47 protein-coding genes and 1 riboswitch (2 of these 48 running past the window's edge) are annotated in these 56,486 nt (G+C 73.8%); of the genes, 29 read left to right on the top strand and 18 right to left on the bottom strand.

Annotated elements, in window-relative coordinates:
* Together MID12_RS30175 and MID12_RS30170 are read left to right on the top strand one after the other, a co-directional pair.
* A protein-coding gene (locus tag MID12_RS30175; protein WP_263172219.1) for an ABC transporter transmembrane domain-containing protein crosses the window boundary here: on the top strand, positions 1-1,735 show its 3' portion. Its footprint begins 170 nt before the window's first position; 1,735 of the gene's 1,905 nt are visible here — the last part of the coding sequence; its start codon lies off the left edge, out of view; its stop codon occupies positions 1,733-1,735.
* On the top strand, positions 1,732-3,519 hold the full coding sequence (locus tag MID12_RS30170; protein ID WP_040255258.1) for an ABC transporter ATP-binding protein: 1,788 nt from the start codon (positions 1,732-1,734) through the stop codon (positions 3,517-3,519). Before MID12_RS30175 ends, MID12_RS30170 begins: the two co-directional genes overlap by 4 nt.
* 53 nt (positions 3,520-3,572) lie before the next feature.
* Here MID12_RS30170 and MID12_RS30165 read toward each other — a convergent pair whose 3' ends face one another.
* Positions 3,573-4,370, bottom strand: coding sequence for a metal-dependent hydrolase (locus MID12_RS30165; RefSeq protein WP_263172216.1), 798 nt, complete (start codon positions 4,368-4,370; stop codon positions 3,573-3,575).
* Positions 4,371-4,482: 112 nt separating this feature from the next.
* On the opposite strand from MID12_RS30165, the gene MID12_RS30160 reads away from it, so the two are divergent.
* Together MID12_RS30160 and MID12_RS30155 are read left to right on the top strand one after the other, a co-directional pair.
* Positions 4,483-7,029 (top strand): DEAD/DEAH box helicase, encoded by a 2,547-nt coding sequence (locus MID12_RS30160; RefSeq protein ID WP_263173549.1) that lies wholly within the window; start codon positions 4,483-4,485, stop codon positions 7,027-7,029.
* 82 nt (positions 7,030-7,111) lie between these two features.
* A complete protein-coding gene (locus tag MID12_RS30155; RefSeq protein WP_040258514.1) occupies positions 7,112-7,981 on the top strand; it encodes an acyl-CoA thioesterase in 870 nt (289 codons plus the stop codon).
* On the opposite strand, the gene MID12_RS30150 is transcribed toward MID12_RS30155, so the two are convergent.
* Both MID12_RS30150 and MID12_RS30145 read right to left on the bottom strand, forming a co-directional pair.
* Complete coding sequence (locus MID12_RS30150) at positions 7,918-9,042, bottom strand: DUF6397 family protein (protein ID WP_263172214.1); 1,125 nt, start codon at positions 9,040-9,042, stop codon at positions 7,918-7,920. The two genes, MID12_RS30155 and MID12_RS30150, sit on opposite strands and share 64 nt — an antisense overlap.
* Before the next feature lie 129 nt (positions 9,043-9,171).
* Positions 9,172-9,585: a roadblock/LC7 domain-containing protein gene (locus MID12_RS30145; RefSeq protein ID WP_040255255.1), complete on the bottom strand. Its 414-nt coding sequence runs from the start codon at positions 9,583-9,585 to the stop codon at positions 9,172-9,174.
* A 105-nt stretch (positions 9,586-9,690) separates the two neighbouring features.
* Between MID12_RS30145 and MID12_RS30140 the strand changes: the two genes are divergently transcribed.
* Positions 9,691-10,119: a PPOX class F420-dependent oxidoreductase gene (locus MID12_RS30140; RefSeq protein WP_040255254.1), complete on the top strand. Its 429-nt coding sequence runs from the start codon at positions 9,691-9,693 to the stop codon at positions 10,117-10,119.
* Between the two features lie 105 nt (positions 10,120-10,224).
* Here the strand turns inward: MID12_RS30140 and MID12_RS30135 are convergent, their stop codons facing one another.
* Both MID12_RS30135 and MID12_RS30130 read right to left on the bottom strand, forming a co-directional pair.
* The gene (locus tag MID12_RS30135) at positions 10,225-11,823 is read right to left on the bottom strand and encodes an alpha/beta hydrolase (RefSeq protein WP_411577022.1); all 1,599 of its coding nucleotides are present in this window, start codon (positions 11,821-11,823) and stop codon (positions 10,225-10,227) included.
* A 261-nt stretch (positions 11,824-12,084) separates the two neighbouring features.
* On the bottom strand, positions 12,085-12,747 hold the full coding sequence (locus MID12_RS30130) for a TetR/AcrR family transcriptional regulator (RefSeq protein WP_263172211.1): 663 nt from the start codon (positions 12,745-12,747) through the stop codon (positions 12,085-12,087).
* A 182-nt stretch (positions 12,748-12,929) separates the two neighbouring features.
* Here MID12_RS30130 and MID12_RS30125 point away from each other — a divergent pair, with 182 nt between their 5' ends.
* Positions 12,930-13,967, top strand: a complete 1,038-nt coding sequence (locus MID12_RS30125; RefSeq protein WP_263172209.1) for an ABC transporter permease — start codon at positions 12,930-12,932, stop codon at positions 13,965-13,967.
* Between the two features lie 521 nt (positions 13,968-14,488).
* Positions 14,489-14,689, top strand: a riboswitch (cyclic di-AMP (ydaO/yuaA leader).
* A gap of 3 nt (positions 14,690-14,692) precedes the next feature.
* Positions 14,693-15,166 (top strand): C40 family peptidase, encoded by a 474-nt coding sequence (locus tag MID12_RS30120; RefSeq protein WP_263172207.1) that lies wholly within the window; start codon positions 14,693-14,695, stop codon positions 15,164-15,166.
* A 112-nt stretch (positions 15,167-15,278) separates the two neighbouring features.
* On the opposite strand, the gene MID12_RS30115 is transcribed toward MID12_RS30120, so the two are convergent.
* Together MID12_RS30115 and MID12_RS30110 are read right to left on the bottom strand one after the other, a co-directional pair.
* Entirely contained in the window at positions 15,279-15,722 is a 444-nt protein-coding gene (locus MID12_RS30115) for an ATP-binding protein (RefSeq protein ID WP_263172205.1), read from the bottom strand.
* 219 nt (positions 15,723-15,941) lie between these two features.
* The gene (locus tag MID12_RS30110) at positions 15,942-17,078 is read right to left on the bottom strand and encodes an 8-amino-7-oxononanoate synthase (protein ID WP_263172203.1); all 1,137 of its coding nucleotides are present in this window, start codon (positions 17,076-17,078) and stop codon (positions 15,942-15,944) included.
* A gap of 222 nt (positions 17,079-17,300) precedes the next feature.
* On the opposite strand from MID12_RS30110, the gene bioB reads away from it, so the two are divergent.
* Genes bioB through bioD form a run of 3 tightly spaced genes read left to right on the top strand, consistent with a single transcriptional unit; the run spans position 17,301 to position 20,538 of the window.
* Positions 17,301-18,500 (top strand): biotin synthase BioB, encoded by a 1,200-nt coding sequence (bioB, locus tag MID12_RS30105; protein WP_040255248.1) that lies wholly within the window; start codon positions 17,301-17,303, stop codon positions 18,498-18,500.
* Positions 18,493-19,755, top strand: coding sequence for an adenosylmethionine--8-amino-7-oxononanoate transaminase (locus tag MID12_RS30100; protein ID WP_263172200.1), 1,263 nt, complete (start codon positions 18,493-18,495; stop codon positions 19,753-19,755). Before bioB ends, MID12_RS30100 begins: the two co-directional genes overlap by 8 nt.
* A gap of 48 nt (positions 19,756-19,803) precedes the next feature.
* Complete coding sequence (gene bioD, locus MID12_RS30095) at positions 19,804-20,538, top strand: dethiobiotin synthase (RefSeq protein ID WP_263172199.1); 735 nt, start codon at positions 19,804-19,806, stop codon at positions 20,536-20,538.
* Between the two features lie 93 nt (positions 20,539-20,631).
* On the opposite strand, the gene MID12_RS30090 is transcribed toward bioD, so the two are convergent.
* The 4 genes from MID12_RS30090 to MID12_RS30075 form a co-directional block, all read right to left on the bottom strand.
* A complete protein-coding gene (locus MID12_RS30090) occupies positions 20,632-20,970 on the bottom strand; it encodes a fic family toxin-antitoxin system, toxin component (protein ID WP_263172198.1) in 339 nt (112 codons plus the stop codon).
* 283 nt (positions 20,971-21,253) lie between these two features.
* Complete coding sequence (locus tag MID12_RS30085; RefSeq protein ID WP_040255244.1) at positions 21,254-21,481, bottom strand: hypothetical protein; 228 nt, start codon at positions 21,479-21,481, stop codon at positions 21,254-21,256.
* 132 nt (positions 21,482-21,613) lie between these two features.
* A complete protein-coding gene (locus MID12_RS30080; protein WP_263172195.1) occupies positions 21,614-23,152 on the bottom strand; it encodes a SpoIIE family protein phosphatase in 1,539 nt (512 codons plus the stop codon).
* 181 nt (positions 23,153-23,333) lie between these two features.
* Positions 23,334-24,632 (bottom strand): ROK family protein, encoded by a 1,299-nt coding sequence (locus MID12_RS30075; RefSeq protein WP_263172194.1) that lies wholly within the window; start codon positions 24,630-24,632, stop codon positions 23,334-23,336.
* Positions 24,633-24,823: 191 nt separating this feature from the next.
* Between MID12_RS30075 and MID12_RS30070 the strand changes: the two genes are divergently transcribed.
* From MID12_RS30070 to MID12_RS30045, 6 genes are all read left to right on the top strand, one after another.
* On the top strand, positions 24,824-26,140 hold the full coding sequence (locus tag MID12_RS30070; RefSeq protein WP_263172193.1) for an extracellular solute-binding protein: 1,317 nt from the start codon (positions 24,824-24,826) through the stop codon (positions 26,138-26,140).
* Between the two features lie 13 nt (positions 26,141-26,153).
* Positions 26,154-27,158, top strand: a complete 1,005-nt coding sequence (locus MID12_RS30065; protein ID WP_263172191.1) for a carbohydrate ABC transporter permease — start codon at positions 26,154-26,156, stop codon at positions 27,156-27,158.
* Positions 27,151-28,023: a carbohydrate ABC transporter permease gene (locus MID12_RS30060; RefSeq protein WP_040255239.1), complete on the top strand. Its 873-nt coding sequence runs from the start codon at positions 27,151-27,153 to the stop codon at positions 28,021-28,023. Before MID12_RS30065 ends, MID12_RS30060 begins: the two co-directional genes overlap by 8 nt.
* Entirely contained in the window at positions 28,020-29,429 is a 1,410-nt protein-coding gene (locus MID12_RS30055; RefSeq protein ID WP_263172189.1) for a GH1 family beta-glucosidase, read from the top strand. The genes MID12_RS30060 and MID12_RS30055 overlap by 4 nt, the downstream gene beginning before the upstream one ends.
* 52 nt (positions 29,430-29,481) lie before the next feature.
* The gene (locus MID12_RS30050; RefSeq protein ID WP_263172187.1) at positions 29,482-31,260 is read left to right on the top strand and encodes a coagulation factor 5/8 type domain-containing protein; all 1,779 of its coding nucleotides are present in this window, start codon (positions 29,482-29,484) and stop codon (positions 31,258-31,260) included.
* Between the two features lie 144 nt (positions 31,261-31,404).
* Complete coding sequence (locus MID12_RS30045) at positions 31,405-31,980, top strand: M23 family metallopeptidase (protein ID WP_263172184.1); 576 nt, start codon at positions 31,405-31,407, stop codon at positions 31,978-31,980.
* Positions 31,981-32,035: 55 nt separating this feature from the next.
* Here MID12_RS30045 and MID12_RS30040 read toward each other — a convergent pair whose 3' ends face one another.
* Positions 32,036-34,924: an AfsR/SARP family transcriptional regulator gene (locus MID12_RS30040; protein WP_263172182.1), complete on the bottom strand. Its 2,889-nt coding sequence runs from the start codon at positions 34,922-34,924 to the stop codon at positions 32,036-32,038.
* A 171-nt stretch (positions 34,925-35,095) separates the two neighbouring features.
* Between MID12_RS30040 and MID12_RS30035 the strand changes: the two genes are divergently transcribed.
* From MID12_RS30035 to purB, 5 genes are all read left to right on the top strand, one after another.
* A complete protein-coding gene (locus MID12_RS30035; protein WP_263172180.1) occupies positions 35,096-35,518 on the top strand; it encodes a GNAT family N-acetyltransferase in 423 nt (140 codons plus the stop codon).
* A 175-nt stretch (positions 35,519-35,693) separates the two neighbouring features.
* Entirely contained in the window at positions 35,694-37,028 is a 1,335-nt protein-coding gene (locus MID12_RS30030) for a hemolysin family protein (RefSeq protein WP_040255234.1), read from the top strand.
* The gene (locus tag MID12_RS30025) at positions 37,025-38,041 is read left to right on the top strand and encodes a hemolysin family protein (RefSeq protein WP_040255233.1); all 1,017 of its coding nucleotides are present in this window, start codon (positions 37,025-37,027) and stop codon (positions 38,039-38,041) included. The genes MID12_RS30030 and MID12_RS30025 overlap by 4 nt, the downstream gene beginning before the upstream one ends.
* A gap of 75 nt (positions 38,042-38,116) precedes the next feature.
* Positions 38,117-38,896 carry an SGNH/GDSL hydrolase family protein gene (locus tag MID12_RS30020; protein WP_263172177.1) on the top strand — a complete coding sequence of 260 codons (780 nt, stop codon included), beginning with the start codon at positions 38,117-38,119 and terminating at the stop codon, positions 38,894-38,896.
* 110 nt (positions 38,897-39,006) lie between these two features.
* Positions 39,007-40,446: an adenylosuccinate lyase gene (gene purB / locus MID12_RS30015; protein WP_263172175.1), complete on the top strand. Its 1,440-nt coding sequence runs from the start codon at positions 39,007-39,009 to the stop codon at positions 40,444-40,446.
* Between the two features lie 183 nt (positions 40,447-40,629).
* Here the strand turns inward: purB and MID12_RS30010 are convergent, their stop codons facing one another.
* The 3 genes from MID12_RS30010 to MID12_RS30000 all read right to left on the bottom strand — a co-directional run bounded on the left by MID12_RS30010 (position 40,630) and on the right by MID12_RS30000 (position 42,899).
* On the bottom strand, positions 40,630-41,124 hold the full coding sequence (locus MID12_RS30010) for a hypothetical protein (protein WP_263172173.1): 495 nt from the start codon (positions 41,122-41,124) through the stop codon (positions 40,630-40,632).
* A 127-nt stretch (positions 41,125-41,251) separates the two neighbouring features.
* On the bottom strand, positions 41,252-41,977 hold the full coding sequence (locus MID12_RS30005; protein ID WP_263172171.1) for an ABC transporter permease: 726 nt from the start codon (positions 41,975-41,977) through the stop codon (positions 41,252-41,254).
* Position 41,978: 1 nt separating this feature from the next.
* Positions 41,979-42,899: an ATP-binding cassette domain-containing protein gene (locus tag MID12_RS30000; RefSeq protein ID WP_263172169.1), complete on the bottom strand. Its 921-nt coding sequence runs from the start codon at positions 42,897-42,899 to the stop codon at positions 41,979-41,981.
* A 107-nt stretch (positions 42,900-43,006) separates the two neighbouring features.
* Here MID12_RS30000 and MID12_RS29995 point away from each other — a divergent pair, with 107 nt between their 5' ends.
* From MID12_RS29995 to MID12_RS29980, 4 genes are all read left to right on the top strand, one after another.
* Complete coding sequence (locus tag MID12_RS29995) at positions 43,007-44,251, top strand: sensor histidine kinase (RefSeq protein WP_263172167.1); 1,245 nt, start codon at positions 43,007-43,009, stop codon at positions 44,249-44,251.
* A gap of 23 nt (positions 44,252-44,274) precedes the next feature.
* Positions 44,275-44,928 (top strand): response regulator transcription factor, encoded by a 654-nt coding sequence (locus MID12_RS29990; protein WP_263172165.1) that lies wholly within the window; start codon positions 44,275-44,277, stop codon positions 44,926-44,928.
* Between the two features lie 354 nt (positions 44,929-45,282).
* On the top strand, positions 45,283-46,116 hold the full coding sequence (locus MID12_RS29985) for an alpha/beta fold hydrolase (RefSeq protein WP_040255229.1): 834 nt from the start codon (positions 45,283-45,285) through the stop codon (positions 46,114-46,116).
* Positions 46,117-46,288: 172 nt separating this feature from the next.
* On the top strand, positions 46,289-47,590 hold the full coding sequence (locus MID12_RS29980; protein ID WP_263172163.1) for an MFS transporter: 1,302 nt from the start codon (positions 46,289-46,291) through the stop codon (positions 47,588-47,590).
* A gap of 19 nt (positions 47,591-47,609) precedes the next feature.
* On the opposite strand, the gene MID12_RS29975 is transcribed toward MID12_RS29980, so the two are convergent.
* Positions 47,610-48,017: a VOC family protein gene (locus MID12_RS29975; protein ID WP_263172161.1), complete on the bottom strand. Its 408-nt coding sequence runs from the start codon at positions 48,015-48,017 to the stop codon at positions 47,610-47,612.
* A gap of 280 nt (positions 48,018-48,297) precedes the next feature.
* Here MID12_RS29975 and MID12_RS29970 point away from each other — a divergent pair, with 280 nt between their 5' ends.
* Complete coding sequence (locus tag MID12_RS29970; RefSeq protein ID WP_263172159.1) at positions 48,298-49,875, top strand: alkaline phosphatase D family protein; 1,578 nt, start codon at positions 48,298-48,300, stop codon at positions 49,873-49,875.
* 247 nt (positions 49,876-50,122) lie between these two features.
* Positions 50,123-51,436: a GNAT family N-acetyltransferase gene (locus MID12_RS29965; RefSeq protein ID WP_263172158.1), complete on the top strand. Its 1,314-nt coding sequence runs from the start codon at positions 50,123-50,125 to the stop codon at positions 51,434-51,436.
* Between the two features lie 71 nt (positions 51,437-51,507).
* Here the strand turns inward: MID12_RS29965 and MID12_RS29960 are convergent, their stop codons facing one another.
* Positions 51,508-52,710, bottom strand: coding sequence for a trans-sulfuration enzyme family protein (locus MID12_RS29960; protein WP_263172155.1), 1,203 nt, complete (start codon positions 52,708-52,710; stop codon positions 51,508-51,510).
* A gap of 60 nt (positions 52,711-52,770) precedes the next feature.
* Between MID12_RS29960 and MID12_RS29955 the strand changes: the two genes are divergently transcribed.
* On the top strand, positions 52,771-53,244 hold the full coding sequence (locus tag MID12_RS29955) for an Lrp/AsnC family transcriptional regulator (protein ID WP_040255226.1): 474 nt from the start codon (positions 52,771-52,773) through the stop codon (positions 53,242-53,244).
* Between the two features lie 61 nt (positions 53,245-53,305).
* On the top strand, positions 53,306-54,997 hold the full coding sequence (locus MID12_RS29950) for a DUF885 domain-containing protein (protein WP_263172153.1): 1,692 nt from the start codon (positions 53,306-53,308) through the stop codon (positions 54,995-54,997).
* A gap of 27 nt (positions 54,998-55,024) precedes the next feature.
* On the opposite strand, the gene MID12_RS29945 is transcribed toward MID12_RS29950, so the two are convergent.
* A protein-coding gene (locus MID12_RS29945; protein ID WP_263172151.1) for an AAA family ATPase crosses the window boundary here: on the bottom strand, positions 55,025-56,486 show its final stretch. It continues 1,532 nt past the right edge of the window; 1,462 of the gene's 2,994 nt are visible here — the last part of the coding sequence; its start codon lies off the right edge, out of view; the stop codon is at positions 55,025-55,027.

Raw genomic sequence — 56,486 nt, 5'->3', positions numbered from 1 at the left:
CGCGGTCGAGGCGGTGCTCGACGGATCCGGCGCCCGGCTCGCCCTCGCCGGGTGCCTGCTCTTCCTCTTCGGCGGGGCCATCGCGCTCGGCGACACGATGCTGCACCGCAGGGCCGTCACCAACTGGATCACCACCGCCGCCCGCGTCCAGCAGCTCCTCGCCCGCAGGACGGCGCTGCTCGGCTCCGCGCTGACCCGGCGGGTCGCCGCCGGGGAGGTGGTCGCGGTCTCCACCGGGGACGTCGAGAAGATCGGCTGGTTCGTCGAAGCGCTCTCCCGCTTCAGCGCCGCCGCCCTCACGGTCGTCACCGTCTGCGTGGCCCTGGTGGTCTGGGTTCCCTCCCTCGGCTGGATCGTCGCCCTGGGCATCCCGGTGGTCGCGCTCGCCGTGCTCCCCCTCCTCCCCAGGGCCACCCACCGCGCCGACGTCCAGCGGGAGAAGGCCGGATACGCCACCGAGCTGGCCTCCGACACCGTCGCCGGACTCCGGGTCCTCCGCGGCATCGGCGGCGAGGAACTCTTCCTCGACCGCTACCGCGGCGCCTCCCAGGAGGTGCGCGGAGCCGCCGTGCGCAGCGCGCGGATGTGGTCGCTGATCGCCGCCGTCCAGGTGCTCCTGCCGGGGCTGCTGCTGATCGCCGTGGTCTGGCAGGGCGTCCACCTGGCCCGGCAGGGGCGGATCTCGGTCGGCGAACTGGTCGGCGTGTACAGCGCGGTGACGCTGCTCAACTTCCCGCTGCGCCACTTCGAGGAGATCGCCATGGCGTACTCCTTCTCCCGGCCCTCCGCCAAGCGGGCCGCCCGGGTCCTGGCGCTCACCCGCGACACGGACCCGGGCGGGCTCCGCCCCGACGCCCTCCCCCGCGGCGATCTGTACGACCCCGTGAGCGGTCTCCTCGCCCGGCAGGGCCGGCTGACCGCCGTGGTCTGCGGGGATCCGGACGCCGCCGGGAGACTGGCGGACCGGCTCGGCGGCCACGCGGCCCAGGACGCCGGGAGCGCTCCCTCCGTCCTGCTCGGTTCCGTACCGCTGGACGATCTCTCGCTGGAGGCCGCCCGCACCCTGGTGCTCGTCCAGGACAAGGACCCGGTCCTCCTGTCGGGGACGCTGCGCGAGGTGCTCGCGGTGCCCGCCTCGGGGGCGGTCGGTACGGCCGAGGCGCTGGCGGCGGCGGAGTGCGCGGACGTACTCGACGCCCTGGCCCAGCAGTCCGCCGACGGCGCGGAGCCGATGGCGGCGCACCTCACCGAGCGCGGCCGGTCCCTCTCCGGCGGCCAGCGCCAGCGGCTCGCCCTGGCCCGCTCGCTGTTCACCGATCCCGAGGTGCTCGTCCTGGACGAGCCGACCTCCGCGGTCGACTCGCACACCGAGGCCAGGATCGCCGAGGGGCTGCGCGCGCTCAGGTCCGGCCGGACCACGGTGGTGCTCACCTCCTCGCCGCTGCTCCTCGACCGCGCGGACGAGGTCGTCCTGGTGCACGAGGGCAAGGTGACCGCCACGGGCAGCCACCGCGCCCTCCTGCACGAGGACCCCCGGTACCGCGCCGTCGTCACGCGCAGCCCCGAGGACCCCACCGGCCCCGACGACGGCACACGGGCACCCGGCACCCCGCCCGCCCCGCGCACCGGCACCGGCACCAGCACCAGCACCAGCACCAGCACCAGCACCAGCACCAGCACCACCGTGACCGCGCCGGGCGAGGCGGCCCGCGAAGAACTGGAGGAACCCGCATGATCGGCGTGGCACGACCGGAGTACGACCCGGACGGGCCGCTCACCGCGCACACCCTGCCGGTCGGCGAGCCCGCGACGGTACGCCGCTATGTGCGTGGGCTCGTCCACCGCCACCGGCGGGCCTTCCTGCTCCTCATCGGGACGAACGCCCTCGCGGTCCTCGCCTCCATGGTCGGGCCCTACCTCCTCGGCTCGGTAGTGCAGGCGCTGTCCGAGGAAGGCGCCTCGGCACAGCTCCACCTGGGCCGCACCACCGCCGTGTTCGCCCTCGCGGTCGCCCTCCAGGCGTACTTCGTCCGCGAGGTCCGGCTGCGCGGCGCGGTGCTCGGCGAACGCATGCTGGCGGACCTGCGCGAGGACTTCCTCGTACGGTCCGTGGCGCTGCCGCCGGGCGTCCTGGAGCGCGCGGGTACGGGTGACCTCCTCTCGCGGATCACGACCGATGTGGACCGGCTCGCCAACGCGATGCGGGAGGCGGTCCCCCAGCTGACCATCGGCATCGTCTGGGCGGGGCTGCTGATCGCGGGGCTCGGGATCACCGCGCCCCCGCTCGCCCCGGTGCTGCTGCTCGCCGTGCCGCTGCTCGTCGCGGGCTGCCGCTGGTACTTCCGGCGGGCCCCCTCCGCGTACCGCTCGGAGGCGGCGGGCTACGCGGCCGTGGCCTCGGTGCTCGCGGAGACCGTGCAGGCCGGGCGCACCGTCGAGTCCCACCGGCTCGGTCCCGAGCGGATCGCCCTCTCGGACCGCAGAATCCGAGAGTGGACCGCGTGGGAGCGGTACACCATGTGGCTGCGGACGGTGCTCTTCCCCGTCATCAACCTGACGCACACGACCGTGCTCGCCTCGGTGCTCCTGGTGGGCGGCGCCTTCGTCCTCCAGGGCTGGATCGGCGTCGGGCAGCTGACCGCGGCGGCACTGATCGCGCAGATGCTCGTGGAACCGGTGGGCCTCATCCTGCGCTGGTACGACGAACTCCAGGTCGCCCAGGTCTCCTTGGCCCGGCTGGTCGGGGTGCACGACATCGAGACGGCGGGCGGCAGCAGCACCGAGGAACCGCAAGGCCGCCGGATGGACGCGGCGGACGTCCACTTCGGCTACCGGCCCGGCGTGGACGTACTGCGCGAGATCACCCTGCGCCTCGAACCGGGCACCCGGCTCGCCCTGGTCGGCCCCTCGGGGGCGGGCAAGTCCACCCTGGGGCGGCTGCTCGCCGGGATCTACGGGCCGCGCCGCGGCAGCGTCGCGCTCGGCGGCGCCGAGCTCTCGCAGATGCCCGCGGAGAAGGTCCGCACCCACGTGGCGCTGGTGAACCAGGAGCACCATGTGTTCACCGGCACGCTGCGGGACAACCTCCGGCTCGCCCAGGCGGACGCCGGTGACGAGGCGCTGTGGGAGGCCCTGGAGGCAGTGGACGCCGCGCACTGGGCGCGGGCCGCCGAGGACGGACTGGACACGGAGGTCGGCACGGACGGGCTCCCGCTGACCCCGGCGCAGGCCCAGCAGGTGGCCCTCGCCCGTCTCGTCCTGGCCGACCCGCACACCCTCGTCCTGGACGAGGCGACCTCGCTGCTCGACCCCCGGGCGGCCCGCCATCTGGAACGCTCGCTCGCCCGCGTACTGGAGGGCCGCACCGTGGTCGCCATCGCGCACCGGCTGCACACCGCCCACGACGCGGATGTGATCGCGGTGGTCGAGCACGGCAGGATCACCGAGTACGGCAGTCACGCGCAACTGGTGGCGGCCGAGGGCGCCTACGCGGCGCTGTGGCGCTCCTGGCACGGCTGATCCGGCCGGGGCCGGGCCGCCCGCCGGAGGGTGCCCCGGCCCGCGCCGGCCGCTCAGCCGAGGAAGCCGACGGCTCCCAGCGCGCTCGCCGCCCCGATCACCATGAAGGCGGGCATCAGGACCTTCAGCTCGATCCAGCTGCCGGCCCGGAACCGCATGAAGCGGGGCGGGCCCACCGGGTACCAGCGCTTGCGCGCCACCGGGATCGGCCACAGGACCGGGCAGCCCGAGACGGTCAGCGCGTCGCCGATGTCGTGCACCAGGGCGCCGAGCACGATCGGCAGTCCCAGCCAGAGGTACTCCTGGCCGGGTTCGGTGAACAGCCAGTCGGCGCCGTTGCCCGGCTGGTTCAGCACGTCCGCGAGTATCCAGGAGCCCGCCGCGGCCAGCAGCCAGACCAGTACATCGCTGCTGGTGCCGCGGGCGGCCCGCCAGAGCAGTCCCTCGATGGCGAGCACCAGGTGGACGAAGAGGGTCCCGAGGACCGCCCAGCGGCCGCCCGTGGCGGCGAGCACGGAGAAGCCCACGCCGAGGAACACCGCCCACACCCAGGTGTGCGTCAGGGTGCGGTGCCCGCCCGAGCGCCGCGGGTCGCCCGGCTTGCGGGTCGAGCGGTAGACGGCGGCCGAGAGCTTGTCGACTATCCCGCACAGCGCCTTGGACAGGGGGCCGAAGGCGGTGGAGATGGTGGCGGCCTTGTGGTCCAGATCCGGCGCGAGCGCGGCACCCGCGCAGATCAGTGCTCCCACCAGGAGGACCGGCCAGGGCATCGCACGCCCGGTGGCATCGGCGGCCGCGCCGACCCCAAGCCAGGCCGCGGCCCCGGACAGCGAGTGTGCCGGTCCCATCATGGTTGTATCCCGCCCCAATCTGCGTGCGCCCAGGCCCCGTTGTCCCCGCGCTCTGACGCCGTGTCGGCGGCTCAGCGTAGCGTCCGTGATCTTCGTACGCGCGTCCGATTCCATGATCGTGGCGGAGTCCAGGCAAGATGGTGACGTGACCCTCATCGATCAGCTCCCCAAGACCGCCGATCCCGACGCCCTCTACGAAGCCTTCGCCTCGTGGACCGGGGAGCGCGGGCTGACCCTCTATCCCCACCAGGAAGAGGCGCTGATCGAGGTCGTCTCGGGGGCGAACGTGATCGTCTCCACGCCGACCGGCTCCGGCAAGAGCATGATCGCCGCGGCGGCGCACTTCGCGGCCCTCGCCCGCGACGAGGTCACCTTCTACACCGCGCCCATCAAGGCCCTGGTCTCGGAGAAGTTCTTCGAGCTGTGCAAGATCTTCGGCACCGAAAACGTCGGCATGCTCACCGGGGACGCCTCGGTGAACTCCGACGCCCCGGTGATCTGCTGCACCGCGGAGGTCCTCGCCTCGATCGCCCTGCGCGACGGCAGGCGGGCCGATGTGGGGCAGGTGGTGATGGACGAGTTCCACTTCTACGCGGAGGGCGACCGGGGCTGGGCCTGGCAGATCCCGCTCCTGGAACTGCCCCAGGCACAGTTCGTGCTGATGTCGGCCACCCTCGGCGATGTCTCGATGTTCGAGAAGGACCTCACCCGCCGCACCGGGCGCCCGACCGCCGTGGTCCGCTCCGCGACCCGTCCGGTGCCGCTGTCCTACGAGTACCGCTTCACCCCGCTCACCGAGACGCTCACCGAACTGCTCACCACCAAGCAGGCGCCGGTCTACATCGTGCACTTCACCCAGGCCCAGGCGGTGGAGCGGGCCCAGGCCCTGATGAGCATCAATATGTGCACCCGCGAGGAGAAGGACCAGATCGCCGAGCTGATCGGCAACTTCCGCTTCACCACCAAGTTCGGCCGCAACCTCTCCCGTTACGTACGGCACGGCATCGGTGTGCACCACGCCGGAATGCTGCCCAAGTACCGGCGGCTGGTGGAGAAGCTCGCCCAGGCCGGTCTGCTGAAGGTCATCTGCGGCACCGACACCCTCGGCGTGGGCGTCAACGTCCCCATCCGCACGGTGATGTTCACGGCGCTGACCAAGTACGACGGGAACCGGGTCCGGGTGCTCAGGGCCCGCGAGTTCCACCAGATCGCCGGGCGCGCGGGGCGGGCCGGCTTCGACACGGCGGGCTTCGTCGTCGCGCAGGCGCCCGAGCACGTCATCGAGAACGAGAAGGCGCTGGCCAAGGCGGGCGAGGACCCGAAGAAGCGGCGCAAGGTGGTCCGCAAGAAGGCACCGGAGGGCTTCGTCAGCTGGAGCGAGACCACCTTCGACAAGCTCATCACCTCCGAACCCGAGCCGCTGAGCAGCCGCTTCCGGGTCACGCACACCATGCTGCTCTCGGTGATCGCCCGCCCGGGCAACGCCTTCGAGGCCATGCGGCACCTCCTGGAGGACAACCACGAGCCGCGCAAGCAGCAACTGCGGCACATCCGCCGCGCGATCGCGGTCTACCGCTCGCTGCTCGACGGCGGCATCGTGGAGAAGCTGGACGAGCCCGACGCCGAGGGCCGCATCGTCCGCCTGACGGTCGACCTCCAGCAGGACTTCGCCCTCAACCAGCCGCTGTCCACCTTCGCCCTGGCCGCCTTCGACCTCCTGGACAAGGAGTCCCCCTCCTACGCCCTGGACATGGTCTCGGTGGTGGAGTCCACCCTCGACGATCCGCGTCAGATCCTGGCCGCCCAGCAGAACAAGGCGCGCGGCGAGGCGGTCGCGGCGATGAAGGCCGACGGCATCGACTACGACGAGCGGATGGACCGGCTCCAGGAGGTGACGTACCCGAAGCCGCTGGAGGAACTGCTCCTGCACGCCTACGGCACCTACCGCCAGAGCCACCCCTGGGTCGGCGACCACCCGCTGTCCCCGAAGTCGGTGATCCGGGACATGTACGAACGGGCGCTGACCTTCACCGAGTTCGTGTCCTTCTACGAGCTCGCCCGCACCGAGGGCATCGTGCTGCGCTACCTCGCCGGCGCGTACAAGGCGCTGGACCACACGGTGCCCGACGACCTCAAGTCCGAGGACCTGGAGGATCTCATCGCCTGGCTGGGCGAGATGGTCCGGCAGGTGGACTCCAGCCTGCTCGACGAGTGGGAGCAGCTGGCCAACCCCGAGGTGATGACGGCGGAGGAGGCCCAGGAGAAGGCCGACCAGGTCAAGCCGGTCACCTCGAACGCGCGCGCCTTCCGCGTCCTGGTCCGCAACGCCATGTTCCGCAGGGTCGAACTCGCCGCCCTCGACCACGTCACCGAACTCGGCGAACTCGACGGGGACTCCGGCTGGGACGCGGACGCCTGGGGCGAGGCGATGGACGCCTACTGGGACGAGTACGAGGACCTGGGCACCGGCCCCGACGCCCGCGGCCCGAAGCTGCTGCGGATCGAGGAGGTCCCCGAGGAGGCGCTCTGGCGGGTGCGGCAGACCTTCGCGGACCCCGAGGGCGACCACGACTGGGGCATCAGCGCGGAGGTGGACCTGACGGCCTCCGATGCCGAGGGCCGCGCGGTCCTCCGGATCACGGACGTGGGCCAGCTCTGAGCCCGGGGCCCCTCGCAGACCCCGGGGGCCGTACCGCGCGAGCGGCGGCCCCTGCCCCACCGGCGAAGGAGGAGGAGTGGACATGACGGCGAACCCCGCCGAGCGGCTGGTCGATCTGCTGGACCTGGAGCAGATCGAGGTCGACATCTTCCGCGGCCGCAGCCCCGAGGAGTCCGCCCAGCGGGTCTTCGGCGGGCAGGTGGCCGGGCAGGCCCTGGTCTCCGCGGGCCGGACGACGGATCCGGGCCGCCCCGTGCACTCGCTGCACGCGTACTTCCTGCGCCCCGGCAGGCCGGGGGTGCCGATCGTGTACCAGGTCGAACGGGTGCGGGACGGCCGGTCGTTCACCACGCGCCGGGTCACCGCGGTGCAGCAGGGCCGCACGATCTTCAATCTCACCGCCTCCTTCCACAAGCCCGAACCGGGCAGTTTCACGCACCAGCTGCCACCGGCGCGGCAGGTGCCCGAGCCGGAGTCGCTCCCCTCGCTCGCCGACGAGATCCGGTCCCACCTCGGCGAGCTGCCCGAGGAGTGGGAGCTGCTCGCCCGGCGCCAGCCCTTCGACATCCGCTATGCCGACCGGCTGCGCTGGGACCCGCGGGAGATCGCGGAGGCCGAGCCGCGCAGCGCGGTGTGGATGCGCGCGGTGGGCCCGCTCGGCGACGACCCGCTGGTGCACACCTGCGCCCTGACCTACGCCAGCGACATGACCCTCCTCGACGCGGTGCGCATCCCGGTGGAGCCGCTGTGGGGGCAGCGCGGCTTCGACATGGCCTCCCTCGACCACGCGATGTGGTTCCACCGGCCCTTCCGCGCCGACGAGTGGTTCCTCTACGACCAGGAGTCGCCCATCGCCACCGGCGGCCGGGGCCTGGCCCGCGGCCGTATCTACGACCGCGAGGGGCGGATGCTGGTCTCGGTCGTCCAGGAAGGCCTGTTCAGGGCCGTGTGAACCGGGCGGGCCCATGCCGGTCCGGGCCGGTCCTGTCCGGGCCGGTCCTGTCCGGGCCGGTCCTGTCCGGGCCGGTCCTGTCCGGACCGGTCGGTCCCCTGCCGGGCGGAAGCGTGCCGGTCGGGGCCGCGCCGGGTGAGGACCCTGCCGAGCAGTCCGCGTCCGCGCGGGGCGGCAGGCCGCCCCGCGACCGGGGATGGTGCGGCTGTCCCGCAAGGCACCCGGTGGTGGACGCGCTCCCCCGCGGTGCGCCGCCCGGGGCGCGGTGCCGGGCGCTCCTCGCAGGCCCGGGCGAGGCTCGACGACAGGTCCGCGCGGAGCCAGGCGACCTCGTCCGCCGCCTGGGCCGTCAGCAGCTTGTCGATCACCCGGTCCGCAGCAGGCCCGGCCGCCGGAGGCCAGGGCCGGGGCGGGCGCAGCCGGTGCAGCAGCGCGCGGGCGTAGGGATCGCGGACGGTGCCCGCCAGGGCCTCCGGTGGGAGCAGGGAGGCAGTCACGGCCGCGCGCTCCCAGGGGTCCTCGGTGAGCCGCAGCTGTGAACCCGCGTACCGGCCGCGCCAGTTGCGGGCGCGCAGGTCGGTGCCGGTGTCGAGCTGGCCGCGCAGGGTGCCCGGCAGCGGGCCGGTGAGCAGGGCCTGATGGGTGGCGCGGTCCGCGAACTCCCGTAGTTCCTCGGCCAGATAGAGCCAGACGACGAGGCGGTGCCGGTTGAGCCGGAAGCGGAAGGGGGTCAGCAGGCCGAGCCGGGCCAGCCGGGCGAATCTGCCGGGGCGGATCCCCATCAGCTCGGCACCCTCCGTGGCGCCTACGAGTGCGACGCGTTCCCGCAGGCTCCTCGGGAAGCCGGGCAGGGCACGGAGCCGCGCGCGTTCCTCCCCGGTCACGGCCCGGCCCGGCGGGGCGCCGTCCCGCACCGTACGGATGTATCCGAGTGCGGCGGCGCAGTCGAACTCCATGGGCCTGAGGCCGAGTTCCCGTGCCGCGTGCAGGGCGGGCAGCGGCTGGTCCGTGCGCGCCGGTGCGCAGGCTTCCTGGCGAACGGCAGTGGTCCGGGACGTCATGGCGGTTCTCCCCCGTGCGAGGTGGTCGCTGTCGGAAGAACCGTAGCCAGCCGCGCCGGATCCCGCTCAGGCCTGTGGATAACTCCTCTGGGCGGCCTGTCCCCGCAGGTCAGCGGCGTACGAGGAGGCTCAGGGGTCGACCCTCGGAGTGTGCTCGCGCTGCCGTGCGTCCACCCCGAGGTGCTCGCCGACGCGGTTGAGGAGCAGGGTCATCTCGTAGGCGACCTGGCCCATGTCGGCGTCCGCGTCGGTCAGTACGGACAGGCAGCTGCCGTCCCCCGCCGCCGTCACGAAGAGGGCCGCCCCCTCGAACTCGATGACGGTCTGGCGGACGTTCCCGATCCGGAAGTGCCGCCCGGAGCCCTTGGCCAGGCTGTGCAGTCCCGAGGCCACCGCAGCGAGATGCTCCGCGTCCTGGCCCTGGAGGCCCTCGCTCGCGGCGGTCACCAGTCCGTCGTTGGACAGCACAAGGGCGTGCCGTATGTGTTCCACGCGCTGGGTCAGATCGTCCAGAAGCCAGCCGAGTCCGCTGCTGTGTCCCATGATCGGTCTCTCCGCTCGTCCCCCGGTCGGTCCGCCGCCTCCCCGCGGGGGACCTCTTGCGCAAGCCTTCCCCACCTGGGGCCCCGCGGCAACCAGGATGGCCGCATGGCACACAAGATGACCGAGGAAGAATGGCGGGACTTCGTCTCCGCGGGGACCCGGACCGGCAAGCTGTCGACGGTCCGGGAGGACGGGGCGCCGCATGTCGCCCCGGTCTGGTTCCTGCTCGACGGCGACGAAGTGGTCCTCACCACCTCGGCGCAGAGCGTGAAGGGGCGCAATCTGCGCCGCGACGACCGCGTGGCCTTCTGCGTCGACGACGACCGCCCGCCGTACGCCTTCGTGGTCCTTCGGGGCCGCGCGGAGATCTCTGAGGACGCCGCCGAGCTGCGCCGCTGGGCCGAGCGGATCGCCGCGCGCTACATGGGCGGGGCACGGGCCGAGGAGTACGGCGCACGCAACGCCTCGCCCGGAGAACTCCTGGTCCGGGTACGCGTCGAGAAGGTCAACGCCCTCGCGGGACTGGCCGATTGAGCCCTGGCGGGAGCCGCCGGGGAAAAGGGGCGCAGGAAGGGAGAAGGAGGGGCGGCCGGCAGTCCGGTCGCCCCTCCTTCCACCCTGCCAGGAGGGCCCTCGCCGTTACGGCTTCGGCGTGGCGTGCGGGGCGCAGGTGGCGTCCCGGTCACCGACCTTGCCGGTCAGCAGGTAGGTGTCCACCCGGTCGTTGATGCACGGGTTGACCGCTCCGGTCACCCCGTGCGAACCGGCGTCCTTCTCGGTGATCAGGCGCGAGCCCTTGAACCGCTTGTGCAGTTCCACGGCACCCTCGTACGGGGTGGCCGCGTCGCGCTCGGCCTGGACGATCAGGACGGGCGGCAGACCCTTGCCGCTCTTGACGTGGACCGGCGTGTGCTGCTTCGCCGGCCAGGTGGCGCACGGGAGGTTCATCCAGGCGTTGGCCCAGGTCATGAACGGGTGGTCCTTGTGAAGCCGGGTGTTGTCCCGGTCCCAGCGCTGCCAGCTGGTGGGCCACTTGGCGTCGCCGCACTCCACGGCCGTGTAGACCGCGTTGCCGTTCTCGGAGGAGGCGTTGCCCTTGGTGTCCGAGAGGTCGGGGCCCGCGGCCTCGACCAGCGCCTCGGTGTCACCGGCGACGTACTTGCTCCACACCTCGGCGGTGGGCACCCAGGCGGAGTCGTAGTACGGGGCGCTCTGGAAGAAGGAGATCAGCTCGGCCGGGCCGACGACCCCGCCGATGGGCTCCTTCTTCGCGGCGGCGCGCAGCTTCTCCCACTGCGCCTGCACCTTCTCCTGGGTGTCACCGAGGTGGAAGGCGGCGTCGTTCTCGGCGACCCACTTCGTCCAGTCCTCCCAGCGGCCCTGGAAGGCGACGTCCTGGTCCAGGTTGGCCTGGTACCAGATCTTCTCGCGGGAGGGGTTGACCACGCTGTCGACCAGCATGCGGCGGACGTGGTCCGGGAAGAGGGTGCCGTACACCGCGCCCAGGTAGGTGCCGTAGGAGACGCCGAGGTAGTTCAGCTTCTTCTCGCCGAGGGCGGCCCGGATGACGTCCAGGTCGCGCGCGGTGTTCGGGGTCGTCATATGCGGCAGCATGGCGCCGCTGCGCTCGGCGCAGCCGTCCGCGTACTCGGCCGCGAGCTTGCGCTGGGCACGCTTGTCGGCCTCGTTGTCCGGAACCGGGTCGGCCTTGGGCGCCTTCACGAACTCCTGCGGGTCGATACAGGAGATGGGCGCGGAGTGGCCGACGCCGCGCGGGTCGAAGCCGACGAAGTCATAGGCCTTCGAGGTCTTCGTCCACAGCGGGTTCTTGGTGGTGATACGGGTCGGGAAGCGCATGCCCGAGCCGCCGGGGCCGCCCGGGTTGTAGACGAGGGCGCCCTGCCGCTCGTCCTTGGTGCCGGTGCTCTTGGCGCGGTCGACGGCGAGCTTGATCTTCTTGCCGTCGGGCTTGGCGTAGTCCACCGGGACGGTGACCCAGCCGCACTGGATCGGGGAGGCCAGCTCCCAGTCCGCGGGGCAGTCCTTCCAGTCGATGCCCGCCTTGGCGGCCCGGGCGGCGGCGACGGCGGCGCCACGGGCCTCGCGGTCACCGCCGTGGTGCCGGCTGTCCGCGTTCGCCGAGGGGGTGGCGAACGCGCCCGCGAGCACGGTTCCGGCGATGAGGGCGGTGGCAGAACCGAGGGCAGCGGTTCTCCTTGAGCGATTTATTCGTATCAAGTGAATCCTCCCGACATACACACATCAGTAGTACGGGTGATCCTGTCGGTTGACAGAGCATGGGCAATAGAGGGAACGGCCGTTCTTTACCGATCCGATAACCGGGGACTTCGGTCTCGTTGAGCGGAGATCTCCCGAAGGGTCCGATCGGGGGCGGGAGTTACCCAAGGCGAAGTGATGGCCGGAAGTGGCCGAAGGGGCGCAAATCAGCCACGCGCATGTCGGGGCAAGAGGGAGATAAGGCGCGAAGGGCCTGCGCCGTCAGGGAGTTGACCCCGAGCCCCGGCCGTCCTCGACCGCGACCGGCCCGGGGCCGCCCATGCTCATCAGCGCGCGCAGCCCGTCCTGGAGGTTCTCGACCGGTGTCTCGCCGAAGACGGCCTGCTGGGCGGCGAAGCCCTGCGCCAGGGCGATCATCGTCTGGGCCACGTGCTCGGCGGGGAGGTCGTCGCGCATCAGACCCTCCCGCTGGTACTGCCGGACGATGCGCACCCAGGCGGCGCGGACCCGAAGGAAGCCCTCGCGGGTCAGGGCGGCCAGCTCCGGGTTGCGCAGGGTCTCCGTCCACACCTGGATCATCAGCCGCGGGAAGCCGGTGCGCCCGCCGAACTCGGAGGCGGGCCCCCGGTCCATCATCCGCGTGAACACCCGGCCCACCACCACGTCCGGCGGCTGGAGGGGCCGCTCCTCGGCCTCTTCCGCGAAGGCCGCCCGCAGCCCTTCGAGGACCTCTGCCGCGATGGCGCCGATCAGTTCCTCCTTGCCGCTGAAGTAGCGGTAGACCGCGCCCGCGGAGAGGTCCGCCTCCTTGAGGACGTCCTGCATGGACGTGGCGTGGAAGCCGTTGCGCGCGAAGCAGCGGGCGGCGCCTTCGAGGATCTGCCGACGGCGGGCATCGAGGTGCGCCTGGGATACACGGGCCATGCGCGCAACCTAAAACGAACATTCCTTCTTGACAAGCGGCGGGGCATCCCAGGACAGTGAGGACCATAATCAAAACGAACGATCCTTCTTTTTAGCCGCCGGGCCGCCCACGGCCCCCTCCGCACCCCGCGCTTCCGCACCACGCGCTCACGCGCTCTCCACCGCCCGAATCGAGGCACGCCATGTCCGCCACCCGCACCGAAGGCGCCACGGCCGCACCGCCGGGTGCCGCGCCGCCCGCACGCCGCCTCCTCGGCGTCGTCCTGCTCATCCCGCTGATCGTCACCCTCGCCCTGTGGGCCTTCGCCTGGCCCGCCGCCCGCACCGCCCCGCGCGAGGTCCCGCTCGGGGTGGCCGGCCCCGCCGGTGCGGTCGCCTCCCTGGAGAAGCGGCTCGGCAGCCAGGAGGGCGCCTTCGAGATCCACCGCTACACGGACGAGGCCGCCGCCCGCACGGCCATCGAGGACCGCGAGGTCTACGGCGCGATGGTGGCCACCCCGGAGGGCGGCAAGCTCCTCACCGCGACCGCCGCGGGCCCGGTCGTCGCCCAGCTGCTCACCGAGGCGGCACGCGCCCAGGCACCGGACGGCGAGCCGGTCGTGGAGGACGTCGTCGCCGCCTCCGAGGAGGACCCACGGCAGTCGGGTCTGAACGCGATCGTGCTCCCCCTGGCGATGGCCGGGGTGGCCTCCGGCGCGGTGGTCACCCTGCTCGGCATCCGCGGGGTACGGGCCGTCGCGGTACTGCTCGGCGCCTCGGCCCTGGTCGGCCTGGTGGCGACCGGACTCACCGACAACTGGCTCGGCATCCTGCGGGGCGACTGGTGGGCGGAGGCCGGGGTGCTCGGGCTCGCGACGCTGGCCGTGGGCGGTGCCGTGGCCGGGATCGCCTCGCTGCTCGGACGGGCCGGGATCGGCGTCGGCGCGCTGCTCGTGATCTTCCTCGGCAACCCGTTCTCCGGGGTCGCCACCAGCCCCGAGCTGCTGCCGGAGCCGGTGGGCCGGATCGGCCAGTTGCTGCCGCCGGGGGCCGAGGGCTCGCTGCTGAGGTCGGTGGGCTTCTTCGACGGGGCCGCCGCCTCCGGGCCGCTCCTGACGCTGGGCGTCTGGGCGCTGCTCGGCCTGTCCGCCGTGCTGGTCGGCGCCGGACTGCGCCGCGGCGGCAGCGGCTCGGCCCCGCCCGGGTCCTCCGCCACGGGCGAGCCGCACCCCGCGGTCTGAACACCCCTTCCCCGAACCGCCGTGCACCCCCGCTGTAGCGGACGGGGGTGCACGGCCCGATGCGTATGTCCCGCAAGGGAGTTGGCGGTCCGCCGCCCGAAGTCGGTTCCCCGGCACGCCGGATGCCGGTGGCCCGGTCCACCCGCCATGCCGTCATGCCCTGTTGACCGAGGGCGGCGCCAAGTGCCCCGTACGGGCCGCGAAGCATCGCGCTTCCCGCGCGCGTGACCGTGAAGTGCGCGGTGAAACGGGCCAGTCGGGGTACCCCTGGTCGGGGGATATCGGGCCGGAGAGGAAACCGAACTGAGTTGCGCCGTTTGGGAGGCGGGTACGCGGCGCGGGCGCCTTCTTCGCAGGTGCGGGCGGTGCGCGCGGTGCGGACGCGGGTGCTCGCGAGGGGCGCTCCACACATTCGGACCAATCGGCCGGTGAATTGTGCGGCCCCGTTCCGACCGGAAAGCGGCGCGTCCGTGCGTGAACATCGCTTGCGACGACAAGCCCCCGCCGTAGGGGCGGGGCGATCCGGGCGGACGCCGAGTCCTGCCGCCGTCCGGATGTCCGGTCGACAGGAGTGGATCGGCAGGAGTGGAGGACCCGTGCAGTACGGGCCGCCGGAGCCGTATCCGAGCGGTCCTTGGGGTCAAGTCGCGCTACCGCGGCCGGGCGACTTCGCCAGCCCGAACCCGACAGGTCATCCTTCACAGGCGGCTGACGAAGGGTTGCGCATGTCCGCGCTCAATCGTGTCCCCGCTGTACTCACCCGGGCCGGTACCGCCTCGGCCCTCACCCTCGCCGCCGTGGGCGGCGGCATCTCCCTGCCGGGCACCGCCCCGGACGCCCAGGCCCTCGCCCCGGCCACCAAGGCCCTGGAGGTCGCCGCCTCCAAGCAGGGCGCCCCGTACGGCTACGGGGCGACCGGACCGAACAGCTTCGACTGCTCCGGTCTGACCAAGTACGCCTTCAAGCACGCCGGAAAGGAGCTGCCGCGTACCGCGCAGCAGCAGTTCAACGCCACGAAGCGGGTGTCTCCCGCCCAGCGGCGCAACGGCGACCTGGTCTTCTTCGGCTACCGCGGCAACGTCTACCACGTGGGCATCTACGCGGGCCACGGCCGCATCTGGCACTCCCCCAAGACCGGGGCCGTGGTGCGCCTGGAGAAGATCTGGAGCAGCAGCGTCCAGTACGGCCGGGTGGACTGACGCCGAGCGGGCGGTGCCCCGGCCGCGCGCCCCGCACCGCCCGCGGCAACTCCCGCTGCCGTACGCCCGCTTGAGGCACCCCGGGGCCGACTCCGGGCCCCCAGGCGGAACGTCACTGCGGGAGCGGCTCGGCGCTCCGCACCACCGGCAGCACCGTCCACACCGTCTTGCCGCCCGCCGCGTCCGGGAGCACGCTCAACTCCCCTCCGTGGTGGGCGGTGAGGCACTGGACGATGTCCATCCCCCGTCCCCCGTCCGGGCATTCGCCCTCGGCCGCCGGTCTTCGCGGCAGTCCGGGGTGGCTGTCGCGCACGCCGATCCGCAGTACCGTCTCGCCTTCCAGGCGGAGCAGGACGGTCAGGACGGGGGACCGGCCGAGGGTGTGCAGTACGGCGTTGGTGACCAGTTCCGAGACGATCAGCCGGACGCTGTCGGTGAGTTCGGCCGTGGCGGGCAGCCCCCACTCGGCGAGGACGGTGCCCGCGAATCTGCGGGCCTCGGGCACCGAGGCGGGCCGGCTCGGGAGGGTGAGGCTTGCTTCCTGGTGATCGGCCATGGCACGGCGTCCCTTCCCACCGTGCCGGGGGCGAGGACTGCGGCGTGCCCTCGGTCCGGACCCGGGCCGGTGCAGGGGGACAGCGTGCCACCGCGGCCGTCCCCGCAGGGCCCCGGCCACCCGGAAGTGCGGACAACTGTCGCCCGATGCGGTGAAATCCGCGCGGTCACCGCTCACCGCGCCCGGGCCGCCGACTCCGTTGCGGTTGCCCGGCCGGGCTCAGCGCGGCGCGGTCGCGACGATCACCCGTACCGCCTCGGTGATCTGAGCGGGCGTCAGATCGGCGCGGGCGGTCAGGCGCAGGCGCGAGATGCCGTCGGGTACCGAGGGCGGGCGGAAGCAGCCCACCGAGACGCCCTTCTCCCGGCAGTCGGCGGCCCATTGGAGGGCCTGCCCGGGTGAGGGCGCGCGGACCGAGACCACGGCGGCGTCGGGGCGTACCGCCTCGAGACCCGCCTCGGTCAGGCGCGCGTGCAGGTCGCGGGCGACGGTACGGACCGCCTCGGGGCGCCCCGGCTCGCGCTCGACCAGGCGCAGGGCACCGAGGGCGGCGCCCACCGCGGCGGGCGCGAGGCCGGTGTCGAAGATGAAGGTGCGGGCGGTGTTCACCAGGTGGTCGATGACCCGGGCCGGGCCGAGCACCGCACCGCCCTGGCTGCCGAGGGACTTGGAGAGGGTCACGGTCGCCACCACGTCCCCGTCGCCCGCGAGTCCCGCCGCGGCCGGGGCCCCGCGCCCGCCGGGACCGAGCACCCCGAGGCCGTGGGCGTCGTCCACCAGCAGGGCCGCGCCGAACTCGCGGCAGACCCCGGCGAGCGCGGTGAGCGGGGCGGCGTCCCCGTCCACCGAGAAGACGGAGTCGGAGACGGCGAGCGCCGGGCCCGGGTGGCCGTCGAGGTTCTTGCGCAGCGCGTCGAGGTCGCCGTGCGGGATGACCTGGGTGGTGCCGCGGGCCAGTCGGCAACCGTCGATCAGCGAGGCGTGGTTGGCGGCGTCCGAGACGATCAGGGAGCCGTGCGGGGCGAGCGTGGTGAGGGCGGCGAGGTTGGCGGCGTAGCCCGAGGACAGGACGAGGGCCGACTCGAAACCGCAGAAGGCGGCGAGTTCCGCCTCCAGTTCGGCGTGCAGTGCGGTGGAGCCGGTGACCAGGCGGGAGCCGGTCGCCCCGGCGCCCCAGTGCCGGGCCGCCTCGGCGGCGGCGCCGGTCACCTCGGGGTGCCGGGCGAGGCCGAGGTAGTCGTTGCCCGCGAGATCGAGCAGCGGGGAGTCGGCGGGCCGGGGGCGCAGGGTGCGCACCAGACCCGCGCGGTGCCGCAGCCGGGCCTGCTCCTCAATCCAGTCGAACGGTCCAGCCATGCGTTCCTCCGGCCCGGGCCAAGGGCCCGTCGTGCGGATCACGCGGAGCCGACCGGGTCCCCGGGTCCACACGACGGGCCCACAGTGCGGTTTTGTAGGCAGTGCACAGACCCTAGCGGGACTGCCAGGCCACCACTGTGTGGCAATACCCACACGTCGCGGGCCCTGTCTTGTCCCTTCCCGCCTTGGCCCGGGGCGGGGGCGTAGGCGAGGATCGGGCGCATGGACCTGCTGAACACGCTGGTGGACAAGGGGCTTCGGCGCGAGCTGCCGAGCCGTGAAGAGGCGCTGGCCGTACTGGCCACTTCCGACGACGAGATCCTCGATGTGGTGGCCGCGGCCGGCAAGGTACGGCGGCAGTGGTTCGGGCGCCGGGTGAAACTCAACTACCTGGTCAACCTCAAGTCGGGCCTGTGCCCCGAGGACTGCTCCTACTGTTCGCAGCGCCTCGGCTCCACGGCCGGGATCCTCAAGTACACCTGGCTCAAGCCCGACGAGGCCTCGAAGGCCGCCGCCGCGGGTGTCGCGGGCGGCGCCAAGCGGGTCTGCCTGGTGGCCAGCGGCCGCGGGCCGACGGACCGCGATGTGACCCGGGTCTCGGAGACCATCGAGACGATCAAGGAGCAGAACGAGGGCATCGAGGTCTGCGCCTGCCTCGGCCTGCTCTCCGACGGCCAGGCCGAGCGGCTGCGCACCGCGGGCGCCGACGCCTACAACCACAACCTCAACACCTCCGAGGGCACCTACGGCAAGATCACCACCACGCACACCTTCGAGGACCGCGTGGACACCGTGCACCAGGCCCAGGCGGCGGGGCTCTCCGCCTGCTCGGGGCTGATCGCGGGCATGGGCGAGAGCGCCGAGGACCTGGTGGACGTGGTCTTCTCGCTGCGCGAGCTGGACCCGGACTCGGTGCCGGTCAACTTCCTGATCCCCTTCGAGGGCACCCCCCTGGCCAAGGAGTGGCACCTCACCCCGCAGCACTGCCTGCGCATCCTCGCCATGGTCCGCTTCGTCTGCCCGGACGTGGAGGTCCGGATCGCGGGCGGCCGCGAGGTGCACCTGCGCTCGCTGCAGCCGCTCGCCCTGCACCTGGCGAACTCCATCTTCCTGGGCGACTACCTGACCAGTGAGGGCCAGGCGGGCAAGGCCGACCTGGACATGATCGCGGACGCGGGCTTCGAGGTGGAGGGCGCGGACACCACGACCCTGCCGGAGCACCGCGCGGACGCGGCCGGATCCTGCGGCACCGGCTCCTGCGGTTCCGGCGGCGAGGGCGGCGGCGTCTGCGGCAGCGCGCCCGCCGTGCCCGCCCCGCAGGAGACCGCGGAGCCCGCGGTGGCGGTGGAGTCCGGGGCGCGCACCGACCTGGTGACCGTCCGGCGCCGCGGAGCGGGTACGGACCTCGCGCCCAATGCGTGACCTGCTCGCTCTCGACCGCCGGCACGTCTGGCACCCGTACGGGCCGATGCCGGGCCGGGTGGACCCGCTCGTCGTGGAATCGGCGAGCGGGGTCCGGCTCCGGCTGGCCGACGGGGGCGAGCTGGTGGACGGCATGTCCTCCTGGTGGTCGGCCATCCACGGCTACAACCACCCGGTGCTCAACGAGGCCGTACGGGGACAGCTGGACCGGATGAGCCATGTCATGTTCGGCGGGCTCACCCACGAGCCCGCCGTCCGGCTGGCGAAGACCCTGGTCGACATCACGCCCGAGGGCCTGGAGCACGTCTTCCTCGCGGACTCCGGTTCGGTCTCGGTCGAGGTCGCGCTCAAGATGGCCCTGCAGTACTGGCGCTCGCTCGGGCGGCCCGGCAAGAGGCGCCTGATGACCTGGCGCGGCGGCTACCACGGGGACACCTGGCATCCGATGTCGGTCTGCGACCCGGAGGGCGGCATGCACGAGCTGTGGTCCGGCGCCCTGCCGCGGCAGGTCTTCGCCGGTCCCCCGCCGCGCGCCTACGAGGAGGAGTACGCCGAACAGCTGCGCACCGCCGTCGCCGCGCACGCGGACGAGCTGGCCGCGGTCGTCGTCGAGCCGGTGGTGCAGGGCGCGGGCGGGATGCGCTTCCACTCCGCGGAGTATCTGCGGGTGCTGCGCGAGGCCTGCGACGCCCATGACGTGCTGCTGGTCTTCGACGAGATCGCCACCGGCTTCGGGCGCACCGGCGAGCTGTTCGCCGCGGAGCACGCGGGGGTCACCCCCGATGTGCTCTGCCTCGGCAAGGCGCTCACCGGCGGCTATCTCACGCTGGCGGCGACGCTGTGCACCCCGCGGGTGGCCGAGGGCATCTCGCGGGGCGAGGTGCCGGTGCTCGCGCACGGTCCGACCTTCATGGGCAATCCGCTGGCCACCGCGGTCGCGCAGGCCTCGGTGGACCTGCTGCTCTCGTACGACTGGCGGGCGGAGGTCCGGCGTATCGGCGCGGGCCTGGAGAGCGGTCTCGCCCCGGCGGCCGAGCTGCCGGGGGTCCGGGAGGTGCGGGTGCTCGGCGCCGTCGGTGTCGTCCAGCTCGACCACGAGGTCGACATGGCGGCGGCCACGAAGGCCGCGGTCGAGGAGGGCGTGTGGCTGCGGCCCTTCCGGGATCTCGTCTACACGATGCCGCCGTATGTCGCGGGCGAGGAGGATGTGGCCCGTATCGCGCGGGCCGTGTGCGCCGCGGCGGCGGCGGGCTGAAGGGCTCCCCGGTCAGGGACGGCCGGAGAGCGGGAAAGGTGCGTTGAGGTGACGGTATGGGTGGTCTCCGGTACGGGGACCGAGGTGGGCAAGACGGTGGCGACGGCCGCGCTGGCGGCGGCGGCGCTGGCGGCCGGGCGGACGGTCGCGGTGCTGAAGCCCGCGCAGACCGGTGTCCCGGTCGGTGAGCCGGGGGACGCCGCCGAGGCCGCCCGGCTCGGCGGCCCGGTGACCACGGCCGAACTCGCCCGCTATCCCGAGCCCTTGGCCCCGGCCACCGCCGCGCGGCGGGCGGGGATGGCGCCGCTCAGGCCGGTGGAGATCGCGGAAGCCGCGCAGAAGCTGGCCACCGAGCACGACCTGGTCCTGGTGGAGGGCGCGGGCGGTCTGCTCGTCCGCCTCGACGAGGAGGGCGCGACGCTGGCGGACACCGCGCGGCTGCTCGGGGCGCCGGTGGTGCTCGTCGTGCCCGCGGGGCTCGGCACCCTCAACACGGCGGAGCTGAGCGCGGAGGCGCTGTGGGCCCGGGAGGTGGAGCTGCGCGGCCTGGTGCTCGGCAGCTGGCCGCGGCGGCCCGATCTCGCCGAGCGCTGCAATCTGGCGGACCTGCCCGCGGTCACCGGCGCCCCGCTGCTCGGGGCGGTGCCGGAGGGCGCGGGCGCCCTGCGTCCGGTGGACTTCCGGGCGGCGGCCCCCGGCTGGCTCGCCCCTGACCTGCACGGCAGCTGGCAGGCGGCGGAGTTCACGGCCCGGGAGGCGGCGCCGCCCTACACGGCGGGCTGACGGCCGCCCGGCGGACGGAATCCCCGGCAGCTCGGACGCTTCAGGCCCGGACGCTCGGGGCCCGGAGCCGTCCGACCGGCCGGGCCCCGCGCCTCAGACGCTCCAGCCCTGCAACTGTGCGGCGATGTCCTGCACGCTCGCGCTGCCGTCCTTCACCAGGCGGGCCAGGTCCCGTACCTGCTCCGGGGAGGTGGCGACCTTCAGTCCGCTCGCCACCAGGAAGGCGTAGGCGACGGCGGAGGCGAACATCGCGTTGGAGCGTTCCAGCGCCGGTACGTGCAGGAGCTGCTGGAGCAGGGCGGCGGCGCGGGTGTGCGGGGTGTCGTAGACCGGGATGTCGAAGATCTCCGCCTCGTGTCTGCTGACCGCCGCCACCAGGGAGCCCCAGTCGGTGACCTGGGGGTCACCGGGCGTGTTCTGTTCGGCCACCATGAGGAGCCAGGCGAGGTCGATCCGCAGGTTGATGTCGGCTCCCGGTGAGGTCTCGGCGGCGGTTCGCCGTCCGTGTACGGCACGTCGAGGGGCGCCGTCCTGGCCTCGGGCGGGGGGCCGGACCGCGCCTTCGGTGATCAGTATTCCGTATGCCCCGCCGGGATCGAGGGCGGCTCAGGCCGGGGAGCCGGGCGGCGCCGTGGCCCTCGCGGCGCTCAACTCGGCTTGGTGCGGAGGCAGTTGCCCCTCGCGGCGCAGAGCAGGGGGGCGGGCGGTGCCGCCGTCAGCGGCGGCCCTCGCGCTCCGGCCCGAACTCCTCGGCGAAGACGGACTCGTACTGCTTCATGAAGTCGGCGGCGGCCTGGACGAAGGTCTGCCCGGCCTCGCCGACGTCCTGGCGGACGAGTTCCTCGATGTACTTGTTGACGCTCATGCCTCGGGCCCCCGCTCGTTCCCGCGCGGCCCGGGCGGTGACCTCGTCCACGCGTACGTTCAACTGAGTCTTGGCCATACCCCGAAGCTAGCGCCCTCCCGCTAGCATCCGCAAGGGGGAAGCGGGCGGAGAGGGCGGCCCGCGGAGAACCCCTGTCCCGGTGGCCCCGGGCGGCTCTGCGGATTCAGCAGCCGTGGCCGTCGGCCGGACTCATGGGCCGGGGCCCGGGCCGCCCGGCGGCGGCCCCGCCCGGGCGATGAGCAGGGCGACGTCGTCGTGGTCCCCGTAGTGGCGCAGCCGGTAGAGCAGCAGGTCGCAGGTGTCCTCGATCGGGCGGGCCGGATCGTCGAAGGCGTCGAGGAGGGTGCGCAGGCCCTCGTCGAGCGGCTGGTCGCGGGTCTCCACCAGGCCGTCCGTGTAGAGGACGAGCTGATCGCCCTCGTGCAAGTCGATACGGGCGCCGGTGAAGCCGGGGCCGCAGCCGCCGAGCGGGGCGCCCGGGTCGAGGTCGAGCAGGGTGCGGCTGCCGTCCGCGCGGTGCAGCAGCGGCGGCAGATGCCCGGCGAGGGAGAGGTGGCACTGCGCGGTGCGGGGGTCGTAGACCGCGTAGACGCAGGTGGCGATGGCCTCGCCCAGGCCGTCGGTGATGTGGTCGAGGTGGTGCAGGACCTGGGCGGGCGGGAGGTCGAGGTCGGCCAGGGTGCGGGTGGCGGTGCGCAGCTGCCCCATGGTGGCGGCGGAGACCACGCCGCTGCCCATGACGTCGCCGACCACCAGGGCGGTCTTCTCGCCGTCCAGGGGGATCACGTCGAACCAGTCGCCGCCGATCTCGATGGTCTCCTGCGCCGGGCGGTAGCGGACGGCGACCTCCAGGCCGGGGCGGCGCGGGGGCGTGTGCGGCAGCAGGCTGCGCTGGAGGGTGAGGGCGGTGTGCCGCTGCTCCTCGACGGCGCGGTGCCGGTCGGTGACGTCCACGCTGGAAGTGGCGACGCCGAGCACCTTGCCGTTGGGGGCCTCCAGGCGGAAGAAGGAGATCGACCAGGCGTGGTCGTGATCGGGGTCGGCGGGGGTGCGGCCGACGGTGTACTGGTCGAGCACCGGCACCCCGGTGGCCAGCACCTCCCGCATCGCCTCGGTGAAGGAGTCGTGCAGGAAGGGCACCACCTCGTGGATGTGCTTGCCGATGTGGTCCTCGGCGGGCACCCCGTTCATCCGCTCCTCGGCCGGGTTGACCGAGACGTACCGCAGGTCGGTGTCGAGGACGGCGAGGCCGATCGGCGACTGCGCGACCAGCCGGGTGGAGAGCGCCAGATCGCGTTCCACCCGCCGCAGCCGCGCCTGGTCGGTGGCGAGGCCCAGGGCGTAGAACCCGCGCTTCTCGTCCTGGAGCCGCATATTGCGGAACTCCACCAGGCGCATGCCGCCGTCCCGGTGCTTGACCGGGAAGACCCCCGCCCAGCTGGAACCGCTCTCCATGACCTGGGTGAACAGCCTGAGCACCTGCTCCAGATGCTGGTCGAAGACGAGGAGCCGGCCCGCGAACTGGCCGAGGGCCTCCTCGGCGCGGTAGCCGAACAGCTCCTCGGCCTGCGGGCTCCACAGCCGGATCCGGCCCTCCTCGTCGAGGACGACGGCGGCCACGCCGAGCACGTCGAGGAGCCCGCCCGTGTGGGAGCTGCCCACCTCCCCCGGGTCTCCGGACCCGGTGACAGCCTCGGACTCGCCCGGCAAGGGCTCGGTCGCACCCATGTACGCGGGCCTCCTTCCGGTCGCCGGCACCGGGCCGCGGCCCGGCGGACCTCGACGCGGCGCCCACGGTCCGGGCCGGTCCAGTCCGCTCCCTCCATGGTCCACCTACCGGGTGCACCCGCGCACCCCGCGCGGCTCGGCGGTCGCCGGAGAGGAGGCACCGGGTGCCGGTCCGGGCTCCTCAGGCCATGCGTCCGTCGAGGGAGGCCCGCCAGGCGGGGTGCGGCAGCGGGGCCTCGGGCGCGGGCGCCCGGCGCCCGCCCCGGGCGAAGAAGTCGGCCAGCGGCAGCGTCGCGGCGCCCACGGTCACCGCGTCCGGGCCGAGGCGGCCCAGCTCGATGGCGACCTGCCGGGCGGGGTGGCGCAGGGCGTAGGCCTGGGCGTGCTCGCGCACCGCGGCCAGGAAGCGGGTGCCCAGCTGGAGCCCGGCCCAGCCGCCGACCAGGATGCGCTCGGGCCGGAAGAGGTTGATGAGGTCGGACATGCCCGCCCCCAGGTACTCGGCGGTCTCGGCGAGGACGGCCGCGGCCACCGGGTCGCCGGGTCCGCCGTCCGCGGGGTGCGCGGCGGCGAGCATCGCGGCGAGCGCGGTCTCCTCGTCGGCGTCCGCGGGGGGCTCGCCCCCGGCCTCCCGCCAGCGGGCGAGCAGCGCCTCGGCCCCGGCGTAGGCCTCCAGGCAGCCGAGCGCCCCGCAGCGGCACCGCCTGCCCCGCACCCGTACGGTCAGATGCCCCCACTCGACGGCCCGCCCGTGCGCGGACCCCTCGCTCACCACGCAGGCCCCGACCCCGGAGCCGAAGAGCACCACCACGGCGTCCCGGGCGCCGCGTCCGGCGCCGAACCAGACCTCGGCCTGGCCCAGGGTCTTGGCGCCGTTGTCGATGAAATACGGGACCTGCGGCGGGAGTTGGCCGGTCAGCCGGAGCAGGTGCTCCAGCGGGACGGCGTCCCAGCCGATGGTCTGGCCGTGCACCAGGGCGCCGTCCTCGGCGGTGTGCTCGATGATCCCGGGCACGCCGATGCCGACGCCGAGCAGCGCCTCGGCGGACATGCCGGTGGCGGCGAGGACCTCGGCGATGCCGTCCCGGACGTGGTCGACGATGGCGCCGACCTCGTAGGCGCCGCGGCCCTCGGGGGGCAAGGGGCGTTCGGTGCGGGCGAGTTCGGCCAGGGTCAGGTCGAAGAGCTCGACGCGGACCCGGGTCTCGCCGATGTCCACGCCGATCAGATGGCCGCTGCCGGGGGCGGTGCGCAGCAGGGTGCGGGGGCGGCCGCGGTCGGAGTCGATACTGCCGGTCTCCTCCAGGAGGCCCTCGGTGAGGAGTTCGCCGACCACATTGCTGACAGAACCCGAACTCAGTCCGGTGGCGGGGCCCAACTGGTGGCGGCTCATGGGGCCTTCGAAGTAGAGGGCCCGCAGAACCGAGGCTCGGTTCTCCCTTCGCAGGTCACGGACCGTTCGGCTGCCGCGTGCTGCCACCTGACCTCCAAGTCGGCCGGAACCGGGCCGGGTCCGTCCTCAAGATACCCCTGCCGGATGTCTTGACCGACCCTTCTCCCACGGTTTAACTCACGTCGTGAATTAAACCGTGGGGGACTTCAGAAGTCGAATGCGGTGCCGTCCGGCGCTCCCGTTCGCGGCCCCGTCTCCCGGAAGGGACCACAGGACTCATGCGCACCACACTCGCGGCCAGAGGGGCCGTCCTCCTCGCCCTCGCCCTCGCAGTCCCGGCCTGCGGCGGCGGCACCGACACCGGCGGCGGCTCCAACGACTCGCCCAAGACGCTCACGTACTGGGCCTCGAACCAGGGCGCCAACGCCGAGGTCGACAAGAAGGTGCTGAAGCCGGAGCTGGCCAAGTTCGAGAAGCAGACCGGCATCAAGGTGAAGCTGGAGGTGGTCCCCTGGTCGGAGCTGCTGAACCGCATCCTCACCGCCACCACCTCCGGTCAGGGCCCCGACGTCCTCAACATCGGCAACACCTGGAGCGCCTCGCTGCAGGCCACCGGCGCCCTGCTGCCCTGGGACGGGAAGAACTTCGAGAGCATCGGCGGCCGGGACCGCTTCGTGGAGTCCGCCCTGCAGTCCACCGGCGCCCCGGGCCAGGCGCCCGCCGCGGTGCCGCTCTACTCGATGGCGTACGCCCTCTACTACAACAAGCAGCTCTTCAAGGAGGCGGGCATCGCCGAACCGCCCGCCACCTGGGACGAGTTGGTGGCCGCGGGGCAGAAGGTGCGGGCCGAGAAGGGCGTCTGGGGGCTGGGCGCGGAGGGCGCGAACCCCTCCGAGAACATCCACCAGGTCTTCGTGCTCGGCAAGCAGCACGGCGCCGACTTCTTCACCCCCGAGGGCGAGGCGGACTTCACCTCCAAGGGCGCGGTCGCGGCCGTCAAGCAGTACGTGGACCTGATGGCGAAGGACAAGGTGATCGCGCCCGGCAACGCCGAGTACGCGCAGAACCAGTCGGTCAGCGACTTCGCCAAGGGCAGGACGGCGATGCTGCTCTGGCAGACCGCCTCGGCGAGCCTGGAGACGATGGGGATGAAGGACTCCGAGTGGGGGCTCGCGCCCGCGCCCGTCCGCTCGGGCTCCCCCGGCAGCGGCGCCCAGGTCAACTCGATGGCCGCCGGGATCAACATGGCCGTCTTCAAGAGCACCCGCAATCTCGACGGGGCGAAGGCCTTCGTGAAGTTCATGACCGGCGACGCCGAGCAGAAGATCCTCAACAAGGCCTACGGCTCGATCCCGCCGGTGAAGTCGGCGCAGCGGGACTCCTTCTTCCACACCCCCGTCACCTCCGCCCTGCGCGAGACCCTCGCCACCAGTGCCGCGGCCCTGCCGCAGGTGCCCGACGAGTCGCAGTTCGAGACCGCGGTGGGCTCGGCGGTCAAGGAGCTGCTCGCGGACGCCGCGGCCGGACGGTCCGTCACCACCGCCTCGGTCCGCGCCGCGCTGGACAAGGCGCAGCAGCAGATGCCGAAGAAGTGAGCCGGCCGCTGCCATGACGACCGCACCCGCCACGACCCCCGGGACGCCGCGCAAGGAGCCGGGCCCGCCCGCCGGGCCCGGCCCCGCGCCCGCCCGCCGCCGCCCCGGCCGCCTGCGCCGGATCGGCCTGCCCTACCTGCTGCTCCTGCCCGCGCTGCTGCTCGAACTCCTGGTCCATCTGGTGCCGATGGTCAGCGGGGTGGTGATGAGCTTCAAGCAGCTCACCCAGTTCACCCTGCGCGACTGGGGCACCGCGCCCTGGACGGCCTTCGACAACTACCGGGTGGCGGTGGACTTCGACGCCCCGGTCGGCCGGGAGCTGCTCCACTCCTTCTTCGTCACCTGCGGATTCACCGTGCTCTCGGTGCTGCTGTGCTGGCTGCTCGGCACCGCCGCCGCGCTCTACATGCAGGACGCCTTCCGGGGGCGCGGCCTGCTCCGCGCGCTCTTCCTCGTCCCGTACGCGCTGCCCGTCTACGCCGCCGTCATCACCTGGGTCTTCATGTTCCAGCACGACAACGGCCTGGTGAACCACGTGCTGCACGACCAGCTCGGCGTCACCGACGGGCGGCCCTTCTGGCTGATCGGCGACAACAGCTTCTACGCCCTGGTGACCGTCTCGGTGTGGAAGAACTGGCCCTTCGCCTTCCTCATCGTCACCGCGGGACTCCAGAACGTCCCCAAGGAGCTGTACGAGGCCGCCGCCCTGGACGGCTCCGGGATGTGGCAGCAGATCCGGCACATCACGCTGCCCTCGCTGCGGCCGGTCAACCAGGTCCTGGTCCTGGTGCTGTTCCTGTGGACCTTCAACGACTTCAACACCCCGTACCTGCTCTTCGGCAAGTCCGCGCCCGACGCCGCCGACATCCTCTCGATCCACATCTACGAATCCTCGTTCGTCACCTGGAACTTCGGCTCCGGGGCGGCGATGTCGGTCCTGCTGCTGCTCTTCCTGCTGCTCGTCACGGGCACCTATCTGCTGCTCACCTCGCGAGGAAGGAAGGCACGCCATGCCTGAGGCCGCCGCACCGCGCCGCTCCCCCACGGCCGCGCCCCGCTCCTTCGTCTGGTCGCGGGCGCTCTTCCTCACCCTGCTCTCCGGCTTCGTGCTGCTGCCGGTGTACGTGATGCTCTCCAGCTCGCTCAAGCCGCTCCAGGACGTCTCGGGCGCCTTCCGGTGGCTGCCCGGCGAGGTCACGCTGAGCCCGTACGCCGACATCTGGTCGACCATCCCGCTGGCCCGCTACTTCCTCAACTCGCTGCTGGTGGCGGGCGCGGCGACCGTCTGCTCGGTGGTGGTCGCGGTCTTCGCCGCCTACGCGGTCAGCCGCTACGAGTTCCGCGGCAAGCGGGTCTTCACCGTCACCGTGCTGTCCACCCAGATGTTCCCCGGCATCCTCTTCCTGCTGCCGCTGTTCCTGCTCTACGTGAACATCGGCAACGCCACCGGGATCGCCCTCTTCGGCTCCCGGGGCGGGCTGATCCTCACCTATCTGACCTTCTCGCTGCCCTTCTCGGTCTGGATGCTGATCGGCTACCTGGAATCGGTGCCCCGGGACCTGGACGAGGCGGCCCTGGTCGACGGCTGCGGACCGCTCGGCGCGCTCTTCCGGGTGGTCGTCCCGGCGGCGATGCCCGGCATCGTCGCGGTCACCGTCTACTCCTTCATGACCGCCTGGGGCGAGGTCCTCTTCGCCTCGGTGCTGACCAACGACACCACCCGCACCCTCGCCGTGGGCCTCCAGGGCTACGCCACCCAGACCGACGTCTACTGGAACCAGGTCATGGCCGCCTCCCTGGTGGTGAGCGTCCCGGTGGTCGCGGGCTTCCTGCTGCTCCAGCGCTACCTGGTCGCCGGACTCACCGCGGGCGCCGTCAAATGAGCCCCTCCCCCGACGACCTCCCCGACCGCGAAAGGACTCCCGTGCCCCCCACCCCCGACCTCTCCGCGCTGCCGCCCGACTTCCTCTGGGGCACGGCCACCTCGGCGTACCAGATCGAGGGCGCCGTCGCCGAGGACGGCCGCGCGCCCTCCATCTGGGACACCTTCGCGCACCGGCCCGGCACCGTCGACGGCGGCGACACCGGCGACGTGGCCTGCGACCACTACCACCGCTGGCGCGAGGACATCGCGCTGATGCGGCAGCTGGGCACCGACGCCTACCGGCTCTCGGTGGCCTGGCCGCGGGTGCTGCCCGGCGGCGACGGCCCCGTCAACGCCAAGGGCCTGGACTTCTACGAGCAGTTGGTGGACGGACTCCTGGAAGCGGGCATCACCCCCTCGGTGACCCTCTACCACTGGGACCTGCCGCAGGCCCTCCAGGACCGGGGCGGCTGGCCCGAGCGGGACACCGCCGAGGCCTTCGCCGCGTACGCCGCGGTCGTCGCCGGCCGCCTCGGCGACCGCGTCACCCACTGGGCCACCCTCAACGAGCCCCTCTGCTCCGCCTGGATCGGGCACCTGGAGGGCCGGATGGCACCGGGGCTGAAGGACCTGACCGCCGCGGTGCGCTCCTCCTACCACCTGCTCCTCGGGCACGGCCTGGCCACCGCGGCGATCCGCGCGGCGGTGCCGGGCGCCGAGGTCGGCATCGTCACCAACCACTCCCCCGTGCACCCGGCCTCCGACAACCCCGCCGACCTCGGCGCGGCCCGCCGGATGGACGGCCACACCAACCGCTGGTGGCTCGACCCGCTGTACGGGCGCGGCTTCCCCGCCGACATGCGCGACCTCTACGGGGTCGAACTCCCGGAGAAGCCGGGCGACTCGGCGGCCATCGCGGCGCCGCTCGACTGGCACGGCCTCAACTACTACTTCCCCGAGACGGTCCAGGACGACCCGCTGGGCCCGGTGCCGCACGCCCGCTCGGTACGCCGCCCGGACGTACCGCGCACCGGCATGGACTGGGAGGTCGACGCCTCCGGCCTGGAGACCCTGCTGCTGCGGCTGACCCACGGCTACGGGGCACGCCGCCTCTACGTCACCGAGAACGGCTCCTCCTTCCCGGACACCCTCGGCCCCGACGGCACCGTGGACGACCCGGCGCGCGAGGACTACCTGCTGCGGCACCTGGCGGCCTGCGCCGCCGCGATCCGCAAGGGCGCCCCGCTGGCGGGCTACTTCGCCTGGTCGCTCCTGGACAACTTCGAGTGGGCGTACGGCTACGACAAGCGCTTCGGCCTGGTCCACGTCGACTACGCGAGCCAGCGCCGCACCATCAAGTCCAGCGGCCACCGCTACGCCGAGGTCATCCGCGCCCACCGCGAACAGGCCGCCCGCGCCGCCTGAACCCGCCCCACCGCACCTCCGGTCCCACCCCCCACACCCAAGGGAGCGCCCGATGTCAGACTCTGCGCGCCGCACCCCGCCCGTCTCCCGCCGCGCCCTGCTCGCGGGCGCCGCGGCCACCGGCGCCGCCGCGGCCCTCGGCGCGGCGACCACCGGCTCCGCCTCCGCCGCCCCGCGCGCGGGACGGGCCGCCGCCCCCGACCTCGGCCCCAACGCCCTGGTCTTCGACCCCTCGATGTCCGCCGAGTCGATCCAGGCGAAGCTGGACGAGGTCTTCGCGCAGCAGGAGCGGGACCAGTTCGGCAGCAGCCGGTACGCGCTGCTCTTCCTGCCGGGCAGCTACCAGGTGGACGCCAACATCGGCTTCAACACCCAGATCCTCGGCCTCGGCCTGTCCCCCGACGACGTGACGATCAACGGCACCGTGCACGCCGAGGCCGACTGGTTCGACGGCAACGCGACCCAGAACTTCTGGCGGGTCGCGGAGAACCTCTCGGTGACCCCGCCGAGCGGCGGCGACCGCTGGGCCGTCTCCCAGGCCGCCCCGTACCGCCGCGTCCACCTGCGCGGCGACCTCGCGCTCGACGACAACGGCTGGGCCAGCGGCGGCTTCCTCGCCGACTCGCGGATCGAGGGGCAGGTGAACTCCGGTACCCAGCAGCAGTGGTTCACCCGCAACTCCGGACTCGGCAGCTGGGCGGGCGCCAACTGGAACATGGTCTTCCTCGGCACCGGCGGCGCCCCCGGCGACTCCTTCCCCGAGCCGCCCTACACCACCGTCGAGCGCACCCCGGTGATCCGCGAGAAGCCCTTCCTCTACGTGGACGAGGGCGGCGCCTACCGCGTCTTCGTACCCGCGCTGCGCACCGACGCCACCGGCACCAGCTGGGAGAACGGCACCCCGCGGGGGGAGTCGCTGCCCGTCGAGGACTTCCTGATCGCCCAGCCGGGCACCCCGGTCGCCGAGATCAACAGCGCGCTGGCGGACGGCAGGCACCTGCTGCTGACCCCCGGCATCCACGAACTGGACGGCACCATCGAGGTCACCCGCGCCGACACCGTGGTCCTCGGTCTGGGCCTGGCGACCCTGACCCCGGCGGGCGGGGCCGCGGCGCTCACCGTCGCCGATGTGGACGGCGTCAAGATCGCCGGGATCCTGGTGGACGCGAACGAGCAGTCCTCGCCGGTCCTCCTGGTGGTGGGCCCGGAGGGCGCGGACGCCGACCACGCGGCCAACCCGACCTCGCTGCACGACGTCTTCTGCCGGGTCGGCGGACGGCACGCGGGCCGGGCCGACGTCAGCCTGGCGATCAACAGCAACCACGTCATCTGCGACCACCTGTGGCTGTGGCGCGGCGACCACGGCGAGGGCATCGGCTGGGACACCAACCCGGCAAAGTACGGACTGATCGTCAACGGCGACGACGTCACCTGCTACGGGCTCTTCGTCGAGCACTACCAGGACTACCAGGTGTACTGGAACGGCGAGCGCGGGCGGACGTACTTCTTCCAGAGCGAGATGCCCTACGACCCGCCGAACCAGGACGCCTGGATGAACCGGGGCACCCGCGGCTTCGCCTCCTACAAGGTGGACGACGCCGTCGACGACCACCAGGCCTTCGGCCTCGGCGTGTACTGCTTCTTCAACGTCGACCCCTCGGTGGTCAGCGAACGCGCCATCGAGGCACCGCAGAAGGAGGGCGTGCGCTTCCGGCACATGGTCACCATCTCGCTCGGCGGCGGCACCGGGACCATCAACCATGTCGTCAACGACACCGGGGGCGCGGTCACTTCGGGCAAGACCGAGGAGAACCTGGTCTCCTATCCCTGACCCGCGGGCGCGGTCGGCGGCCGGGCGCACCCCGCCCCCGCCGGCCGCGGCACCTGCCCCGCGGCGGCCGCCGCGGGAATGTATCCGCTTTGTATGCCCGCCCCCTTGAATCGCCGGGTCACCCGACGATCCAAGGGGAGAACCATGCACAGACACATGCGCCGGCTGCTGGCCGCCGCGGGGACCGCCGCCGCCGTGCTGGCCACCGCTCCGCTCGCCTCCGCGGCCACCCAGGAGAGCGCCGCGGGAGTCGGCGTGCTGGCGAGGCCCGCCTTCAAGCTGCCCTTCGACTGCGGCCAGAGCTGGCGCGGCAGCAACTGGGACGGGCACAGCCCGGCGCACTCCATCGACTTCAACCACTACGACGCGAACGGCACCCCGGACGACTTCGGCCGCCGCGTCTTCGCCAGCGCGGGCGGCACGGTCCTCGCCTCGCACTACGCCACCGACACCGGTTACGGGAACACCATCGTGATCGGGCACGGCGGCGGCTGGCAGACCCGCTACGCGCACCTGAGCGCGCGCGACGTGCAGGTGGGCGACACGGTCAAGGTCGGCCAGCAGATCGGCAAGGTCGGCAAGTCCTCCGCGCTCTACGACCTCTCCCCGCACCTGCACTACGAGCAGATACAGAACGGGAGCGTCGTCGTCTCCGTGCTGCAGGGCGTGACCTGGAACGACTTCCTGGTGCGCTACCAGACCAGCACCAACCGCTGCTGACCTCGCGGCGGCCGGGCCCGGGCACGGGGCCGGACCCGGCCACCCGCCCGGCCGCTCAGTGCAGCGCGCGGAGCTTGGCGTCCACCAGGGCCGCCTGGTCGCGGGCCTCAAGGCGGCGCCAGGTGGACAGCGAGCGGTGGAAGTAGCGGCGGGCGGTCTGCTTGCGGCCGGTGGCGTGGTGCAGTTCGCCGAGCAGGCAGGCCACCCGCGCCTCCGCCCGGCGGTCGCCCAGCTGCCGCTGCACCACGAGCGCGCCCACCAGGAGCGCCGAGGCCTGCGCCGCATCGCCCTGGCGCAGGCAGAGTTCGCCGATGCTCTGCTGCACATAGGCCGCGCAGTGGGTGTCCGCCAGCTCGTCGAAGATGCCGAGCGCCCCCTCCAACTCGGCCCGCGCGGCGCCCGGTTCACCGCGCAGCTCGTGCAGTACGGCGATCCGGCGGCGCACCTGTGCCTCGCGGTGCCTGTCGCCCAGCTCACGGGAGAGCCGCAGCGCGCCCTCCAGCCAGCCGGCCGCCGCCCGCGGTTCCCCGCGCTCCAGCCACACCGAGGCGATGGCGTTGCGGGCGATGGCCTCACCGTGCCGGTCCCCGGCCCGGGCGAAGAGCTCCAGCGCCTCGGCGAAGGCGGTCAGCGCCGCGTCGAGCCCCCCGGTGACCCGGTGCACCGACCCCGCGCCCACCGCGGCGAAGCCCTCGCCCGGCAGGTGCCCGAGGGCCGCGAACAGCGTCCGGGAGCGGGCGAAGCTGTCCAGGGACTCGGCGTACCGGTCCTGGTAGAGGTGCAGCTGCCCGAGGTTGCGCAGCAGGGCGGCGGCGTGGACGTCCCGCGGCTCGTCCATGGCGTCGAGCACCAGGCGGTGGGTGCGCAGCCAGTCGTCGTAGTAGCCGCGCATGTCGAAGAAGCTGGCCAGCTCCACGGCGAGCGCGGCGGCGCGCGGGACGTCCCCGAGCCGGGCCGCGCGGTCCACGGCGGCGACCAGGACGCGGCGCTCGCCCTCGAACCACTCCACGGGCCGGGCGCGCACCGCCTCGGTGAGCGCGGCGGCGGGACCGGCCGGGGCCACCGGCTCCCCGAGCACGCCGAGGAAGCGGGTCGGCATCGCCGCGTTGGCGACCTGCGCGAGCGCGGTGAGCGCGTCCATGACCCGGGTACGGCGCCGCAGCCGTACCCGGCGGTCGTCCTCCTCGGTGAGCTCGCGGGCGTAGCAGCGCAGCAGTTCGTGCATCCGGTAGCGGGGCAGGCCGAGGCGGTCGGTGTCGACCAGCTCGACCAGGTGCTCGTCGAGCAGGGTCTCCAGGCCGGTGGCCGCCTCCTCGTTCTCCCCGGTGGCCGCGGCCACCGTCCAGCCCGCCACCGCCTCGTCGGGCAGCTGGCCGAAGGCCCGGAAGGCGCGGGCGGCGGGCTCGGGCAGATGCCGGTAGCTCAGCTCCGCGCTCGCCCGCACCTCCAGTTCGCCGGTCTGCAACTGGTCGAGCCGCCCGCGCTCGTCCTCCAGGAAGCCGGCGAGGGCGCCGAGGCTCCAGCCGGGGCGGTTGGCGAGCCGCGCGCCCGCGATCCGCACCGCGAGCGGCAGCGAGCCGCAGCCCGCGAGGACCCGGTCGGCGTCCGCCGGGTCCTGGTCGAGCCGGTCCGCGCCGACCAGGGAGCCGAGAAGGGCCCGGGCGTCCTCCCGCGCCATCACACCGAGCGGGATCTCGTGGACCGGCAGCCCGGTCAGCCGCCGCCGCGAGCTGACCAGGACCGCGCTGCCGCCGGTGCCGGGCAGCAGGGGGCGCACCTGGGCGCTGCCCGCGGCGTCGTCCAGGACCAGGAGGATGCGGCGCTGGGCCAGCCGGGAGCGGAAGAGGGCGGCGCGTTCGCCGAGGCCCGCGGGCAGCGCGCCGTCGATGACGCCGAGTCCGCGCAGCATCTCGGCGAGCACATCGGCGGGCTCCCGGGGCCGGGGGCTCAGCCCGGCCAGGTCGACGTAGAGCTGGCCGTCCGGGAAGTGGCCGCGCATCCGGTGCGCCGCGTGCACCACCAGGGTGGTCTTGCCGCAGCCCGGCGGTCCGGTGACGGTGACCGCGACCGGCTGCCGCCCGGCGGTGGCGAGCCGGTCCTCCAGCTGGCCGATCTCCGCGGCGCGGCCGGTGAAGTCGGGTACGTCCATGGGGAGTTGGCAGACCGGGCCGGGGTCCGCCGGGCGCCGCCGGGCGGCGTAGCCGTTGATCTCCTCGCCCAGGGCGCGCAGCGGGGCGCTCGGCTCGGTGCCCAGTTCCGCGGCGAGCAGCCGCTCCGCCTCCGCGTACCCGGCGCGTGCCTCGGTGGTGCGTCCGGCGTCGTACAGCGCGCGCAGCAGCATCCGCCACAGGTCCTCGCGCAGCGGGTCCTCGGCGAGGCGGGAGCGCAGTTCGGCGACGAGCGGGGCGTGGTCCCCGCGCAGCAGCCGCACCTCGAGGCATTCGTCGGCCGCCGCGGACCGCAGCGCCTCCAGGCGGGAGACGGCCGGGTCCCAGACCACGCTGGACGGCACGTCCTGGAGGACGCCGCCGCGCCACAGTCCGAGCGCGGCCTCGTAGCGGCGCAGCGCCCCGGCGCTCTCGCCGCGCTCGCGCAGGGCGCGCGCCTGCTCCAGGCGGCGCTGGAAGAGCAGCAGGTCGAGGGCGTCCGGTGGCACGTCGAGGGCGTAGCCGGAGGACTCGGTGCGCAGTCCCTCGATGGGCACCCCGGCCGCCGCGAGGGTGCGGCGCAGCGCGCGTACATAGGTACGCACATTGGCGAGGGCGGAGCGGGGCGCGCCGCCGGGCCACAGCACCTCGGTGAGCTGGTCGACCGAGACGAAGCCGCCGGGCTGCAGCAGCAGGGTGGCCAGGATCGCCCGCGGCTTCGGCCCGCCGACCCGGACCGGCAGGCCGCCCACCCTGACCTGGAGCGCGCCCAGCACGCCGAACGTCGGTTCCCCCATCACCGGCCTCCGCGTCCCGTCAACTGCCGCGCAGCGTACCGGCGTTCGAGCGGTGCCGGGCGGGCAATCCGGAAGGCCGCGGGGCCCCGCCCCGCCGCCCGGTGCGACATACCGGCCGCCGCACCCGAAATCCCTTCGCCCCGTGCCGCGGTCCGCTGCTTGGCTTGCCCCATGGAGACTCCGCGCATCCGCCCCGCCGCCCGGTCCGACATCGACGCCGTCCTGCGGTTCTGGCGGGAGGCCGCCGAGGGGACGAGCATCAGCGACGACGCCGAGGGGCTGACCCGGCTGCTCGCCCGCGACCCCGGGGCGCTGCTCCTCGCCGAGCGCGAGGGCCGCGTCGCCGGGACCGTGATCGCGGGCTTCGACGGCTGGCGCTGCCACCTCTACCGGCTGGCCGTGGCGCCCGCGTACCGCAGGCAGGGCATCGCCCGCGCCCTGCTCGCGGCGGCCGAGGCGCGCTTCGCGGCGCTCGGCGGCCGCCGCGGGGACGCGATGGTGCTCCGGGACAACGCGCGCGCCCAGCACGCCTGGCGGGCCGCCGGATACGGACCCGAGGAGCACTGGCGCCGCTGGGTGAAGCCGCTGGCCTAGGCCGCGGACCGGAAGCCCGGCCCCACCCACCCCCGACTTTGCCGATCCTTTACGATGGCTCGTACAGCCGAACCTCCCAGGAAAGGTGTGAGAGTCCCGCCGTGGACGAGCCCCCCAGTAGCCGATATCGCGCAGAACCGCCGCCCCTGTCCGACCATGGGACGGAGGTGACCCGATGATCGAAGTGCTCCTGCTCGCGGTGGCCGTCCTGCTCTCGCTGGCCTGCGGTGCCTTCGTCGCCGCCGAGTTCTCGCTCACCACCGTCGAACGCGGGGAACTGGAGCGCGCCGCTGAGCGCGGTGAACGCGGTGCCGCCGGTGCCCTCAAGGCGGCCCGGCACCTGACCTTCCAGCTCTCCGGCGCCCAGCTCGGCATCACGGTCACCAACCTGGTGGTCGGCATGCTCTCCGAGCCGTCCATCGCCAAGCTGATCGCCGGGCCCCTGGAGGGCATCGGCCTCTCCCACTCCGCGGCCCGCTCGGCCGCCCTGGTGCTCGGCACCGCGCTGTCCACGGTCTTCCTGATGGTGGTCGGCGAGCTGGTGCCGAAGAACTGGGCGATCTCCTCCCCGCTGCCCGTGGCGAAGCGGGTGGCGAACCCGCAGCGCTGGTTCAGCGCCGCCTTCCGGCCCTTCATCACCCACCTCAACAACACCGCGAACCGGGCCGTACGCCGCTTCGGCATCGAACCCACCGAGGAGCTGGCCTCGGCCCGCGGCCCGGAGGAGCTGGTGGCGCTCGCCCGCCACTCGGCCAAGGAAGGCGCCCTGGAACCCGACACCGCGGAGCTGTTCGTCCGCACCCTGAACCTCGCCGACCTGACCGCCGAGAACGTGATGACGCCCCGGGTCCAGGTGATGGCCCTGGACGCGCAGGCCACCTGCGAGGACGTGGCCAACGCCACCCGCGCCACCGGCCTGTCCCGCTTCCCCGTCTACCGGGGCAGCCTCGACTCGGTGGTCGGCATCGTGCACATCAAGGACGTCCTGGCCGTGCCCGCGCAGCGCAGGCTCAGGCACCCGGTCTCCGCGCTGATGCGCGAACCCCTCCTGGTGCCCGAGACGCTCACCGTCGACCGGCTCCTGGACCGGATCTCCGGCCGCCGCACCATGGCCGTGGTGATCGACGAGTACGGCGGCACCGCCGGGGTGGCCACCCTGGAGGACATCGTCGAGGAGGTCGTCGGCGAGGTCCGCGACGAGCACGACCCGCACGAGACACCCGACCTCGCCCCCGCCGGACTCGACGAGGAGGGCCGCTCCCGCTACTCGGCCGACGGCGCCGCCCGCATGGACCAGCTCGCCCGCGTCGGACTGCGCGCCCCCGAGGGCCCGTACGAGACGCTGGCCGGTCTGGTCGCCCGGGAGCTGGGGCGGATCCCCGCCACCGGCGACAGCGTCGAGGTCGCGGGCTGGCGCCTGGACGTGGTCGACGCGAGCGGCCACCGCGCCGCCCGCGTCCTGCTGCACGCGCCGGTCACCGGCAGCGCCCTGAGCGAGGGGGAGCGATGATCGCCGTCCAACTGCTGATCGCCCTGGCGACCCTGGTCGCCAACGCCTTCTTCGTCGGCGCCGAGTTCGCGCTGATCTCGGTGCGGCGCAGCCAGATCGAGCCCTACGCGGAGCAGGGCAACCGGCGCGCGCGCAGCGTGCTGTGGGGCCTGGAGCACGTCTCCGCGCTGCTCGCCGCCGCGCAGCTCGGCATCACCCTGTGCACCCTGGTCCTCGGCGTGGTCGCCGAGCCCGCCCTCGCGCACCTCCTGGAGCCGGGCTTCGACGCGGCCGGGGTGCCGCACGGCCTCGTCCACCCGATCTCCTTCGTCCTCGCGCTGGCGCTCGCCACCTATCTGCACATGCTGCTCGGCGAGATGATCCCGAAGAACGTCGCCCTCGCCGAGCCGGTGCGCAGCGCGATGGCGCTCGGACCGCCGCTGGTGGCGCTCGCCCGGGCGCTGCGCCCGGTGATCTTCACCATCAACGCCTTCGCGAACACCCTGCTCAAGCTGCTCAGGGTGGAGTCGAAGGACGAGGTCGCCGCCACCTTCTCCGACGACGAACTGGCCCGCCTGGTCAAGGACTCCTCGGCGGCCGGCCTCCTCGACGACCGCGCCACGGAGCGGCTGCGCGAGGCCCTGGAGCTGCGCCGCCACGCGGTGCGCGATGTGGTGCTGCCGCTGGAGCGGGTGATGTACGCGAGGCTCGGGATCACCCCGGAGGGGCTGGAACGGCTCTCCGCCGAATCCGGCTTCTCCCGGTTCCCCGTGGTGGACGACGGCCGCCGGATCATCGGCTATCTGCACGTCAAGGACGCGCTGGACGCCATGCCGCCGGACGTGCCCTTCCAGATCCGGGACATGCGGCCCATCGCCCGTATCCGCGAGAGCACCCCGCTCGACGACGTGCTCGCCGCGATGCGCGGCAGCCGCACCCACCTGGCCGCGGTCCTCGGCGACGACGGGCGCCTCGCCGGTCTGGTGACCATGGAGGACGTGCTGCGGGTGCTGTTCAAGCAGCCCACCGGCTGAGCCGGGGCGCCGCCGCGGCGCGGTGCCGGGCCCCTCCTGACCGGGGTCCGGCACCGCGCTACGATCGTCGGCGTCATGGGGATCGATGCGAAATACACCAGTCTCGTCACGCTCGGCGACAGCTTCACCGAGGGCATGTCCGACCTGCTGCCCGACGGCAGCTACCGCGGCTGGGCCGATCTCCTCGCGGCCCGGATGGCGGCCGCCGCCCCGGACTTCCGGTACGCCAACCTGGCGGTGCGCGGCAAGCTGATCGGGCAGATCGTCGAGGAGCAGGTGGGCCCCGCCGCCGCCATGGGCGCCGATGTGATCACCCTGGTCGGCGGCCTCAACGACGCCCTGCGCCCGCGCTGCGACATGCGCCGGGTGCACGCCCACCTGGAGGAGGCCGTGGAACGGCTCGCGCCCTCCTGCAAGCAGCTCGTCCTGATGCGCAGCCCCGGCCGCAGCGGCCCCTTCCTGGAGCGCTTCCGGCCGCGCATGGAGGAGCTGTACACGGCCCTCGGCTCGCTGGCCGAGCGGCACGGCGCCCTCGTGGTGGACCTCTACGGCGCACCCTCCCTCGCCGACCAGCGGATGTGGGACGTGGACCGGCTGCACCTGACCGCCGAGGGCCACCGGCGGGTGGCCGAGGCCGTCTGGCAGGCCCTCGGCCACCCCGGCGAGAGCGACTGGCAGGCCGCGCTGCCCCCGGCGGCCCCGGCGAACTGGGCGGCCAGAAGGGCGGCCGACGCCCGCTTCGCCCGGGTGCACCTGCTGCCGTGGATCGGGCGCCGCCTGACCGGCCGCTCCTCCGGCGACGGCCGCGCGGCCAAGCGCCCCGAGCTGCTGCCGTACGAGAACCGGGTCCACTGAGGCCGCGGCGCCCGCCCGCGACCGAGGCGGGCGTGACGCGCCTCTCGTAGCTTCCGACGAACGCGTGCATGGCGCTGGCCTGCAGGAATCGACCAGTAGAATCGTCTTCCGTGACTGCGTCTGCGAAGCCCCGCATCCCGAACGTCCTGGCCGGCCGCTATGCCTCCGCCGAGCTCGCCACCCTGTGGTCCCCCGAGCACAAGGTGCGCCTGGAGCGCCGGCTCTGGCTGGCCGTCCTGCGCGCCCAGAAGGACCTCGGCATCGAGGTGCCCGACGCGGCGCTCGCCGACTACGAACGCGTCCTCGACGAGGTCGACCTCGCCTCCATCGCCGACCGGGAGAAGATCACCCGGCACGATGTGAAGGCCCGGATCGAGGAGTTCAACGCGCTCGCCGGGCACGAGCACGTGCACAAGGGCATGACCTCGCGCGATCTCACCGAGAACGTCGAGCAGTTGCAGATCCGCCTCTCCCTGGAGCTGGTCCGGGACCGGGCGGTCGCCGTCCTCGCCCGGCTCGGCAAGCTCTCCGGCGAGTACGGCGAGCTGGTCATGGCGGGCCGCTCGCACAATGTCGCCGCCCAGGCCACCACCCTCGGCAAGCGCTTCGCGACCGCCACCGACGAACTCCTGGTCGCCTACGCCCGGGTCGAGGAACTCCTCGGCCGCTACCCGCTGCGCGGCATCAAGGGCCCGGTCGGCACCGCGCAGGACATGCTCGACCTGCTCGGCGGCGACGCGGCGAAGCTCGCCGAACTGGAACAGCGCATCGCCGCGCACCTCGGCTTCGGACAGGCCTTCACCTCGGTCGGCCAGGTCTACCCGCGCTCCCTGGACTACGAGGTGGTGACCGCCCTGGTGCAGCTCGCCGCGGCGCCCTCCTCGGTGGCCAAGACGGTCCGCCTGATGGCAGGACACGAGCTGGTCACCGAGGGCTTCAAGCCCGGCCAGGTCGGCTCCTCGGCCATGCCGCACAAGATGAACACCCGCTCCTGCGAACGCGTCAACGGCCTCATGGTCATCCTGCGCGGCTACGCCTCGATGACCGGCGAGCTGGCGGGCGACCAGTGGAACGAGGGCGATGTCTCCTGCTCGGTGGTGCGCCGGGTCGCCCTGCCGGACGCCTTCTTCGCGCTCGACGGCCTCCTGGAGACCTTCCTCACCGTCCTCGACGAGTTCGGCGCCTTCCCCGCCGTAGTCGCCCGGGAACTCGACCGCTACCTGCCCTTCCTCGCCACCACCAAGGTCCTGATGGCCTCGGTACGCGCCGGGGTCGGCCGGGAGCTCGCCCACGAGGCCATCAAGGAGAACGCGGTGGCCTCCGCCCTCGCCATGCGCGAACAGGGCGCCGAGCGCAACGAACTGCTCGACAAGCTCGCCGCCGACACCCGGATCCCCCTGGACCGCGCGCAGTTGGACGCCCTGATGGCGGACAAGCTCTCCTTCACCGGCGCCGCGAGCGACCAGGTGGCCGCCGTGGTGGCCCGCGTCGAGGACGTGGTGAAGCAGCGCCCGGAGGCCGCCGGGTACACCCCTGGCGCGATCCTCTGAGCCTGCGGCGCGCAGCCGGGGCGGGGCCGCTCGACTTCGGCTCTCACCGGGGCCGTTGACGTACCGGACGTCCGCAGGTCGCGGGCGTCCGGGGCTGGTCGCGGGCGGACGACGGGAGAGCGGAGCGCTCCCCCGTCAGAGCGGAGCGCTCCCGCGTCCCAGGGCGGATGGCTCCCCGTCTTCTCACGGCGGGTCGGTCTCCGTGACCACGGCGAGCAGGCGGGGTTCCTGCTCGGGACCGGTCCGCGTGATGCCGAGGCCCAGCCAGCGCCCCTCCGGTGCGGTGCGCCAGAGATAGAGGTGCCCGGCCTCCTCGCTCAGCGTCTTCCAGGGCTCCGGTATCTCCTCCGCGCGCTCCCAGGAGCGCAACAACAGCCCGTCCAGGGGCAGTTCCCCCGGCGCGCCCCAACGCGCGGTCAACTGCGCCCGCAGGGCCTCCCGTTCGGCCTCGCACTGCTCCACCTCCCCTACGCGGGCCTCCGGTTGGCCGTACTCCTCGGCCCCGGCCAGGCCCGCCCCCGTACCCCCGGCCGCCTCCGCACCCTCCGCCGACTGCGTACCGAGGTACGCCATCCGATAGCCGGGGCCCGCGAAGCCCGCACCGGATCCGCTGTGCTCGGCGGGGAACTCCCCCGAGCACAGCAGCTCTATCGCCGCGAGATCCTGTGGCCTGGTCATGCCGCAAGTAAACCGCCCCGCACCGACATTGGCGGTACGTCAGGTGAGGCGACTCGGACCTTCGGGGCCCGCGCGAGGAAGTCCGGTGGCGGCCCCACGCCCGTGGACGTGATCGCCGCCCTGCCGCTCAGGCGTCCCGTCGCCGGATCGCCCACCACCCCGCGAGGGTGGCGAGCGCGGCCCAGGCCGCGCAGACCGCGAGCCCCTGCCAGGCCCCGAGCGGCCCCTCCGGGTGGGCGTGGAGGACCTGCTGACCGGCGCGGTCGGGGAGGTAGGCGGCGGCGCCCCCGGCGATGTCGCCGACCACGAAGGAGACGATCAGGAGGAAGGGGATGAGCAGGCTCAGTACGGCCACGGCGCTGCGCAGCAGCACGGTCAGCCCGGCCGCGAGGAGAGCCATCAGGGCCAGCTGGATTCCAGCGCCCACACAGGCCCGCAGGACGCCCGGATCGCCGAGGGTCAGGGCCTCGGAGCCCAGGAAGGCCTGACCGGCGAGGAAGGACAGGAAGCCGGTGACCAAGCCGGTCAGCAGGGCCGCGCCGAGGATCACCGCCGTCTTCGCCCCGTACAGCAGTCCCCGGCGCGGCACCGCGGCCAGCGAGACGCGCAGGGCGCCGTTGCGGTACTCGGCACCGGCCGCGGTGGCGCCGAAGCAGAGCGCGGCGATCTGCCCGAAGACGAGGGCGAAGAAGGCGCCGAAGAGCGGGTCGGCGTCCTCGGCACCGCCGGCGGTGGCGTGGACGAGCACGGTGACTGCCGACGGGACGCCGAAGATCGCAAGGAGGGACCCCCAACTGGCCCGCACCGAACGGATCTTGAGCCATTCGGAGTGGGCGGCGGCGAGCGGTGACATCTCAGGCCTCCTGCCGGGTGGCGGCGAACTCGGCGTCCGCGGCGGTGAGTCGGAGGTAGGCCGCCTCCAAGGTCGGCTCCTCCTCGGCCAGTTCCTCAAGCGGCACCCCCGCCGCGGCGGCGATCCGCCCCACCTCCGCGGCCCCGGCCCCGGCCACCCGCCAGCGGTCCGGTCCGGTGGGCGCCAGGGGGTGGCCCGCCCGGGCGAGGGCGGCGCGCAGGGTCCCGGGCTCGCTGGTGCGCACCCGGACTCCCCCGGCGGAGTGCGCCCGCACGAAGTCCGCGGTGCCGGTGTCCGCGAGCAGCCGGCCGCGGCCGAGGATCAGCAGGTGGTCGGCGAAGGAGGAGGTCTCGTTCATCAGGTGGCTGGAGACCAGCACGGTCCTGCCCTGCCGGGCCAGCCCGCGCAGCAACTCCCTTGTCCAGACGATGCCTTCGGGGTCGAGGCCGTTGGACGGCTCGTCCAGGACCACCACCGCGGGATCGCCCAGGAGAGCCGCCGCGATGCCCAGTCGCTGCCGCATGCCCAGCGAGAAGGTGCCGATCCTGCGCCGGGCGACCGAGGCGAGCCCCGACTGCTCCAGGACGTCGTCCACCCGGCGCCGCGGCAGCCGGTTGCTCACCGCGAGGGCGGCCAGATGCGCCCGGGCGGTGCGCGAGTCGTGCGCGGATCCGGCATCCAGGAGTGCCCCGACGGTACGCAGGGGTTCGTCGAGCGAGGCGTAGGCGCGGCCGCCGATGGTCGCGGTGCCCGCCGTGGGCCGGTCGAGGCCGAGGACGAGCCGCAGGGTGGTGGACTTGCCCGCGCCGTTGGGGCCGAGGAAGCCGGTGACCCGGCCGGGTTCGACCCGGAAGCTGAGGTCGTCCACGGCCGTGCGGGAGCCGTGGCGTTTGCTGAGCCGGTGGACGTCGATGGTGGTCATGGCCCCAGCCTGGCGAGCGGGCACCGGGCACCGCCTCCCCCGCGGGTGCCCGGTTTCTCCCCCGCGCGGGGGAACCACCGCCCGGTCCGCTTTGCGAGGATGCCCGCATGAGAGCCCTCCTCGGCCCGTGCGCCGCTCCCTTCCTCCGGGCGGTCACCTATACGCGCTGGCTCCATCTGCTCGTCCCCGCCTTCCTCGCCTTCGCCTGCGGCGCGGTCTACCCGGGATACGTCGGGCTCTCGACCGCCGGGTGTCTGCTGGTGCCCGTGGTCCCGGTGCCCCTGCTCCTGCTCGCCGCGGCCTTCCCCTCGACACGCCTTGCCGAGGGGATCCAGGCCCGGGTGATGCTCTTCCCCGGCGCGCACGCGAGCGCCGGGCGCGGGGCACCACCGGACCGGGGCATCGCGGCGGCACCCTCCGCCTCGCTCGGGGACCGGGTGCGTACGGCGCTCTGGCTGGTGCTGCGGCTCGAAGTCGGCTGCCTGACCGCGCTGTTGACCGGTCAGTGCTGTGCGCTCTCGCTCGCCCTGGTGGCCGCGGGCACGGGCTCGGCCGAGGAGGCCGACCCCTTCCTCGCCGTCCGCGGCGACCACTGGGCGTACGCCGTCCTCTCCCCGCTGCCGCTGGTGGTGCTCGTCGCCCTTGTCGCGCCGACCGGCGCGGGAATGGCCCGCGCCGCGCGCGGACTGCTCGGCCCCTCGCCCCGGGAACGCCTCGCCGCACTCGAGGAGGAGACCGAGCTGCTCCTCGAACGCCACCGCATCGCACGGGAGTTGCACGATTCCCTGGGCCACGCGCTGACCGTCGCCGTGGTCCAGGCGGGCGCGGCCCGCGCCGTGTCCGACCCCGCCTTCACCGAGCGGGCCCTCACCGCGATCGAGGAGACCGGACGTACCGCGCTGGACGACCTGGACCGGGTGTTGCGCTCCCTGCGCACCCATGAGCGGGGGCAGTCCGCACGCCCCGACCTGAGCGCGGCGGCCCGCCTGATGGACTCGGCCCGCGCGGCGGGCGCGGAGGTCGAGGCCCAGTTGCCCGGCACCCTCGACCACGTCCCCGGACCGGTCTCCCGGGAGGCCTACCGGATGCTCCAGGAGTCGCTCACCAATGTCCTGCGGCACGCGGGGCCGGTGCCGGTACGGGTACGCGTGCACGCGGGCGGCAGGCAACTGGAACTGGAGGTGCGCAACCGGCTCGCGGACTCCCGGCAGGGCGCCGGGCGGGAGGACGGTGGCCGGGAGGGCTCCGGTCTGCGCGGGCTCCGGGAGCGGGCCGGGCTGCTCGGCGGCCGGGCGGAGTGGGGGCCCGAGGCGGGCGAGTGGCGGGTGCGCGTACGGCTTCCGCTGGCATGAACCAGGTGGCCTACGCTGGGCCGGTGCCGCACACCGTCCTGCTCGTCGACGACGAACCGCTGGTCCGCGCCGGTCTGCGCGCCGTGCTGGAGGCCGCCCCCGGTATCGAGGTGGTCGGCGAGGCGGCCGACGGCGCCGCGGTGGTCCCGCTCGTACGCCGACTGCGGCCCGCCGTCGTGGCGATGGACGTCCGGATGCCTCTGATGGACGGCATCGAGGCCACCCGGGCGGTGCTGCGCGCGGTGCCCGAGCCGCCGAAGATCCTCGTCGTCACCACCTTCGAGGAGGACGAACTCGTCTACGGGGCCCTGCGCGCCGGGGCCGCGGGCTTCCTCCTGAAGCGCTCCCGGCCCGCCGAGATCGTGCACGCGGTACGGCTGATCGCCGAGGGGGACTCGCTGCTCTTCCCGGCCGCGGTCCGCTCCCTGGCCGCGCGGTATGCGGGCGGCGGACCGGCGGGCGCGGGCTGGGCCGGGGACGGGCTCACCGACCGCGAGGCGGAGGTGCTGCGGCTGATGGCCCGCGGGCTGTCCAACGCCGAGATCGCCGCCCGCTTGTTCGTGGGCACCGAGACGGTCAAGACCCATGTCAGCGCCGTGCTCGCGAAACTGGGCGCCCGCGACCGCACCCAGGCCGTGATCGCCGCCTACGAGTCCGGCTTCGTCACCCCGGCTTGAGGCACCGCACCGCACCGCCGCCGGAGACCGTCAGCGGCACGGCACGGCACGGCACGGATCGGCGACCGGCGAGCGCAACCAGGCCCCCTGAACGATGTCCTCGGCCTCGGCCAGCTCGCCGAACACCCGGCAGGCCACCCCCTCAGTACGGGCCGTTGCTCCTCGCAGACCTCGGTCGGCACCTCGGTTGCCACCGCACCGTCCCAGCCCACGGGACGTGCCACGTCCAGGAACCCGCCCCGGCGCCGGAGGCCGCGACAGGAAACCGGAACCAGGGGCTACCCACCGGTAGGGACTTACTGACAGACTGTCTAACCCCCCCTGCCCGACCCCGATGACCCTCCGAGGAGCAGCATGACCGCCACGGCCTCCTTCACCGTCGAGTCCGCGCACGGTCCGCAGACCGTGACCGTCGCCTACGACCGCGCAGGCAGCGGCGAACCGCTGGTCCTGCTGCACGGCATCGGCCACCACGGGCAGGCCTGGGACCCGGTCGTCCCGGCGCTCGCCGCGCAGTACGACGTCATCACGGTCGACCTGCCCGGCTTCGGCGTCTCCCCGGGCCTGCCGGACGGCGTCCCCTACGAACTGGGCAGCGTGGCCCGTATCCTCAACGCCTTCACCGAGTCGCTCGGCATCGAACGCCCGCATCTGGCGGGCAATTCGCTCGGTGGACTGCTCGCCCTGGAACTCGGCCGCCAGAAGCTGGCCCGCTCGGTGACCGCCCTCTCCCCCGGCGGCTTCTACACCGAGGGCGAGCGCATCTACGCCTTCCGCACCCTGAAGGCGATGCGCGCGGGCGCCCGGCTGCTGCCGCTCTCCCTGATCGAGCGGCTGTCCCGCTCGGCGGCCGGCCGCGCCGCCCTGACCGGCACCATCTACGCCCGCCCGGCCCGCCGTTCACCCGAGGCCGCGGTCGCCGAGACCCTCGCCCTGCGCAACGCCACCGGCTTCGACAAGACCCTCGCCGCCGGACTCGACCTGCGCTTCACCGAGGACGTGACCGGACTCCCGGTCACCATCGCCTGGGGTGCGAAGGACCGCCTCCTCCTGCGCCGCCAGGGCATCCGCGCCAAGCGCCTCATCCCCGACGCCCGTCTGATCCGCCTCCCCGACTGCGGCCACGTCCCGATGAACGACGACCCGGCGCTCGTCGCCCGGGTCATCCTGGACACCGCGGGGCGGTAGCGGGCCGGGCGGTCCGGCGGCGGAAGGGTGCTCAACCGCACTGCCGCCAGGGCCGGTCGGCGGAGCCGCCGGGCCGTCCGGCCTGAGCGGCGGCGAGACCCGCGCGGAGCTTTCCGGTCATCCCCGCACGGACACCTCCGGAGCTGCCGCCCGGTGCCTACCGTGGGCGCCCATGCCTCCCCTGTCGGGTTCGCTGCTGCGGCAGCGGCCCTTCCTCCTGCTCGTCCTCGCCCGGGCCGTCTCGGTGCTCGGCAACGGCTTTGCGCGGGTGGCGCTGGCCTTCGCCGTCCTCGGCCTGCCGGGGACCGGGCCCGGCGCCCTCTCCCTGGTCCTGGCCTGCCAGGCGCTGCCGCAACTGGTCTTCGTCCTCTTCGGAGGCGTCCTCGCGGACCGGATGTCCCGGGCACGGCTGATGGTGCTCGCGGACGGGGCCGGTGCCGCCGCCTACACCGCGCTCGCCGTGCTCGTACTCGCCGAACGCGCGCCCCTGTCCGCCCTCTGCGCGCTCGCGGTCGCGGCCGGGACGGCGACCGCGCTCTTCGCACCGGCCATGGAGGGCATCGTCGTCCAGGTCGTCCCACGCGCGCGCCTCCAGCAGGCCAACGGCACCCTGCGGATGGCCGCCAACACCTCCCTCGTCCTCGGCCTCGCGCTCTCCGGCGTCACCGTCGCCCTCCTCGGGGCGGGCTGGGCTCTCGCCCTCAACGCCGCCTCCTTCCTGGTGAGCGCCCTGCTCACCGCGGCCCTCGGCACCAAGGGCCCACCGGCGAAGGGGACTTCGGGCTGGGCGGACCTGCGCGAGGGCTGGCGGGAGTTCGCCGGGCGGCAGTGGCTGTGGGTGGTGGTCGCCCAGTTCACCGTCGTGGTGGCCGCGCTCAACGCCTACCTCGGGGTCCTCGGCCCGCTCACCGCGCAGGAGCACGAGGGCGGCGCCAGGGCCTGGTCCCTGCTGGTCGCCGCGCAGGCCGTGGGCACCGTCGCGGGAGCGGGCGCTGCCGGGCGGCTGCGGGTGCGCCGCCCCCTGCTCGTCGCCGTGCTCGCGACCTTTCCGTACGCGCTGCCGCTGGTCCTGCTGAGCATGGGCGCCCCGCTGTGGACGAGCGCCTGCGCCATGTTCGCCTGCGGGGTCACCGGCGATGTGTTCGCCGTCCTGTGGTCGACCACCCTGCAGCAGCGGGTCCCGGAGGCGGCGCTGTCCCGGGTCAGCTCCTACGACCTCTTCGGTTCGCTGGCCTTCGCCCCGCTCGGGCTGCTCCTCGCCGGTCCGGTCGCCGGGGCGGTGGGCACCCGGGCCGCGCTCGCGGCCTGCGCCGCCGCCATGGTCCTGGCCTGCGCGGCGGCGCTGCTCTCGCCCCAGGTCCGGCGCCTCACCGCACCATCGGCCGCACCGGCGCCGGTCCCGGAGCCGCCCGTCCCCACCGAGCGGGACACCTCGGCCGAGCGGGACACCTCAGGGGAGCGCCACCCCGGCTGACCGCCGCGCCGCCGCCCCCTCACCCGTTCCGCCACCCCCGCCGACACAGCACCAGCCGATAGCCGTCCGGGTCCTCCACGGTCACGCCCCAGGTGTTCCAGTACGGATTCGGCGAGGTGACGACCCGGCCGCCGTTCTCCTCCAGCCGCCGTACGGTCCCGTCCGGCACCTCCCCGTCGACGTACAGGACGAGCAGGTCCTCCTCGGTCGGGCGCGGGAGGACCGGATGGGCCGGGTCGCGGACGAGTTCCAGGTGCCAGTCGGCGTCCGGCCAGCCGAGCATCAACAGCTCGTGCTCGCCGGGTTCCCGGCCCTCGGCGCGGTACTGGACGGCGAGGCCGAGGCCCCGGGTCCAGAAGCGCTCGGCGGTGGCGAGGTCGCGGCTCGGGCGGGCGAGCCGCAGCTGGCTCCGTGCGTCCAGGGGCATGTGCGGTGTCCTTTCCTCCGGCCGCCGGTGCTCCGCCGGAGACGGCCCGGCCGCGGGTCCTCCGGTGGCCGCGGCCCGGTCGAGAGCCTAGGAGGTGCCCGGCTCAGGCCACCTCGGTCCCGGGCCGGGTCGCACCTCCTCCGCTCGGCCTCCTCCGCAGGTCCCGTACGGGCCGCGGACCGGTCGCGCGACCGAGGTTCGGGGAGTGCCGGTCGCCGGGAAGGAGGAGGGGGCGTGCGTCGTGGACGACGGCGGGCGCTCACCTCTGGAGGTCCTGCCCATGACATCGCGTTCGCCGCTTCCGCTTCCCGGCCGCCGCAGTGTGCTGCGCGGTTCGCTCGCCGTCCCCGCCGCGCTGGCGCTGCCCGGGCTCGCCGCCGGGGCCCCGGCCTTCGCCCGGTCCGGGCGGCCCGCCGCGCCCTGGGGTGTGCAGAGCGGGGATGTGAGCGCGCACTCCGGTCTGGTCTGGGTGCGCGCGGACCGGCCGGCCCGGATGCTGGTGGAGACCGCGGCGACCGAGTCCTTCCGCGACGCGGTGCGCCACCCGGGGCCCCTCCTCGGCCCGGGCACCGACTTCACCGGGACGACGCGCCTGGCCGGGCTGCCCGCGGGCGAGCGGATCCACTACCGGGTGCGCCTCGCCGACCCGGACGACCCGCGCCGCACCGGCGAGCCGATCACCGGCAGCTTCCGTACCGCGCCGCTGCGGCGCCGCGTTGGGGTGCGCTTCGTCTGGTCGGCGGACATCGCGGGCCAGGGCTGGGGCATCAACCCGGACCGCGACGGCTGGACCGTCTTCGCGGACATGCGGCGCCGGTCGCCCGACTTCTTCCTGTGCAGCGGCGACACCATCTACGCCGACGGCCCGATCGAACCCCTGGTAAAGCTCCCCGACGGCCGGACCTGGCGCAATCTGGTCACCGAGGAGAAGGCGAAGGTGGCCGAGACCCTCGCCGAATTCCGCGGGGCACAGCGGTACAACCGGCTCGACAGGCACGTACGCGCCTTCTCCGCGGAGGTCCCCGTGATCGCCCAGTGGGACGACCACGAGGTGCACAACAACTGGTCGCCGGGCGAGATCCTGGACGACGACCGCTACACCGAGAAGGACACCCGGGTCCTCTCCGCGCGCTCGCTGCGCGCCTTCGGCGAGTACCACCCGGTCTCCACCCTGAGGCCGGACGGCGGCCACGGCCGGATCCAGCGCGTGGTGCGGCACGGGCCGCTGCTCGACGTCTTCGTGCTCGACATGCGCACCTACCGCAACGCCAACTCGCCGGGCCGCCAGCCCGAGGACCGCACGGGCATCCTCGGCGCCGAGCAACTGGCCTGGCTGAAACGGGAACTGGCGCGTTCGCGCGCCGTGTGGAAGGTGATCGCCGCCGATATGCCGCTGGGTCTCGTGGTCACCGACGGGAAGACCGACTTCGACGGGGCGGCCCAGGGCGACCCGGGCGCACCCCTCGGCCGCGAACTCCAGCTCGCGGAGCTGCTGCGCTTCATCAAGCACCGCCGGATCACCGGCACCCTGTGGCTGACGGCGGATGTGCACTACACCTCGGCCCAGCAGTACGTTCCGGAGCGGGCGGCCTTCCAGGACTTCGCCCCCTTCTGGGAGTTCGTCTCCGGTCCGCTCGCGGCGGGCGGCTACCCGGCGGCCGCCCTCGATCCGACCTTCGGCCCGGTGCAGCACTTCCTCAAGGCACCGGCGGCGGCCAACACCTCACCGCTGGACATGCCGCAGAACTACGGCGAGGTCGACATCGACGGCGGAAGTGGGGAGTTGACGGTCCGGCTGCGCGAGGAGGGCCGGGTGCTCTACACCAAGGTGCTCCAGCCGGGCCGGGTGGGGCAGTAGGACCGGAGGGGCGAGAGGGACACGGGCCCGGCTCAGCCGCCGGGTCTCCGAGGGACGCCGGAAGAAGACGGGCGACGCCAGGAAACGCCGCAAGGCACGGGGCGAATCTGTCCGCTTGCGGCCTGCATGTTCCCGATCGGGAGTAAAAGCGCGACAAAAACGGCGGAGTCGCCCTTTACCCATCAGACACAATACGTTCGTGGTCACGCAACACCCCTCCGGCACAGTGGAATGCATGACTCAGGACATGTCTGATGTGAACCGCGAGACCCCCGCCACCCGGACGCGCCCCGCGCTCAGCGTGGTCCGCTCCTGGTGGACACGCCGCCAGGAACACGCCCCGCCGAGAAACGATACCGGCGCCCGGTCCGCCTCCCCGGAGCGCGAGACCGGGCGGTCCGGCACCGCCGAGCGGGACCGGGCGCCCGAGTCCGCGGACTCCCCCGCCCCGAGCACGCTCTGGCGCATGCGGACGACGGTACGGGACACCCCGGGGGCGCTGGCCTCGCTCTGCTCGGCCCTGGCCGGGCTCCGGGTGGACATCCTCAGCCTGGGGACCCACCCGCTCGCCGAGGGCACGGTCGACGAGTTCCTGCTGCGCGTCCCGGCCGAGCTGGAGTCCGGCACGCTCACCGCGGCCGTCGCCGAGGCGGGCGGCCGCGACACCTGGATGGAGCTGGCCGACACCCACGACCTCGTGGACGCACCCACCCGCATCCTCGCCCTGGCCACCCGTACTGCCCTCGACTCGGCCGAACTCCCGCTCGCCCTACGCCAGTTGCTCGGCCGGTGCACCATCCGCTCGGTACCCGCGAAGGGCGAGGGCGGGCCCGCCGAGGACACGTTCGACGGCACCGTGATGCGGCTGGCGAGCGCACAGGGCAGCGCCCTGACCGTGGAGCGGCCCTATCTGCCGTTCACCCCGACCGAGTTCGCCCGGGCCCGCGCCCTGGTCGAACTGGACGCCCGCCTCGGCCGCAGACTGCCCGGCCAGGAGGACGTGGTGGACCTGGCGCGCGGCTCCGTCACCGTGCGCCGCGCCGACACCGCCGACCTGGACGCCGCGAAGGCCATGCACGAGCGCTGCTCGGCACGCACCCTCTCGCTGCGCTACCACGGCCCGGTCGGCGACGCGGACCGCTATCTGCGCCACCTGCTGAGCCCCCGCTTCGGCCGGACCCTGGCCGCGCAGACCGCCTCGGGCCGCATCGTCGCGCTCGGGCACCTGCTGTGGGACGGCGACGAGACCGAGATCGCGCTGATCGTCGAGGACGAGTGGCAGCGCCGGGGCATCGGCGCCGAACTCCTCGGCAGGCTGGTGGCGATGGCCGCCGAGGCGGGCTGCGCACACGTCTACGTGATCACCCAGTCCGCCAACACCGGCATGGTCGCCGCCATGCGCGGGCTCGGACTCCCCCTGGACTACCAGGTCGAGGAGGGCACCCTCGTGATCACCGCACGCCTCGACACGAACACGGCACCGGGGCTGGTCTCCGCGGAAGCGGCCCCGGCGGTGACCTCGGTGGGCGAGGCACCCGCCGAGGTCACCGCCGGGGACTGAACCCGGGCACAGGACCCGGGGAGCGTCCGGCCCCGATCAGCCGGACGCTCCCCTGCGCCCCTGCCGCTCCCCTACGCCTCCGCGACCGCCGTCGTCCGCTCCTCGCGACCGCTCGTGCGGACCGGTCCGAGGGCGTGGTCCAGGTCCTGCCAGAGGTCCTCCACGTCCTCCAGGCCGACCGAGAGGCGGAGCAGTTTGTCGCTCACCCCGGCGGACCTGCGGTCGCCCGCGTCCACGATGCGGTGGCTGATCGAGGCCGGGTGCTGGATGAGGGTGTCGACGCTGCCGAGGCTGACCGCGGGGGTGATCAGCCGTACCGCGGCGATGAGTTCGTGCGGTTCGCCGGTCACCTCGAAGGCGACCATGCCACCGCCGATCCGCGGGTAGTGGACCCGGGAGACCCGCGGGTCGGCGGCGAGCCGCTCGGCGAGTTCGGCGGCGGTGGCCGAGGCCGCCTTGACCCGGACCGGCAGGGTGGCCAGTCCGCGCAGCAGCAGATAGCCCGCGAAGGGGTGCAGCACCCCGCCGGTGGCGAAGCGCACCTGGCGCAGCTTGCGGGCGAAGGCCTCGTCGCAGGCGACGACGCCGCCGAGCACGTCGCCGTGGCCGCCGAGGTACTTGGTCGCGCTGTGCAGGACGAGCCGGGCCCCGCTCTCCACCGGACGCTGGAGCACCGGGGTGGCGAAGGTGTTGTCGACCAGGAGCGGCACCGAGCCGCAGCTGTGCGCGATGGCGCGCAGGTCGAGTTCGGCGAGGGTCGGGTTGGCGGGCGACTCGATCATGATCAGACCGGTCTCGGGCCGGATGGCGTCGGCGATGCCCGCCGGGTCCACCCAGGTCACCTCGGAGCCGAGCGCCCCGGCGGTCAGCAGGTGGTCGCTGCACCCGTACAGCGGGCGTACGGCGACCACATGCCGCAGTCCGTCGCCGAGCCGGGCGAGCAGTACCGCGGTCAGCGCGGCCATGCCGCTGGCGAAGGCGACGGCCGACTCGGTGCCCTCCAGGGTGGCGAGCGCCTTCTCGAAGCGGCTGACGGTCGGGTTGCCGAGCCGGGCGTAGACCGGCGGCCCGTCCGGCTCGGCGCCCTCGGCGGCGAAGGCGTCGATCCGGGCGGCCTCCCCGCGGCTGTCGTAGGAGGGGTAGGTGGTGGACAGGTCGAGCGGCGGGGCGTGCAGTCCGAGTCCGGCGAGGTCCTCGCGGCCGGCGTGCACGGCTTCGGTGGCCAGCGCCCGGGGTGCGGGAGCGGCGTCCATGGCATCGAGACGGAAGTCCATGGGCTCCAGACTGAACACCTGCCGGGAGGCAGCGGAAAAATCCCGTGCTACGTTCGGCCGATGGCTGACTCCGTCGTACTGGACCCGGTTGATCTGCATATTCTGCGGCTCCTGCAGAACGACGCCCGGCTCACCTACCGGGAGCTCTCGGCCGAGGTCGGCGTGGCCCCGTCGACCTGTCTGGACCGGGTGGCCCGGCTGCGCCGCAGCGGGGTGATCCTCGGGCACCGGCTCCGCCTCGACCCGGCGCGCCTCGGGCGCGGGCTCCAGGCCCTGCTCGCGGTCCAAGTCCGGCCTCACCGGCGGGAGTTGGTGGGACCCTTCGTGGAGCGGGTGCGGGCCCTGCCGGAGGCGCGCTCGGTGTTCCACCTGACCGGTCCGGACGACTACCTGGTGCATGTCGCGGTCGCCGACGCCGCCGATCTCCAGCGCCTGGTCCTGGACGAGTTCACCGCGCACCGCGAGGTCGCCCGGGTGGAGACCCGGCTGATCTTCCAGCAGTGGGAGTGCGGGCCGCTGCTTCCGCCCCGCTGAGCGGCCGCCGCCCGCGCCGTTTCGCCGTGACGCGGCCGCCGCCCCGTACGAGGATGGCGGCATGTCCGACACGACGCTCCCCCCGCTGCCCCGCGAGGTCGCCGACGCCTACGTCGACGAGCTCGTCGCCCTCGATCCGGCCACCGGTACGTATCTCGGCGTCGCCGAGAGCTCCTCGGCGCTGCCCGACTACTCGCCCGAGGGCCAGGAGGAGGTGGCCGCGCTCGCCCGCCGGACCCTCGTCCGGCTCGACACGGCGGAGCGCGGGGCGGGGGCGGACCGCGGTGTGGAGCGGCGCTGCGCCCGGCTGCTGAGGGAGCGGCTCGGCGCCGAACTCGCCGTGCACGAGGCGCAGGAGGGCCTGCGCGCGGTGAGCAATCTGCACTCCCCCGCGCACACGGTGCGCCAGGTCTTCACCCTCACCCCGGCCGGGACCGAGGAGGAGTGGGCGGCCCTCGCGGAGCGGCTGCGCGCGGTGCCCGAGGCGCTCGCCGGGTACCGCGCCTCGCTCGCCCTCGGTCTGGAACGCGGGCTGCCCGGCGGCCCCCGCGCCACCGCCACCTTCCTCGGCCAGCTCGCCGAGTGGGCCCGCGGGGCGGACGGCAGGGGCTGGTTCGAGGAGTTCGCCGCGGCCGGTCCCGGCACCCTGCGCGCGGAGCTGGACGCCGCCTCCCGCACCGCGACCGCGGCCGTCGGCGCCCTGCACGACTGGATCCGGGACGTCTACGCGCCCGGTGTCGCCGGTGCCCCCGACACCGTCGGCCGGGAGCGCTACGCCCGCTGGGTGCGCTACTTCAACGGCACCGACACCGATCTGGACGAGGCCTACGCGTACGGCTGGTCCGAATTCCACCGGCTGCTCGGCGAGATGCGCGCCGAGGCGGAGAAGGTCCTGCCCGGGGCGCGCACACCGTGGGCGGCCCTCGCGCACCTGGACGAGCACGGCCGGCACATCGAGGGCGAGGAGGCGGTCCGGAAGTGGCTGCAGGGGCTGATGGACGAGGCGATCGAGGCCCTCGACGGCACCCACTTCGCGCTCGCGCCCCGGGTGCGGCGGGTGGAGTCCCGGCTCGCCCCGCCCGGCAGCGCCGCCGCGCCCTACTACACCGCGCCCTCCGAGGACTTCTCCCGCCCGGGCCGCACCTGGCTGCCCACCCTGGGGCAGACCCGCTTCCCCGTCTACGACCTGGTGTCGACCTGGTACCACGAGGGCGTGCCGGGACACCATCTGCAACTGGCCCAGTGGACCCATGTGGCGGGCGAACTCTCCCGCTACCAGGCAGGCGTCGGCGGGGTGAGCGCCAACCTGGAGGGCTGGGCGCTCTACGCGGAGCGGCTGATGGACGAACTGGGCTTCCTCGGCGACCCGGAGCACCGGCTCGGCTACCTCGACGCGCAGATGATGCGCGCCGTACGGGTCGTCATCGACATCGGCATGCACCTGGGGCTGCGCATCCCCGGGGACTCGCCCTTCGCGCCCGGTGAGCGCTGGACGCCCGCGCTGGCGCAGGAGTTCTTCGGCGCGCACAGCAGCCGCCCGGCCGACTTCGTGGAGAGCGAGCTGACCCGCTATCTCTCCATGCCGGGCCAGGCCATCGGCTACAAGCTGGGCGAACGCGCCTGGCTCACCGGCCGGGACCGGGCGCGGGCCCGGCACGGCGCCGCCTTCGACGCCCGCTCCTGGCACATGGCCGCGCTCTCCCAGGGCTCGCTCGGACTGGACGATCTGGTCGAGGAGTTGGCGCGCCTGTAGCCCTCCGCCCGGGCGGCCGGGGCCCGCTCACCCCGGCTCGCTGCGCAGCCGGACCGTGGATCCCGTACGCCCCTTCACCACCTCCAGCTGGGTGTGCACCCGGCGCCGCAGGTCGGCGACATGGCTGACGATGCCGACGCTGCGGTCCCGCTCGCGCAGGGAGTCCAGGACGTCCATGACCTCGTCGAGGGTCCCTTCGTCGAGGCTGCCGAAGCCCTCGTCGATGAAGAGGGTGTCCAGGCGGACGCCGCCCGCCTCCTCGGTGACCACATCGGCGAGGCCGAGCGCGAGGGCGAGGGAGGCGAAGAAGGTCTCGCCGCCGGAGAGGGTGGAGGTGTCGCGGGCCCGGCCGGTCCAGGCGTCCACGACATGCAGCCCGAGCCCCGAACGCCCGCGCCCGCTGCGGTCGTCGGAGTGCACCAGGGTGTAGCGGCCCGAGGACATCCGGGTCAGGCGCCGGCTCGCGGCCGCCGCGACCTGTTCGAGCCGCCCCGCGAGGACGTACGACTCCAGGCGCATCCGGCGCTCGTTCTCCGCCGAGGTCCCGGCGGCGAGCGTGGCGAGGCGGGCCACCCGGTCGTACTCCTCGCGCAGCGGTCCCCCGCGCCGTACTCCGGCGGCGGCCCGGCGGGAGAGCCGGTCGAGCTCCCGGCAGCGGGCCTCGGCCGCGTCGGTCGCGGAGGAGACCCGCTGCAGCGCACCGGCCGCGGCGCGCGCCGCCTCCTCGTCCGCCGCCACCGGGGCGGGCGGCTCCGCCGCGGCCCGCTCCAGGGCCGGATCGGCGAGTACGGAACGGACCTCGGCCTCCTCCCGCTGCCAGGCGTCGAGCCGGTGCTGGAGTGTCCGGTGGGCGTGGTCGTCCAGGAGGGCTTCCGCGGCGGCGCGGGGGGTGTCGAATCCGGCGCGGAAGGACTCGTCGGCGAGGCGGGCGTCGGCGGACTTGAGGCGCCCCGCGGTGTCGGCGGCGAGCCGGGCCGCCTCCGCCGCCTGCTCCAACTGCTCCCGGAGCCGGTCGAGTTGGCGGGCGCGGGCGTCCACCGAGCCCTCGCCGCGCACCTGGGCCAGCTCGCGGTCCAGGGCGGTCTCCTCGCGGGCGAGCGCGTCGCGCAGGGAGGCGCGGGAGGCGGCGCGCTCGGCGGCCTGCTGGCGGCGGCCGAGCCTGCGCTCGTGCTCGGCCTCCGCGTGGCCGAGGGCCTCGCGCGCGGGGTGCAGCTCGGAGGCGAGGGCCCTGGCCCGGCCGTGCTCCCGCCGCAGCTCCTCGTACTCCTCCTCCAGTCGGCCCAGCGGGGACCCGGTGGCCTCCGCGGTGGCCGCGGCGAGGGATTCGCGCAGCGCCGAGAGCGCGGCCTCGGCCTGGGTGCGCCGCTCCTCGGCCCGGCGGTGGCGCGCGAAGGCGGCCTCCTCCGCCTGCCGGTCCACATGCCCCTCGGACTTGCGGGCCGGTGCCGGGTGGTCCGAAGAGCCGCAGACCGCGCAGGCCTCGCCGGGG

The sequence above is a fragment of the Streptomyces sp. SCSIO ZS0520 genome, assembly GCF_025643355.1.
Classification (GTDB): Bacteria; Actinomycetota; Actinomycetes; order Streptomycetales; family Streptomycetaceae; genus Streptomyces; species Streptomyces physcomitrii.
Note: the sequence above shows the minus strand (reverse complement) of the source record. Positions and strands in the feature narration are given on the sequence as shown.

Excerpts from the sequence above, each read along its gene's own strand:
- MID12_RS30170 (WP_040255258.1), top strand. The coding sequence starts at position 1,732 with ATGATCGGCGTGGCACGACCGGAGTACGACCCGGACGGGCCGCTCACC.
- MID12_RS30165 (WP_263172216.1), bottom strand. The coding sequence starts at position 4,370 with ATGATGGGACCGGCACACTCGCTGTCCGGGGCCGCGGCCTGGCTTGGG.
- MID12_RS30160 (WP_263173549.1), top strand. The coding sequence starts at position 4,483 with ATGATCGTGGCGGAGTCCAGGCAAGATGGTGACGTGACCCTCATCGAT.
- MID12_RS30155 (WP_040258514.1), top strand. The coding sequence starts at position 7,112 with ATGACGGCGAACCCCGCCGAGCGGCTGGTCGATCTGCTGGACCTGGAG.
- MID12_RS30150 (WP_263172214.1), bottom strand. The coding sequence starts at position 9,042 with ATGACGTCCCGGACCACTGCCGTTCGCCAGGAAGCCTGCGCACCGGCG.
- MID12_RS30145 (WP_040255255.1), bottom strand. The coding sequence starts at position 9,585 with ATGGGACACAGCAGCGGACTCGGCTGGCTTCTGGACGATCTGACCCAG.
- MID12_RS30140 (WP_040255254.1), top strand. The coding sequence starts at position 9,691 with ATGGCACACAAGATGACCGAGGAAGAATGGCGGGACTTCGTCTCCGCG.
- MID12_RS30130 (WP_263172211.1), bottom strand. The coding sequence starts at position 12,747 with ATGGCCCGTGTATCCCAGGCGCACCTCGATGCCCGCCGTCGGCAGATC.
- MID12_RS30125 (WP_263172209.1), top strand. The coding sequence starts at position 12,930 with ATGTCCGCCACCCGCACCGAAGGCGCCACGGCCGCACCGCCGGGTGCC.
- MID12_RS30120 (WP_263172207.1), top strand. The coding sequence starts at position 14,693 with ATGTCCGCGCTCAATCGTGTCCCCGCTGTACTCACCCGGGCCGGTACC.
- MID12_RS30115 (WP_263172205.1), bottom strand. The coding sequence starts at position 15,722 with ATGGCCGATCACCAGGAAGCAAGCCTCACCCTCCCGAGCCGGCCCGCC.
- MID12_RS30110 (WP_263172203.1), bottom strand. The coding sequence starts at position 17,078 with ATGGCTGGACCGTTCGACTGGATTGAGGAGCAGGCCCGGCTGCGGCAC.
- bioB (WP_040255248.1), top strand. The coding sequence starts at position 17,301 with ATGGACCTGCTGAACACGCTGGTGGACAAGGGGCTTCGGCGCGAGCTG.
- MID12_RS30100 (WP_263172200.1), top strand. The coding sequence starts at position 18,493 with ATGCGTGACCTGCTCGCTCTCGACCGCCGGCACGTCTGGCACCCGTAC.
- MID12_RS30090 (WP_263172198.1), bottom strand. The coding sequence starts at position 20,970 with ATGGTGGCCGAACAGAACACGCCCGGTGACCCCCAGGTCACCGACTGG.
- MID12_RS30085 (WP_040255244.1), bottom strand. The coding sequence starts at position 21,481 with ATGGCCAAGACTCAGTTGAACGTACGCGTGGACGAGGTCACCGCCCGG.
- MID12_RS30080 (WP_263172195.1), bottom strand. The coding sequence starts at position 23,152 with ATGGGTGCGACCGAGCCCTTGCCGGGCGAGTCCGAGGCTGTCACCGGG.
- MID12_RS30070 (WP_263172193.1), top strand. The coding sequence starts at position 24,824 with ATGCGCACCACACTCGCGGCCAGAGGGGCCGTCCTCCTCGCCCTCGCC.
- MID12_RS30065 (WP_263172191.1), top strand. The coding sequence starts at position 26,154 with ATGACGACCGCACCCGCCACGACCCCCGGGACGCCGCGCAAGGAGCCG.
- MID12_RS30060 (WP_040255239.1), top strand. The coding sequence starts at position 27,151 with ATGCCTGAGGCCGCCGCACCGCGCCGCTCCCCCACGGCCGCGCCCCGC.
- MID12_RS30055 (WP_263172189.1), top strand. The coding sequence starts at position 28,020 with ATGAGCCCCTCCCCCGACGACCTCCCCGACCGCGAAAGGACTCCCGTG.
- MID12_RS30050 (WP_263172187.1), top strand. The coding sequence starts at position 29,482 with ATGTCAGACTCTGCGCGCCGCACCCCGCCCGTCTCCCGCCGCGCCCTG.
- MID12_RS30045 (WP_263172184.1), top strand. The coding sequence starts at position 31,405 with ATGCACAGACACATGCGCCGGCTGCTGGCCGCCGCGGGGACCGCCGCC.
- MID12_RS30040 (WP_263172182.1), bottom strand. The coding sequence starts at position 34,924 with ATGGGGGAACCGACGTTCGGCGTGCTGGGCGCGCTCCAGGTCAGGGTG.
- MID12_RS30035 (WP_263172180.1), top strand. The coding sequence starts at position 35,096 with ATGGAGACTCCGCGCATCCGCCCCGCCGCCCGGTCCGACATCGACGCC.
- MID12_RS30030 (WP_040255234.1), top strand. The coding sequence starts at position 35,694 with ATGATCGAAGTGCTCCTGCTCGCGGTGGCCGTCCTGCTCTCGCTGGCC.
- MID12_RS30025 (WP_040255233.1), top strand. The coding sequence starts at position 37,025 with ATGATCGCCGTCCAACTGCTGATCGCCCTGGCGACCCTGGTCGCCAAC.
- MID12_RS30020 (WP_263172177.1), top strand. The coding sequence starts at position 38,117 with ATGGGGATCGATGCGAAATACACCAGTCTCGTCACGCTCGGCGACAGC.
- MID12_RS30010 (WP_263172173.1), bottom strand. The coding sequence starts at position 41,124 with ATGACCAGGCCACAGGATCTCGCGGCGATAGAGCTGCTGTGCTCGGGG.
- MID12_RS30005 (WP_263172171.1), bottom strand. The coding sequence starts at position 41,977 with ATGTCACCGCTCGCCGCCGCCCACTCCGAATGGCTCAAGATCCGTTCG.
- MID12_RS30000 (WP_263172169.1), bottom strand. The coding sequence starts at position 42,899 with ATGACCACCATCGACGTCCACCGGCTCAGCAAACGCCACGGCTCCCGC.
- MID12_RS29995 (WP_263172167.1), top strand. The coding sequence starts at position 43,007 with ATGAGAGCCCTCCTCGGCCCGTGCGCCGCTCCCTTCCTCCGGGCGGTC.
- MID12_RS29985 (WP_040255229.1), top strand. The coding sequence starts at position 45,283 with ATGACCGCCACGGCCTCCTTCACCGTCGAGTCCGCGCACGGTCCGCAG.
- MID12_RS29980 (WP_263172163.1), top strand. The coding sequence starts at position 46,289 with ATGCCTCCCCTGTCGGGTTCGCTGCTGCGGCAGCGGCCCTTCCTCCTG.
- MID12_RS29975 (WP_263172161.1), bottom strand. The coding sequence starts at position 48,017 with ATGCCCCTGGACGCACGGAGCCAGCTGCGGCTCGCCCGCCCGAGCCGC.
- MID12_RS29970 (WP_263172159.1), top strand. The coding sequence starts at position 48,298 with ATGACATCGCGTTCGCCGCTTCCGCTTCCCGGCCGCCGCAGTGTGCTG.
- MID12_RS29965 (WP_263172158.1), top strand. The coding sequence starts at position 50,123 with ATGTCTGATGTGAACCGCGAGACCCCCGCCACCCGGACGCGCCCCGCG.
- MID12_RS29960 (WP_263172155.1), bottom strand. The coding sequence starts at position 52,710 with ATGGACTTCCGTCTCGATGCCATGGACGCCGCTCCCGCACCCCGGGCG.
- MID12_RS29955 (WP_040255226.1), top strand. The coding sequence starts at position 52,771 with ATGGCTGACTCCGTCGTACTGGACCCGGTTGATCTGCATATTCTGCGG.
- MID12_RS29950 (WP_263172153.1), top strand. The coding sequence starts at position 53,306 with ATGTCCGACACGACGCTCCCCCCGCTGCCCCGCGAGGTCGCCGACGCC.